This is a genomic window from Pseudomonas fluorescens (assembly GCF_000967965.1).
GTDB lineage: Bacteria > Pseudomonadota > Gammaproteobacteria > Pseudomonadales > Pseudomonadaceae > Aquipseudomonas > Aquipseudomonas grandcourensis.
This window is the reverse complement of the sequence record NZ_LACC01000025.1, coordinates 103,792-161,462: the sequence shown is the minus strand read 5'-3', so window position 1 is coordinate 161,462 and position 57,671 is coordinate 103,792. Positions and strand designations below refer to the sequence as shown.

The 57,671-nt window shown below is 60.4% G+C and carries 49 protein-coding genes and 2 pseudogenes; 26 read left to right on the top strand and 25 right to left on the bottom strand.

Annotated elements, in window-relative coordinates:
• Nucleotides 1-62 precede the first annotated feature (62 nt).
• Together VC35_RS30365 and VC35_RS20625 are read right to left on the bottom strand one after the other, a co-directional pair.
• Nucleotides 63-731 (bottom strand): annotated as a pseudogene (locus tag VC35_RS30365) (PAS domain-containing protein); the annotation flags it as partial.
• Between the two features lie 502 nt (nt 732-1,233).
• Entirely contained in the window at nt 1,234-2,124 is an 891-nt protein-coding gene (locus VC35_RS20625; protein WP_046042271.1) for a LysR family transcriptional regulator, read from the bottom strand.
• A gap of 99 nt (nt 2,125-2,223) precedes the next feature.
• Here VC35_RS20625 and gstA point away from each other — a divergent pair, with 99 nt between their 5' ends.
• A complete protein-coding gene (gene gstA / locus VC35_RS20620; RefSeq protein WP_046042270.1) occupies nt 2,224-2,826 on the top strand; it encodes a glutathione transferase GstA in 603 nt (200 codons plus the stop codon).
• A 129-nt stretch (nt 2,827-2,955) separates the two neighbouring features.
• Here gstA and VC35_RS30055 read toward each other — a convergent pair whose 3' ends face one another.
• On the bottom strand, nt 2,956-3,615 hold the full coding sequence (locus VC35_RS30055) for a fatty acid desaturase (protein ID WP_404942366.1): 660 nt from the start codon (nt 3,613-3,615) through the stop codon (nt 2,956-2,958).
• Between the two features lie 236 nt (nt 3,616-3,851).
• Here VC35_RS30055 and VC35_RS20610 point away from each other — a divergent pair, with 236 nt between their 5' ends.
• Nucleotides 3,852-4,268, top strand: a complete 417-nt coding sequence (locus VC35_RS20610) for a GNAT family N-acetyltransferase (protein WP_046042269.1) — start codon at nt 3,852-3,854, stop codon at nt 4,266-4,268.
• A 47-nt stretch (nt 4,269-4,315) separates the two neighbouring features.
• Here the strand turns inward: VC35_RS20610 and def are convergent, their stop codons facing one another.
• Both def and VC35_RS20600 read right to left on the bottom strand, forming a co-directional pair.
• Complete coding sequence (def, locus tag VC35_RS20605) at nt 4,316-4,855, bottom strand: peptide deformylase (protein ID WP_046042268.1); 540 nt, start codon at nt 4,853-4,855, stop codon at nt 4,316-4,318.
• Between the two features lie 2 nt (nt 4,856-4,857).
• Nucleotides 4,858-5,814 carry a YihY/virulence factor BrkB family protein gene (locus VC35_RS20600; RefSeq protein ID WP_046042267.1) on the bottom strand — a complete coding sequence of 319 codons (957 nt, stop codon included), beginning with the start codon at nt 5,812-5,814 and terminating at the stop codon, nt 4,858-4,860.
• 353 nt (nt 5,815-6,167) lie between these two features.
• Between VC35_RS20600 and VC35_RS20595 the strand changes: the two genes are divergently transcribed.
• Nucleotides 6,168-6,545, top strand: a complete 378-nt coding sequence (locus VC35_RS20595; protein ID WP_046042266.1) for a hypothetical protein — start codon at nt 6,168-6,170, stop codon at nt 6,543-6,545.
• A 133-nt stretch (nt 6,546-6,678) separates the two neighbouring features.
• Here VC35_RS20595 and fadD1 read toward each other — a convergent pair whose 3' ends face one another.
• Together fadD1 and fadD2 are read right to left on the bottom strand one after the other, a co-directional pair.
• Entirely contained in the window at nt 6,679-8,379 is a 1,701-nt protein-coding gene (gene fadD1, locus VC35_RS20590) for a long-chain-fatty-acid--CoA ligase FadD1 (protein WP_046042265.1), read from the bottom strand.
• A 384-nt stretch (nt 8,380-8,763) separates the two neighbouring features.
• On the bottom strand, nt 8,764-10,452 hold the full coding sequence (gene fadD2 / locus VC35_RS20585) for a long-chain-fatty-acid--CoA ligase FadD2 (protein ID WP_046042264.1): 1,689 nt from the start codon (nt 10,450-10,452) through the stop codon (nt 8,764-8,766).
• A 245-nt stretch (nt 10,453-10,697) separates the two neighbouring features.
• On the opposite strand from fadD2, the gene VC35_RS20580 reads away from it, so the two are divergent.
• Nucleotides 10,698-11,642 carry an alpha/beta hydrolase gene (locus VC35_RS20580; RefSeq protein WP_046042263.1) on the top strand — a complete coding sequence of 315 codons (945 nt, stop codon included), beginning with the start codon at nt 10,698-10,700 and terminating at the stop codon, nt 11,640-11,642.
• A 42-nt stretch (nt 11,643-11,684) separates the two neighbouring features.
• Nucleotides 11,685-12,155, top strand: coding sequence for a MaoC family dehydratase (locus tag VC35_RS20575; RefSeq protein ID WP_007974451.1), 471 nt, complete (start codon nt 11,685-11,687; stop codon nt 12,153-12,155).
• Nucleotides 12,156-12,222: 67 nt separating this feature from the next.
• Here VC35_RS20575 and VC35_RS20570 read toward each other — a convergent pair whose 3' ends face one another.
• Nucleotides 12,223-12,690 (bottom strand): ferritin-like domain-containing protein, encoded by a 468-nt coding sequence (locus VC35_RS20570; protein ID WP_046042262.1) that lies wholly within the window; start codon nt 12,688-12,690, stop codon nt 12,223-12,225.
• A 203-nt stretch (nt 12,691-12,893) separates the two neighbouring features.
• Here VC35_RS20570 and VC35_RS20565 point away from each other — a divergent pair, with 203 nt between their 5' ends.
• Both VC35_RS20565 and VC35_RS20560 read left to right on the top strand, forming a co-directional pair.
• Nucleotides 12,894-13,130 carry a DUF3820 family protein gene (locus VC35_RS20565; RefSeq protein WP_003227425.1) on the top strand — a complete coding sequence of 79 codons (237 nt, stop codon included), beginning with the start codon at nt 12,894-12,896 and terminating at the stop codon, nt 13,128-13,130.
• 19 nt (nt 13,131-13,149) lie between these two features.
• Nucleotides 13,150-14,331, top strand: coding sequence for an aminotransferase class V-fold PLP-dependent enzyme (locus VC35_RS20560; RefSeq protein ID WP_046042261.1), 1,182 nt, complete (start codon nt 13,150-13,152; stop codon nt 14,329-14,331).
• 2 nt (nt 14,332-14,333) lie between these two features.
• Here the strand turns inward: VC35_RS20560 and VC35_RS20555 are convergent, their stop codons facing one another.
• From VC35_RS20555 to zwf, 4 genes are all read right to left on the bottom strand, one after another.
• Nucleotides 14,334-15,059: an intradiol ring-cleavage dioxygenase gene (locus VC35_RS20555; RefSeq protein ID WP_046042260.1), complete on the bottom strand. Its 726-nt coding sequence runs from the start codon at nt 15,057-15,059 to the stop codon at nt 14,334-14,336.
• Between the two features lie 195 nt (nt 15,060-15,254).
• Complete coding sequence (locus VC35_RS20550; RefSeq protein WP_046042259.1) at nt 15,255-15,920, bottom strand: bifunctional 4-hydroxy-2-oxoglutarate aldolase/2-dehydro-3-deoxy-phosphogluconate aldolase; 666 nt, start codon at nt 15,918-15,920, stop codon at nt 15,255-15,257.
• A gap of 17 nt (nt 15,921-15,937) precedes the next feature.
• On the bottom strand, nt 15,938-16,651 hold the full coding sequence (gene pgl, locus VC35_RS20545; RefSeq protein ID WP_046042258.1) for a 6-phosphogluconolactonase: 714 nt from the start codon (nt 16,649-16,651) through the stop codon (nt 15,938-15,940).
• The gene (gene zwf, locus VC35_RS20540) at nt 16,638-18,107 is read right to left on the bottom strand and encodes a glucose-6-phosphate dehydrogenase (RefSeq protein WP_046042257.1); all 1,470 of its coding nucleotides are present in this window, start codon (nt 18,105-18,107) and stop codon (nt 16,638-16,640) included. Before zwf ends, pgl begins: the two co-directional genes overlap by 14 nt.
• 226 nt (nt 18,108-18,333) lie before the next feature.
• On the opposite strand from zwf, the gene VC35_RS20535 reads away from it, so the two are divergent.
• The gene (locus VC35_RS20535) at nt 18,334-19,194 is read left to right on the top strand and encodes a MurR/RpiR family transcriptional regulator (protein ID WP_177408821.1); all 861 of its coding nucleotides are present in this window, start codon (nt 18,334-18,336) and stop codon (nt 19,192-19,194) included.
• Between the two features lie 144 nt (nt 19,195-19,338).
• Here VC35_RS20535 and VC35_RS20530 read toward each other — a convergent pair whose 3' ends face one another.
• From VC35_RS20530 to edd, 11 genes are all read right to left on the bottom strand, one after another.
• The gene (locus VC35_RS20530) at nt 19,339-20,193 is read right to left on the bottom strand and encodes a D-hexose-6-phosphate mutarotase (RefSeq protein ID WP_046042255.1); all 855 of its coding nucleotides are present in this window, start codon (nt 20,191-20,193) and stop codon (nt 19,339-19,341) included.
• Nucleotides 20,194-20,306: 113 nt separating this feature from the next.
• Nucleotides 20,307-21,653, bottom strand: coding sequence for a carbohydrate porin (locus VC35_RS20525; RefSeq protein ID WP_046042254.1), 1,347 nt, complete (start codon nt 21,651-21,653; stop codon nt 20,307-20,309).
• Between the two features lie 264 nt (nt 21,654-21,917).
• Entirely contained in the window at nt 21,918-23,078 is a 1,161-nt protein-coding gene (locus VC35_RS20520) for an ABC transporter ATP-binding protein (RefSeq protein WP_046042253.1), read from the bottom strand.
• Between the two features lie 4 nt (nt 23,079-23,082).
• Nucleotides 23,083-23,928, bottom strand: coding sequence for a carbohydrate ABC transporter permease (locus tag VC35_RS20515; RefSeq protein ID WP_007995997.1), 846 nt, complete (start codon nt 23,926-23,928; stop codon nt 23,083-23,085).
• Entirely contained in the window at nt 23,921-24,829 is a 909-nt protein-coding gene (locus VC35_RS20510; protein WP_008032969.1) for a carbohydrate ABC transporter permease, read from the bottom strand. The genes VC35_RS20515 and VC35_RS20510 overlap by 8 nt, the downstream gene beginning before the upstream one ends.
• A gap of 104 nt (nt 24,830-24,933) precedes the next feature.
• Nucleotides 24,934-26,232 (bottom strand): ABC transporter substrate-binding protein, encoded by a 1,299-nt coding sequence (locus VC35_RS20505; protein ID WP_046042252.1) that lies wholly within the window; start codon nt 26,230-26,232, stop codon nt 24,934-24,936.
• Between the two features lie 117 nt (nt 26,233-26,349).
• A complete protein-coding gene (locus VC35_RS20500) occupies nt 26,350-27,609 on the bottom strand; it encodes a D-mannose isomerase (RefSeq protein WP_046042251.1) in 1,260 nt (419 codons plus the stop codon).
• Nucleotides 27,610-27,829: 220 nt separating this feature from the next.
• Nucleotides 27,830-29,257 carry an ATP-binding protein gene (locus VC35_RS20495; RefSeq protein WP_221174494.1) on the bottom strand — a complete coding sequence of 476 codons (1,428 nt, stop codon included), beginning with the start codon at nt 29,255-29,257 and terminating at the stop codon, nt 27,830-27,832.
• A gap of 31 nt (nt 29,258-29,288) precedes the next feature.
• Nucleotides 29,289-30,020: a response regulator gene (locus VC35_RS20490; protein WP_008050538.1), complete on the bottom strand. Its 732-nt coding sequence runs from the start codon at nt 30,018-30,020 to the stop codon at nt 29,289-29,291.
• 177 nt (nt 30,021-30,197) lie between these two features.
• Nucleotides 30,198-31,157, bottom strand: a complete 960-nt coding sequence (locus VC35_RS20485; protein WP_046042249.1) for a glucokinase — start codon at nt 31,155-31,157, stop codon at nt 30,198-30,200.
• On the bottom strand, nt 31,154-32,980 hold the full coding sequence (gene edd, locus VC35_RS20480; protein WP_046042247.1) for a phosphogluconate dehydratase: 1,827 nt from the start codon (nt 32,978-32,980) through the stop codon (nt 31,154-31,156). Before edd ends, VC35_RS20485 begins: the two co-directional genes overlap by 4 nt.
• 220 nt (nt 32,981-33,200) lie before the next feature.
• Between edd and gap the strand changes: the two genes are divergently transcribed.
• The 10 genes and pseudogenes from gap to VC35_RS20435 all read left to right on the top strand — a co-directional run bounded on the left by gap (nt 33,201) and on the right by VC35_RS20435 (nt 44,123).
• Nucleotides 33,201-34,202 carry a type I glyceraldehyde-3-phosphate dehydrogenase gene (gap, locus tag VC35_RS20475; RefSeq protein ID WP_046042246.1) on the top strand — a complete coding sequence of 334 codons (1,002 nt, stop codon included), beginning with the start codon at nt 33,201-33,203 and terminating at the stop codon, nt 34,200-34,202.
• A gap of 17 nt (nt 34,203-34,219) precedes the next feature.
• Entirely contained in the window at nt 34,220-34,684 is a 465-nt protein-coding gene (locus tag VC35_RS20470; RefSeq protein ID WP_046042245.1) for a methylglyoxal synthase, read from the top strand.
• Nucleotides 34,685-34,761: 77 nt separating this feature from the next.
• Complete coding sequence (locus tag VC35_RS20465) at nt 34,762-35,280, top strand: RNA polymerase sigma factor (protein ID WP_046042244.1); 519 nt, start codon at nt 34,762-34,764, stop codon at nt 35,278-35,280.
• Between the two features lie 120 nt (nt 35,281-35,400).
• A complete protein-coding gene (locus VC35_RS20460) occupies nt 35,401-36,366 on the top strand; it encodes a FecR family protein (RefSeq protein WP_046042243.1) in 966 nt (321 codons plus the stop codon).
• Nucleotides 36,367-36,488: 122 nt separating this feature from the next.
• Complete coding sequence (locus VC35_RS20455) at nt 36,489-39,056, top strand: TonB-dependent receptor (RefSeq protein WP_046042242.1); 2,568 nt, start codon at nt 36,489-36,491, stop codon at nt 39,054-39,056.
• Nucleotides 39,057-39,170: 114 nt separating this feature from the next.
• A complete protein-coding gene (locus VC35_RS20450) occupies nt 39,171-39,779 on the top strand; it encodes a biliverdin-producing heme oxygenase (RefSeq protein ID WP_046042241.1) in 609 nt (202 codons plus the stop codon).
• A gap of 161 nt (nt 39,780-39,940) precedes the next feature.
• Complete coding sequence (locus VC35_RS20445) at nt 39,941-40,330, top strand: YbaN family protein (RefSeq protein WP_046042240.1); 390 nt, start codon at nt 39,941-39,943, stop codon at nt 40,328-40,330.
• 200 nt (nt 40,331-40,530) lie between these two features.
• A pseudogene (locus VC35_RS30360) lies at nt 40,531-41,811 on the top strand (methyl-accepting chemotaxis protein); the annotation flags it as partial.
• 102 nt (nt 41,812-41,913) lie between these two features.
• Complete coding sequence (locus VC35_RS30355; protein WP_404942368.1) at nt 41,914-42,669, top strand: methyl-accepting chemotaxis protein; 756 nt, start codon at nt 41,914-41,916, stop codon at nt 42,667-42,669.
• Between the two features lie 107 nt (nt 42,670-42,776).
• The gene (locus VC35_RS20435) at nt 42,777-44,123 is read left to right on the top strand and encodes a CoA transferase (RefSeq protein ID WP_046042237.1); all 1,347 of its coding nucleotides are present in this window, start codon (nt 42,777-42,779) and stop codon (nt 44,121-44,123) included.
• Between the two features lie 71 nt (nt 44,124-44,194).
• On the opposite strand, the gene VC35_RS20430 is transcribed toward VC35_RS20435, so the two are convergent.
• Nucleotides 44,195-45,058: a DNA-3-methyladenine glycosylase family protein gene (locus tag VC35_RS20430; RefSeq protein ID WP_046042235.1), complete on the bottom strand. Its 864-nt coding sequence runs from the start codon at nt 45,056-45,058 to the stop codon at nt 44,195-44,197.
• On the bottom strand, nt 45,055-46,482 hold the full coding sequence (arcD, locus tag VC35_RS20425) for an arginine-ornithine antiporter (RefSeq protein WP_046042234.1): 1,428 nt from the start codon (nt 46,480-46,482) through the stop codon (nt 45,055-45,057). Before arcD (VC35_RS20425) ends, VC35_RS20430 begins: the two co-directional genes overlap by 4 nt.
• Nucleotides 46,483-46,923: 441 nt before the next feature.
• On the opposite strand from arcD (VC35_RS20425), the gene arcD (VC35_RS20420) reads away from it, so the two are divergent.
• The 8 genes from arcD (VC35_RS20420) (at nt 46,924) to gcvP (ending at nt 57,596) form a co-directional block, all read left to right on the top strand.
• Nucleotides 46,924-48,351 carry an arginine-ornithine antiporter gene (gene arcD / locus VC35_RS20420; RefSeq protein WP_046042233.1) on the top strand — a complete coding sequence of 476 codons (1,428 nt, stop codon included), beginning with the start codon at nt 46,924-46,926 and terminating at the stop codon, nt 48,349-48,351.
• A 33-nt stretch (nt 48,352-48,384) separates the two neighbouring features.
• The gene (arcA, locus tag VC35_RS20415; RefSeq protein ID WP_046042232.1) at nt 48,385-49,641 is read left to right on the top strand and encodes an arginine deiminase; all 1,257 of its coding nucleotides are present in this window, start codon (nt 48,385-48,387) and stop codon (nt 49,639-49,641) included.
• 81 nt (nt 49,642-49,722) lie between these two features.
• The gene (locus VC35_RS20410; RefSeq protein ID WP_046042231.1) at nt 49,723-50,733 is read left to right on the top strand and encodes an ornithine carbamoyltransferase; all 1,011 of its coding nucleotides are present in this window, start codon (nt 49,723-49,725) and stop codon (nt 50,731-50,733) included.
• 152 nt (nt 50,734-50,885) lie between these two features.
• Nucleotides 50,886-51,815: a carbamate kinase gene (arcC, locus tag VC35_RS20405; protein ID WP_046042230.1), complete on the top strand. Its 930-nt coding sequence runs from the start codon at nt 50,886-50,888 to the stop codon at nt 51,813-51,815.
• A 63-nt stretch (nt 51,816-51,878) separates the two neighbouring features.
• The gene (locus tag VC35_RS20400) at nt 51,879-52,241 is read left to right on the top strand and encodes a DUF5064 family protein (RefSeq protein ID WP_046042229.1); all 363 of its coding nucleotides are present in this window, start codon (nt 51,879-51,881) and stop codon (nt 52,239-52,241) included.
• A 153-nt stretch (nt 52,242-52,394) separates the two neighbouring features.
• Nucleotides 52,395-53,903, top strand: a complete 1,509-nt coding sequence (locus VC35_RS20395; RefSeq protein ID WP_046042227.1) for a sigma-54-dependent transcriptional regulator — start codon at nt 52,395-52,397, stop codon at nt 53,901-53,903.
• Nucleotides 53,904-54,333: 430 nt separating this feature from the next.
• A complete protein-coding gene (gene gcvH, locus VC35_RS20390; protein WP_046032052.1) occupies nt 54,334-54,717 on the top strand; it encodes a glycine cleavage system protein GcvH in 384 nt (127 codons plus the stop codon).
• A gap of 11 nt (nt 54,718-54,728) precedes the next feature.
• Nucleotides 54,729-57,596: an aminomethyl-transferring glycine dehydrogenase gene (gcvP, locus tag VC35_RS20385; RefSeq protein ID WP_046042225.1), complete on the top strand. Its 2,868-nt coding sequence runs from the start codon at nt 54,729-54,731 to the stop codon at nt 57,594-57,596.
• Nucleotides 57,597-57,671 lie beyond the last annotated feature (75 nt).

Below are 57,671 nucleotides of genomic sequence, written 5' to 3'. Positions count from 1 at the left end.
TCGTTTTGCACCGAGGTGCTGTGGGCCGATTCAGCGGCGGTTTGCAGGGTGGTCATCTGGTGGGTGATATCGCTGGCGAACTTGACCACTTTGTACAACCGCCCCTTGGCGTCGAACAACGGGTTGTAGGAGGCTTCCAGGAATATTGTCTGACCCTGCTTGTTCCTGCGCTCGAAACGATGGGAGTGATATTCGCCGCGGTTGAGCGAAGCCCAGAAATTCCGGTAACCCTGGGACTCGGCTTCGGCACGGTGGCAGAACAGGCTGTGATGCTGCCCCACCACTTCGTTGAGCGAGTACTGCATGGTTTTCAGGAAGTTCTCGTTGGCGGTGATGACCTTGCCTTCGGGCGTGAACTCGATCACGGCCATTGAACGGCCTATCGCAGCGAGCCTGCTTTCGTTTTCGTGTTCCTTGTTGACCCGTGAGGTGATGTCGGTGGCGACCTTGATCACGCTTTTCACCTGCCGGTCGGGGCCCAGCACCGGCATGTAGCTGGCTTCGAGCCAGATCTCCCGACCACTCTTGTGCAAGCGCAAAAAGGTCCCGCTCAGCGGTTCGCCCCGCGCGAGGTCGCGCCATAACTTGGTGTACTCATCGCTGCGGTAATACTGCTCTTCGCAAAAGACCCGGTGATGCTTGCCGCGCACTTCGTCGGCGCTGTAGCCCATGGCATTGCAAAAGTTTTCGTTGGCATCGATGACAATGCCGTCCGGAGTGAATTCAATCATCGCCATCGAACGACTGATCACCGCCAACTTGGCATTAGCCTCAGTCAGCGCACAGCTGAATCGTTCGATTTCCAGCAGGTCAGCCTTGTGATGTAGGTTGAACATTGTTGTATCACCTTCAGCGCGGTTTTTTGATTGATGAAAGTTGCAGGTCTTTCACATCCACCACTACGTTCCATGGAACAGGCACACGCATCCCTCCAAAAAAGAAGGACTAGTCAGGTGATAATTGATGATCAATCGGAGGGTCCTTATAGCGACACGCTCATCAAGACATCCTTCTCTTGATAGCCCGCATGCGGGCCAACCCTAACAGGTTCACAACAAATTCCATTTAGCGGACAGCTCCTTGTCATCAAGTGTTGGCGCCTTCGATTGCGCACTCTTTCGCCAAGACATCGACCGCCCCATCACGGCCGACATGGTTAGTTACAGGTGATCATAGACAGCAACCTTGGGCTTGCAAGGCCACTAGTCGGCCAGCATTGAGGACAAAAACGATTCAGCTGCTTGTTGGGGGTTGCCGTCTGTCGAGCATACCCAGCAGGGCTTGCACCGCCGCCGACGGTGGTTTGTTTGTCGCGACCACCAAAGCAAACTCACGGTCGATCTGCGGCAGCACCGGCACCACGCGCAAACCCTGCCGATTACCCGGCAGCGTCATCTCCGGAACCAGGCTCACGCCGATGTTTTCCCGCACCAGGGTGAACGCACTGCTCCATTCGCGAACCTCGACGCGCACATCCTGCAGTTGCAGCCCCGCATCGGCAGCCAGGCTTCGCGCATTGGTCGAACAACCGCCCGTGGCCAGTACAAAAGGTTGCGTCACCAACTCTTCGAGGCAGACGCCTTCTTCATGGGAACGCCGCGCCAGCAGATGGCCGCCGGGCAATACCGCCATCCAGGCATCGCGTCCCAATGGACTGGCCTTGCGCTCGGCAGACGGATTGAGGACCACGCCGACATCCACCAGTCCCGCGTCGAGCAGGGTTTCCACTTCGTCATCGCTGACTTCCAGGGCAACCACCTCAATGCCGGGGTAAAGCCGATTGAACTGACGCAGCAAAGGCGGCAGAAAGGTCGCCAGGACCATGGGAAAACTGGCCAGGCGAATCGTCCCGCGTTCAACACCTTTTGCGGCCTCGACGGTGCTCCGAATGGCTTGCAGCGCACCGAGCATGGTCCGCGCCTGCTCGATGACCGCCAGGCCGATGGCTGTCGGCAAGGTTTGGCGGTTTTCCCGGGTGAACAATTGAACACCGAGGTTTTCCTCGATCAAGGCCAGGGCCTGGCTGGCACCTGACTGGGTCATACCGACCCGGTCGGCGGCCCGGGTGATGTTGCCGGTATCCGCCACAGCCACCACCATTCGCCAGTGCATCAGGTTCATCATGGCAGTAGCTTTCCTTATGGCAGTTTTCTGAAAGATTAATTTTATCGGTGGCACCGCGCACTATGACACTGGCGTAAATCCACAACCAGAGCCCGCCCCATGAAGCTGTATTACGCCCCCGAAGCCTGCTCGCTGGCGCCACACATTGTGTTGCGCGAATTGGAACTGCCTTTCCAATTGATCCGCGTCGACAACATCAGCAAAACCACGGCCGACGGCGACGACTTTCTCGCCATCAACCCCAAGGGTTACGTCGCAGCCTTGCAACTGGATAACGGCGAAGTGCTGACCGAAGGGCCGGCAATTCTGCAATTCCTGGCTGATCTGCGGCCGCAAGCGAAACTGGCCGCAGCGCAGGAGACATTCGAGCGGGTACGGTTACAGGAATGCCTGAACTTCATCTCGACGGAGATTCATGGCGGGCTCGGTTGGCTGTTCAACGCTCGATTTCCCGAAGAGATGAAAGCGCTGATCAAGGAGAAATTGTTCAAGCGTTTTGCCGTGTTGAACCAGACGCTGGAGCGGCAGGATTACTTGATGGCGGGCGGGTTCAGCATTGCTGATGCGTATTTGTTTACGGTGCTGCGTTGGGCTCGGTTGTTCGATATTGAATTGAATGAGTGGCCGGCGTTGGCAAGGTTTCAAGCCAGGGTGGATCAGCGGCCGGCGGTGAAAGCGGCGTTGGCCGCCGAATTGGCGTAAGACTTGAGATCAATCGCGAGCAGGCTCGCTCCTACAGGGGATCTTGGTTGACCACGGGATGTGTGGGCAATACAGACCTAATGTGGGAGCGAGCCTGCTCGCGATGGCTACCTTCCAGACAGCACAAAACTACAAGCTTGCACTCACCTTGCTAACCACCTCCCCCGGCACCCAGCCCTTCCACACCTGCGGCTGCTCACGCAAAAACGCTTCGACGACCTCACGGGGTTTCTGTCGTTTTTCACTCATCTGACCCAGGGTCTGGTTCAACAGATCGATCGGCAGATCGACCTTTTCAAAGAACGTCACCAGGTCCGAGTATTGCGCCTTGAACAGTGCCGATACGCCGATGGCCAGATCCTCGTCACGGTGATGCAGCAAATGGCTATCGCGGTACAAGGTGTACGGATACCAGACGGCAAACGGCGCGTAGCCAAGGATTTTGTTCAGGGTTGGCCAGCGCGTGGGATGGCCGTGCAGCAGTTCGTGTTGCACGGATAACCACAGCACCAGCAAAGGAATCAGCAACAGCGTGCTCCACCACAAACCCAATCGATGGCTGTTCAACACGATACCAAACCAGCCACTGCATACACCGATCAACAGCAACCAGGTCGGCCATTCGGTGCGCGCGGTGAAGCGTCGGCGCAGGGTTTCGATTTCTTCTTGGTGGGCGCTATCAAAGTAATGGGGCATGGCGTTGCTCAGATCGGGGACCAGTCCCCTTCTGTGCATTGGCCTTGGGAAATCTTGCAGATTATTTTCTGGAGGATCGCTCCCATGTTGCATGGGAGCGATCAATCAACGCTGAATCAGTGACCGAACACCCCGACCTTCTTGGCTTTCTTGTCCGCGCGCTTTTCAATGGCGGTTTTCACCGGTTTCTTTTTCGCCGCTTTCTTTGAATCCATACCTTTGGACATGATGCGTACTCCACTCATGGGGATGTGAGATCAGGTATACACCTATCCCGGCGCGCGCGTTCTTTTATAATCGCCCGCTTTGCACACCGACAGTCCGAGACCATGCCCGATACCCAATTCACCCTGCTCGACGAGCCGTTATGGCCATTGATGAACAAGTTCTACCGCGCTCACCAATCGTCGATGAAAGCCGTGCGCGATGCGCAGCTGTGGGTGGCCCGGCGTGAGCAGATCGTTGCCGTGCTGTGTTTACGGCCGGTGTCCGGTGGACATTGGCTGACCGGGTTATTTGTCGATCCGGGGTGTCGCGAACAAGGGCTTGCCGCCGGGTTGATTGCGGCTGCGGTGAAGGAGTGCGAACTGCCGGTGTGGTTGTTCTGCCATCCGGATTTGCGGGGCTTTTATGAGCGACGCGGGTTTACGTTCGATCCGCCGATGCCTTACGCGATGGTTGAACGGTTGAGCCGCTATGCGCGCAGCAAGCCGATGATTGCGATGGGGTTGGAACCAACCGTTTAACTTACTCAAGCCAGTTGGAGCTCGCTCCCACAGGGTTTTGCGGTGATCTATTCGTCCGCGTTGGGATCCAGGTCCGGGAACATCACTTCGGTGAAGCCAAACTTGCTGAAGTCGGTAATGCGCGACGGGTACAGGCGGCCGATCAGGTGGTCACACTCATGCTGCACCACCCGCGCATGAAACCCCGAGGCAAAACGCACGATGGGTTCACCCTTGGGGTCGACGCCTTCGTAGCGAATCTGCTGGTAACGCTGCACCGCACCACGCAGGCCAGGCACGGACAGACAGCCTTCGAAGCCCTCTTCCAGGGTCGGGCTCAGCGGTGTGATCAACGGGTTGATCAGGATCGTCTGCGGCACGGCCTCGGCATCCGGATAACGCTCGCTGTGCTCGAAACCGAAGATCACCAGTTGCAGGTCGACGCCGATCTGCGGAGCGGCCAGGCCAACGCCCCCCACACTTTCCATGGTCTGGAACATGTCATCGATCAGTTGCCACAGTTCGGGGCTGTCGAACATCTCGACCGGCACTGGCGGGGCAATGCGCAGCAGGCGCTCATCGCCCATTTTCAGAATTTCACGAATCATGATCAGGTTTCATCAATGGTCGGTTTGTGTGAGTGATCGCGGCCCAGGCCCGACACGTGGTGTTTTTCCTCATGGACGGGACCATGCTCGCCAGCCACTTTTTCACCAGGGTCCTTGCCCTCTCGTGACATGTGCTCGATCACGGCATTCATTTCCGCGCCCAGCAGCAGCACCGCGGCGGAAATGTAGAAGTACAGCAACAACACGATGATCGCACCGATACTGCCATACATGGCGTTGTAGTTGGCGAACTCCTTGACGTACAAACCGAAGCCCAGGGACGCGATGATCCATACCACCACCGCCAGCACTGAGCCCGGGGTGATGAAGCGGAATTCCTGTTTGACGTCGGGCATGACGTAGTAGATCAACGCCACCGCGACCATCAGCAAAATCACGATCACCGGCCAGCGTGCGATGGTCCAGAGCGTGACGATGAAGTACTCAAGGCCGACCTGCGCAGCGATCCAGCTCATCACCTGCGGCCCGAGCACCATCAGTGCCGCGGCGATCAGCAACATGCCGGCAATGCCGACGGTGTAGATGATCGACAACGGAAAGCGTTTCCACAGTGGGCGCCCTTCAACCACGTCGTAGGCTGCGTTCATCGCGCTCATCATCAGCCGCACACCGGCGGAGGCGGTATACAGCGCAATCACGATACCCACTGACAGCAGCCCCCCCTTGGACTGCTGAAGCTGGTCGATCACCGGGTTGACCTGCTCCAGCGCCTGGGGCGGCAATACGAGTTCCGATTGCAGGCGCAGCCAGGAGAAGAAGTCAGGCAGATGCAGGAAGCCGATCAGTGCGATCAGGAACAGAATGAACGGAAACAGCGAAAAGAGCATTTGATAGGCCAGCGCCGAGGCATAGGTCGACATCTCGTCGGCGATGAACTCGGTGACCGTGCGCATCATCACACGGTGCAGGGGCAAGCCTCTCATGTCCGGGAAAATCATTCGCGTCTCCATTCGCCGCATACGGATTGGGTTGAAGTCGTGACGACTCAGGGGCTGTTTTCTTTCATCAAGGTAGCCCAGTTGGCGACTTTGAAACAAATTCAGCGTGCAAGTTCAGGCTGACACAAAAACGGCCATCTGAAGATGGCCGCGTCTTCTTTTCATTAAAGACATTTCAATGCAGGAAAGTCGTTACACAAGGTTGACCAGGGGCTTTTGCAGGGAGTTTCATTTGTTTCACCACGACATTTCATCGTTCAGTGCAGGTTGCGCTTTATGTTTGCGGGCCAACCCTTGAGAATGCGCATCACATTCAGGCCTTGGCGCTGAAGATCCAATCCCGTAGGAACGTTATGAAACTCGATAAAAAGCAGGCCATTGCCCGCAGAAACCAGGAACTCGGCGGTGCTGTGCTTGGCGTCAACAACTGCCACTTCGCCGAACTGAACCGTAACCGCAACATCTGGTGGTTCGACCTCCCGGTGACGCGCCTTGCAATCGGTCAGTACGAGTGGATTCACCTGCTGATGCACACGCCGGACACCGATGAGTTGCTGCACCTGAAAGTGCCGACCGTGTTCCTGCGCGAGAAGCTCGAAGGCCTGGTGGTGCGTAATGAAGGCAAGCGCAAGGCGGCATTGAGCCTGGAGTTGAGCGCCGACAAGGACTCCTTCCTGCAAGACATGCGCCCGGCGGGCACCAACGTCAACTTCGCGCCGTTTCGCTTGTAGGAGCGAGCTTGCTCGCGATGGATTCAAGAGCGCTGCGTTTAACCAGTAAACACGCGTTATCGTTAACGACCATCGCGAGCAAGCTCGCTCCTACAGATGCAAAAAGCCCCGCATCTGCGGGGCTTTTTGTTGATTACGCGGTGGCTTTCTTCGCGTTGATCTTCTTCAGCTCTTCATCGCGCAATTCACGACGCAGGATCTTGCCGACGTTGGTGGTCGGCAGTGCATCGCGGAACTCCACGGAGCGCGGGACCTTGTACCCAGTGACGTTGGCGCGCATATGCTCCATCACCTGTTCCTTGGTCAGGGTCACGCCCGGCTTGGCGACGATGAAAATCTTGATCGCCTCGCCCGACTTCTCGTCCGGTATTCCGATGGCCGCGCATTGCAGCACGCCTGGCAGGGTGGCCAGCACGTCTTCGAGCTCGTTCGGGTACACGTTGAAACCGGACACCAGGATCATGTCTTTCTTGCGATCGACAATGCGCATGTAGCCATCGGGCTGGATCAGCGCGATGTCACCGGTCTTCAACCAGCCTTCGCTGTCGAGAATTTCATCGGTGGCTTCCTGGCGCTGCCAGTAACCCTTCATGACTTGCGGACCCTTCACGCACAACTCGCCGATTTCGCCCAATGGCTGCTCGACACCGGCATCGTTGATGACTTTGCACAGGGTCGACGGCACCGGAATGCCGATGGTGCCGATCTGGATGTGCTGGATCGGGTTCACCGTCGCCACCGGGCTGGTTTCGGTCATGCCGTAGCCTTCGCAGATGGCGCAACCGGTCACCGCTTTCCAGCGTTCGGCCGCGGCCAGTTGCAGGGCCATGCCGCCCGACAAGGTGACTTTCAGCGCGGAGAAATCCAGCTTGCGGAAGCCTTCGTTGTTGCACAGGGCCACGAACAGCGTGTTCAGGCCGACGAAGCCGCTGAACTTCCACTTCGACAGTTCCTTGACCATCGCCGGCAGGTCGCGCGGGTTGCTGATCAGGATGTTGTGGTTGCCCGCCAGCATCATCGCCATGCAATGAAAGGTGAACGCATAGATGTGGTACAGCGGCAGCGGCGTTATCAGGATCTCGCAACCTTCATTGAGGTTGGAACCCATCAGCGCCTTGCACTGCAGCATGTTCGCCACCAGGTTGCGGTGGGTCAGCATCGCGCCCTTGGCCACGCCCGTGGTGCCGCCGGTGTATTGCAGCACCGCGACATCACCGCTGGCCGGGTTGGCTTCGGCCACTGGCTGGCCCAGGCCTTTGCTCAGCACGTCGTTGAACTTGACGGCCTTGGGCAAGTGGTAGGCCGGCACCATCTTCTTCACGTACTTGATGACGCTGTTGATCAGCAGACGCTTGAGCGGCGGCAGCAGGTCGGCGACTTCGGTGACAATCACGTGCTTGACGCCGGTTTTCGGCACCACGGTTTCCGCCAGGTGCGCCATGTTGGCCAGGCAGACCAGGGCCTTGGCACCGGAGTCGTTGAATTGGTGTTCCATTTCCCGTGCGGTGTACAGCGGGTTGGTGTTGACCACGATCAGCCCGGCGCGGATGGCGCCGAAGACGGCAACCGGGTACTGCAGCACATTGGGCAGTTGCACGGCGATTCGATCGCCGGGCTGCAAATCGGTATGCTGTTGCAGGTAAGCGGCAAACGCACCGGACAATTCGTACAGTTCACCGTAGGTGAGTGTCTTGCCCAGGTTGCTGAATGCCGGCTTGTTGGCGAAGCGTTGGCAGGATTGCTTCAACACTGCCTGAATATTCGGATACTCGTCTGGATTGATGTCGGCAGCAATCCCAGCTGGGTACTTATCCTTCCAAAAGTCTTCGATCATGGAAGCCCACTCCTCAGCAACGCGAATTCAGCACCGCATTTGATGCGATTATTATTGGTGTTTGGTCATTGGTGAATCTGGCTGATAGAAGGCCGAGAAGTCACAAAGCGCGCCGAGAGTAGCAGCTTTGCCAAGGGTCGACTAGAGCCAAAAGCGGCCTCTACGGTCACATTTGTGACTCAAGACCTTAAGGCAGTCATTTTAGAGCAAAAAACCTATAAAGACCTGTAGCCCGCAGAAACCGGGGCTTTAGCGTACGCCGAAAAGCATCGCGGGCAAGCCCGCTCCCACAAGATTCGCGTCGTACACATAGTATGTGCACAACAGTGAACCTGTGGGAGCGTGGCTTGCCCGCGATCCGCGCCAGGCGCGGCCATTCACCGATCAGGCGATATCACGCAACTCCCGCCGCAAAATCTTGCCCACCGGCGTCATCGGCAATGATTCGCGCAGTACGATGTGCTTCGGTACTTTGTACGCCGTGAAGTTCTCCTTGCAGTAAGCCTTCAGCTCTTCAAGGCTGACGCCCGCTTCTCGGGCCACCACGAACAACTTCACCGCCTCTCCCGACCGCTCATCTGGCACACCGATGACCGCACAGTTGGCGACTTTAGGGTGAGCCATCACGATGTCTTCGATCTCGTTCGGGTACACGTTGAAACCCGAGACAATGATCATGTCCTTCTTGCGGTCAACGATGCGCACGAAACCGTCCGGGTCGATCACCGCAATGTCACCGGACTTGAACCAGCCCTCGGCATCCAGCACCTCGGCCGTGGCATCAGGTTTCTGCCAGTAGCCCTTCATGATCTGCGGGCCCTTGATGCATAGCTCGCCGCGCTCACCCAAAGGTTGTTCGACGCCGTCATCGCTGATGACTTTCAGCGTGGTGCCCGGTACCGGCATGCCGACCGTACCGATCCGCGATTGATCGCCGTAGGGGTTGGTGCAGGCCACCGGCGAAGTTTCGGTCAGGCCGTAACCTTCGGTGATGCGGCAACCGGTCAGTTGTTCCCAACGCTCGGCGGTGGCCTTGACCAGCGCGGTGCCGCCGGAGTTGGTGAGCTTGAGGCTGGAGAAGTCCAGGGTCTTGAAGTCCGGGTGATCCATCAGCGCGACGAACAGCGTGTTTAGCCCCAGCAGCGCCGAGAACCGCCAGTTCTTCAGTTCCTTGATGAAGCCGGCGATGTCCCGTGGGTTGGTGATCAGCACGTTGTGATTGCCCGTCACCATCATGCACATGCAGTTCGCTGTGAAGGCATAGATGTGGTACAGCGGCAGCGGCGCGATCATCACCTCCTGACCTTCGCGCAGCAGCGGCTGACCGTCGCTGGCCGACTGGCTGAGGCAGGCCCGTGCCTGTTGCATGTTCGCCACCAGGTTGCCGTGGGTCAGCATCGCGCCCTTGGCCAGACCGGTGGTGCCGCCGGTGTATTGCAGCACGGCGATGTCGTCGAGGCCGACCTTCAGCGGCTTGATACCCAGGCCACGGCCCATGCGCAGCGCACTCTTGAAGGAAACGGCCTGGGGCAAGGAGTAGTCCGGAACCATTTTCTTGACCTTGCTCACCACCGTGTTGACCAGCCACCCCTTGGCGGTGGGCATCAGGTCGCCCATCTTCGCTTCGATCAGGTACTGGATATCGGTGTCGGGCAGCACTTCCTGGACTTTCTGGCCGAACATGTTCAGGTACACCAGCGCCCGGGCACCGGAGTCCTTGAACTGGTGGCGCATTTCCCGCGCGGTGTACAACGGGTTGGTGTTGACCACGATCAATCCGGCGCGCAAGGCACCGAACACGGCAATCGGGTAATGCAGGACGTTGGGCATCTGCACCGCAATGCGGTCACCCGGCACCAGGTCGGTGTGGGCTTGCAGGTAGCCGGCGAAGGCAGCGCTCTGGCGTTCCAGTTCGGCGTAGGTCAGGGTCACGCCCATGTTGCTGAACGCAGGGCGGTCAGCAAACTTCTTGCAGGAACGCTCGAACACCTCGATCACCGACTTGTAGGCTCCCAGATCGATATCCAGCGGGACGCCGGCCGGGCGTTTGTCATTCCAGAAATCAGGTTGCATTGTTGTTGTCCTCTTTACCTGAATCTATCCGGGGCCACTTTTCTGTCACTTTTCAAAAAAAATGCAAAAAGCGGAGCTTCACGGACACTAGCAGTTATGACGTAGCAGGCAAATATGCCCACGGCCGTCATTGACCGTATGAATCTACTCGCCGTGGCGTAGGCTGATCAGACGCCCAGCCAAGGATGCGCTATAAACTGCAACGAGCTGTTTCCAACCAGGCAGCCTCATGCAAAGGAACCGCCATGATCCATGACACTTTCTGGCTGACCACGAGCGACCACAGCCGCCTCTTCGTCAATCAGTGGCTCCCCGACGGCAGCCTCAAGGCAATGATTCTGCTGGCCCACGGCATGGCCGAACACAGCGGCCGCTATGGCCCCCTGGCGGAAAAACTCTGTGACCAGGGCTATGGCGTATGCGCGCCGGACCTGCGTGGACATGGCAAAACTGCCGAAAACGGGACACTCGGACATTTCGCCGATGACGATGGCTGGTGCAAGGTCGTCAGCGACCTGGCCAGCCTCAACCAGCACATCGGCCAGCAGCACCCTGGTATCCCGATCGTACTGCTCGGTCACAGCATGGGCAGTTACATCGCCCAGGCCTATCTGCTGCACCACAGTGCCAGCCTGCACGGGGCAATCCTCAGCGGCTCGAACTTCCAGCCTGTGGCGCTTTATCGCGCGGCACGGCAAATCGCCCGTTTCGAACGCCTGCGCCAAGGCCGCAAAGGACGCAGCGCTTTGATCGAATGGCTGTCGTTCGGCTCGTTCAACAACAAATTCAAACCGGCACGCACGCCGTTCGACTGGCTCAGCCGTGATCCGGCGCAGGTCGATCTGTACGTCAACGACCCGCTCTGCGGTTTCCGTTGCACCAACCAACTGTGGATCGATTTGCTCGGCGGCTTGCAGCAAATCAGCAAAGCGTCCAATCTCGCCCAGATCGACCCGGGCCTGCCGCTGCTGGTGATTGGCGGCGAATGTGATCCGGTGAGCGAAGGCAAGCGTCTCAAGGATCTGGCCGACGCGCTGCGAGCGGCCGGCAGCCGGCACCTGCAACTGACCGTTTACCCGCAGGCGCGGCACGAACTGTTCAATGAGAGCAACCGCGATGAAATCATCGCCGATGTGCTGAACTGGATCGCACAGGCCTTGAGCGCTCCTCGGCCGCACCGGTCCGAATAGTTTTTTTGTGAATTTTTTAATTCGTCACAGGAATTGAGACAGATGACCCAGGTTACCAACACCCCTTACGAAGCCCTCGAAGTCGGCCAGACCGCCAGTTTCAGCAAGACGGTCGAAGAGCGCGACATCCAGTTGTTCGCTGCGATGTCCGGCGACCACAACCCGGTACACCTGGATGCCGAATACGCCGCCAGCACCATGTTCAAGGAGCGCATCGCCCACGGCATGTTCAGCGGCGCGTTGATCAGCGCAGCGGTCGCCTGCGAATTGCCTGGCCCGGGGACTATCTACATCGGCCAGCAAATGAGCTTTCAGAAACCGGTGAAGATCGGCGACACCCTGACCGTGCGCCTGGAAATCCTGGAAAAACTGCCGAAGTTTCGCGTGCGCATTGCCACTCGCGTGTTCAACCAGCGCGATGAACTGGTGGTGGACGGTGAGGCGGAAATCCTCGCGCCACGCAAGCAACAGAGCGTGACGTTGACCGAGCTGCCGGCAATCAGCATCGGCTGATTGACGGGTCAAAAACAAACAACTGTGGGAGCGGGCTTGCTCGCTCCCACAGTTGTTTCAGCTTGGCTTACGAACGTGCACGCGCCTGGTTACGCAGGGCTTTTACCTGGTCGTGGTTACGCTGCGCGCCGTGGTACTGACGCTCAACCAAGTCGCGAATGCCCACCAGGTTGTGCTTGTTGATTTTCTCCATGGCGTCCCGGTAAGCCTTCAACGCATGGTCTTCACCGCGCTCGGCTTCATTGAGTACCGCTTCCTCGCCCTTGCCGGTGAACATCGATTTCACGTCGACCCAACGACGGTGCAGGTCGCCGCTGACACTGGTGGAGGTTTGCGGATCGCCCCCCATCGAACGCACGGCAGACTGCAGCTCCGCAGCGGCCGTCCCACAATCGGTCGAACGCTTGATGAACAGGGTTTTGAGTTCCGGGTGCTTGATGTCTTCAGCGCAAGTCTTGAACCCGGCCTGACCGTCCTTGCTGGTTTCAATCAGGTCGTTGAGTACAGAAATCGCTTCTTTTTTCATGTCGGTCATTTTTCAGTTCCTCTCGGTTGATGAAAGATGCAATGAGTAGTGCACCCTGCATGCCAGCCCGGAACTGTTTGTTTATTCCTTATTTTTCAAACCGTTATCCATTATCAGAAAATCTGTATCCGTTTTATTTGCATGATCTGTCATTTGGCCTGCATGCAGAATGCCTGTATTTTCCAGACTGACTGAATCAAGACGACCGATTGATGAACCCTGAAAAGCTCGAACTGTTGATCACCCGCGAAATGCCCTTCGGCAAGTACAAGGGTCGAATCATTGCCGACCTGCCCGGCCCTTACCTGAACTGGTTCGCCCGGGAGGGTTTCCCCCATGGCGAGTTGGGTGGCCTGCTGGCCCTGATGCAGGAAATCGACCACAACGGTTTGTCGGACTTGCTCGAACCGCTGCGCGCCAAACACGGTAAACCTGCCCCGCGCCACTGAATCACCTGACGAGTCCCCCATGCCCGACAACACCCGCCGCGCCCGTGATGAAGCCTTCTGGCAAACCTTTGCCGACCGCTACGATGTCGAACCCGGCCCGCTCAACCTGGAGAACGGTTACTTCGGACGCATGTCGCGCACGGTGGTCGAGGAATACCAGCGCAACATCGAACTGATCAACCGCAGCAATTCGGTGTACGTGCGCCAGCGTTTCGAACAGGGCGACAGCCTGAAGATCCGCGCGCAACTGGCCAGGTTGATTGGCGTACCCGCTGAAAGCATCGCCCTGACCCGTAACGCCTCGGAAGGTTTGCAGTCGCTGATCCGCAACTACAACCGGTTGCAGCCCGGTGATCAGGTACTGATTTGCGATCTGGAATACGACACGGTCAAGGGCGCCATGCGCTGGCTGGCGCGTAATCGTGGTGTCGAAGTGATCGAGATCGAACACGCACACCCGGCAACCTTCGACGGCCTGCTCAATACCTATCGGGAAGCCTTCGCGCGACATCCGCGGCTGAAGCTGATGGCCCTGACCCACGTCACCCATCGCACGGGCCTGGTGATGCCGGTGCAGGCGATTGCGGCGGCTGCGAAGGAACATGGCATCGATGTCATCCTCGACGGCGCCCATGCCCTCGGCCAACTCGAATTTGACCTGACCGAACTCGGTATCGCTTTCGCCGGCTTCAATCTGCACAAGTGGATCGGTGCACCGCTGACCCTCGGCTTTATCTACATCGCCCCCGAACGCCTGGCCGACATCGATCCGGACATGGGTGAAATGCATTTTCCACCCACTGACATTCGCGCCCGTACCCCGTACAGCACCCCCAACATCCCGGCGCTGCTGACTCTGCCGCTGGTGCTCGAAGAACATTGGGCGATGGGGGGAGCCGCGGCCAAAGGCGCGCGGCTCAATTATCTGCGCAACCGCTGGGTCAGTGCGGCGCGGCCGTTGCCGGGCGTAGAAGTCCTGACCCCGGATGACCCGCGCCTGTATTGCGGAATCACCTCGTTGCGCTTTACCCGGCATGCCGACCAGCAAGCCATGGTCGAGCGCCTGCTCAATGAGTACAACCTGTTCACCGTGACCCGCAGCGGCGCGGCGTGTGGTCCGTGCATCCGCATTACACCGGGGCTAACCACAACGGCGGCCGACATGGATGTGCTGGCCAGGGCACTGACCGAACTGGGCTGACCTCAGACGGTGTACTTGTCAAAGTCCTCGGGCTTGATCTGTGTCGACACGGCGAACGTGTCGATGCCGATGGTCATCTGCCCGAAGTAGCCGTCTTCAGCCGAATCCCGCCCCAGGGTGTGCACGTTCAAGGTCGATTCTTCACCGCCCATGGTTGTATAGAAAAAGTCCTGATCGTTGGTCAGGGCCGGCACGGTTCGGCCGCTGTACGCGCGGCTGCCGAGTACCGAGCGCGAGGCCACTTCAGGCAGGTAAAGCTGCCCGACCCAGGCGACATGCCGCTCTTGCAGATAGTTGTTGCCGGCCGTGATGCGCACCGCGACGTGAATGTGCAAGGCGCGGCCGGCGTAAAAACCCGGATAGATCGTGGTGAAACGCACGGTGCCCGACTTGTCGGTGAACTGCCCGCCGCGCAGGTAGGTATCGTCATCGGTGCGCGGGACGGCGCCGATGTCACCGGTATCGACCTCGACGTCCGGGTTGATCTTGCTCCAGCCCGAATAGGCACCGCGGGCATTGCAGTGCCAGATATCCACCAGCGCATCGGGGACCGGCTCGCCGGTCATGGCATCGACAATGGTCAACCGCAACACCAACGGAACGCCTTCGGCGCCTTCGCTGATGTTTCTGCGGATCAGTTTGGGGTTGCGGAAATACGGGCCGGCGATTTGTTCGGGGGATAGCAGGTAAAGCGGTGCCGGGGGTGCAACTGAGGTGGTAGCGTCCATGACGTTCTCTCTTCCATAAGATGAACGCAGGCTAGCACCGGTCGATTTTCGTCATGTGGTAACTATGTATCGCATGATGTCCCCGCTCCCACAGGTTTCGAGTCGTACCTGTTTGTTCCGGGCAAAAAAAAACGGTGCACCGACCAAGCGCACCGTAAAGCCGTAGAACACACAACGAGGTGTAGGGTGAAGCGATCAGTCCAGCAGCGCCAAGGCCTCGGCGGTGCATTCCTGAATGCGGGCCCAGTCGCCATTCTTGATCCACTCCGGATCAAGCATCCAGCTACCGCCCACGCACATGACGTTTTTCAACGCCATGTAGCTCTTGATGTTGGCAGGTCCCACGCCGCCGGTCGGGCAGAATTTCACTTCGCCGAACGGACCGCCCAAAGCCTTGATGGCCGCGACGCCGCCGCTGACTTCAGCCGGGAACAGCTTGAAGCGGCGATAACCCAGGCCGTAGCCTTCCATGATGCCCGAGGCATTGCTGATGCCCGGCAACAGTGGAGTCGGGCTGGCGACGCTGGCTTCCAGCAGGTCGCGGGTGATACCCGGGGTGACGATGAATTGCGAGCCCGCCGCTTCCGCCGCCGCCAACATGTGGCGATCCAGCACGGTGCCGGCGCCGGTCACCAGTTCCGGACGCTGCTCGCGCAGAATCTGAATGGCCTTGAGGCCGAATTGCGAACGCAGGGTCACTTCCAGGGCTGTCAGGCCACCGGCCGCAAGGGCGTCGGCCAGCGGCAAAACGTCTTGCTCGCGGGCGATGGTGATCACCGGCAGGATCCGCGCTTTCGCGCAGATGCTGTCGATCAGGGCAACTTTGTCCGCCATGGAAACGGTCGGGGATGGGTTTGTCATAGCGGCTGTTCCTTGGCTCATGGGCACCAGTAAATCTCTAACGTGGGTTGCAGAAACGCGCGAATCGGCATTGCGGCGACATCGTCGCCGGCCAGTGCGGTACTCAGGGTGGTCAGCTTGGACTGACCGGAAATCGATAGAACCTTGTGTTTGGCCGAGGCCAGCAGCGCGCGGCTCATGGTCAGGCGCTGATGCGGCACGGTCGGCGCCAGCATCGGCCAGCAGCGACGAACGCCATCGGCCTGCAATGCCTCGGCAAGGTTCGGGCTGTTGGGGAACAGCGACGCGGTGTGGCCGTCATCGCCCATGCCGAGGATCAGCATGTCGATCACCGGCAACTCCGACAGCAAACGGTCGGCCTGCTCGGCCGCCTGCTCCAGGTTGGCACTGGCGCTGTACAGGCTGAGGAACTGCGCCTTGGCCGCCGGGCCTTGCAGCAGGTAACGCTTGATCAGGCCGGCGTTGCTGTCGGCGTGTTCGACCGGCACCCAGCGCTCGTCGGCCAGGCTGATCACCACGTTCGACCAGTCCAGCGTCTGCTTGGCCAGGTGCTGGAAAAATGCCACCGGGCTGCGGCCACCGGAAACCACCAGGGTCGCAGTGCCCTGGGCGTCGATCGCGTCGCTCAGTTGTTTCGCCACGTTCAGTGCCAGGCTTTCAGCCAGCAGCACTGGGCTCTTGTATGCATGGGCGCTGACGCCCTGCGGCAGTTTCAAATCAGATATCGCCATACCACGACCTCCCGTCCCGCGTGATCAGAGCAATGGAGCTCATCGGCCCCCAGGACCCAGCCGCGTACGGCTTGGGCGCATCACCGGATTTTTTCCACCCGGCGATCAACTGGTCACACCACTTCCACGCGGCTTCGATTTCATCTTTACGGACAAACAGGTTCTGATTGCCGCGCATCACTTCCAGCAACAACCGCTCGTAGGCATCGGGAATCCGTGCGCTGCTCCAGGTGTCGGAAAAATTCAGTTGCAACGGACCGCTACGCAGTTGCATGCCCTTGTCCAGGCCTTGATCTTTGGTCATGACACGCAAGGAAATGCCTTCGTCCGGCTGCAGGCGGATAATCAGTTTGTTGCTGATTTGCAGGCGCTGCTCGGGAGCGAAGATGTAGTGCGACGGTTCCTTGAAGTGGATGACGATCTGCGACAGCTTCTGCGGCATGCGCTTGCCGGTACGCAGGTAAAACGGCACGCCGGCCCAGCGCCAGTTGCGGATGTCGGCACGCAGGGCGACAAAGGTTTCGGTGTCGCTCTGGGTGTTGGAATTGGGTTCTTCCAGGTACCCCGGTACCGCTTTGCCTTCGCTGTAGCCGGCGATGTACTGGCCGCGCACCACTTGAGTGGTCAGGCCTTCCGGGCTGATCGGCGCCAGGGCCTTGAGCACTTTGACCTTCTCGTCGCGGATGCTGTCGGCGGACAAGTCGGCCGGCGGGTCCATGGCGATCAGGCAGAGCAGTTGCAGCAGGTGATTCTGGATCATGTCCCGCAGCTGGCCGGCCTTGTCGAAGTAACCCCAGCGGCCTTCGATACCGACCTTCTCGGCCACGGTGATTTCCACGTGGGAGATGTAGTTCTGGTTCCACTGGGTTTCGAACAGGCTGTTGGCGAAACGCAGGGCGATCAGGTTCTGGACGGTCTCTTTGCCCAGATAGTGGTCGATGCGGTAGGTGCGGTTCTCCGGGAAGAACTGCGCCACGGCGTCGTTGACCTTGCGCGAGGACTCCAGGTCCGAACCGATGGGCTTTTCCAGCACCACACGGGTGTTTTGTGCCAGGCCGACCTTGGCCAGGTTCTCGCAAATCGCGCCATACACGGCGGCCGGGGTCGCAAAGTAGGCGATGACCCGCTGCGAACTGCCGGCGGATTCGGCCAGGGCCACATAATCTTCGGTGTTGAGGAAGTCGACGTGCAGGTAGCTCAGGCGCGCCAGAAAGCGCTCGACCACGGCTTCGTCCAGCTCTTTGGCACCGACATAGCGGCGCAGCTCGGAGGTGATGAACGCCAAGTGTTCCTGCTCGCTGCCCGGCTCACGGGCCAGCGCGATGATCCGCGTGTCCTCGTGCAACAGGCCGGCGCCGTCGAGTTGATAAAGGGCAGGAAACAGCTTGCGCAAGGCCAGGTCGCCAAGGGCGCCGAACAAGGCAAAGGTGCACGGTTCAACCGTAATCGAGAGCATGATGTTTGTTCTTTTATCAAGTTAAGCTACAAATACCTTTTTTCAAGGCATCACTCAAGGGAAAATGTAGTAATAACCACAACATTTTCGCAAAATACAGATTCCGAGTGGTGGTCGGTCGGAGCCATCAGTAGGATAGGCCACCGTTACGGGCCTCACCAAAGGCCCTTTTTGCATTAGCCGCGCGCTTGTTGGCGCAGGTGTAAAGGATACTTATATGGACCGCGTGCGAAATTTACTGGAGCAAATCCAGAATCGCCTTGAAGACCTGAACAAGGCCGAACGCAAAGTCGCCGAGGTGATCCTGCTCAACCCGCAGCAGGCCACCCGCTTCAGCATCGCCGCCCTCGCCCAGGCCGCTTCGGTCAGCGAACCGACGGTCAACCGTTTCTGCCGTTCGTTCGGCGTCAGCGGCTACCCCGAGCTCAAGCTGCAACTGGCCCAGAGCCTGGCCAGTGGCGCCGCTTATGTCAGCCGTGCGGTGGAAGCCGACGACAATCCGGAGGCCTACACCCAGAAGATCTTCGGCAGCGCCATCGCCTCGCTGGACAGCGCCTGCCAGGCACTGGACCCGAACCTGATCAGCCGCGCCGTCGACCTGCTGATCCAGGCGCGGCAGATCCACTTCTTCGGCCTCGGCGCCTCGGCCCCGGTGGCACTGGATGCGCAGCACAAGTTCTTCCGTTTCAACCTAGCCGTCACGGCCCACGCGGATGTGCTGATGCAGCGCATGATTGCCTCGGTGGCCCATACAGGCGAGTTGTTCGTGATCATTTCCTACACCGGTCGCACCCGCGAACTGGTGGAAGTGGCGCGCATCGCCCGGGAAAACGGCGCCTCGGTGCTTGGCCTGACCGCCGAGAACTCGCCACTGGCCAAGGCCAGCACCCTGAGCCTGAACATCCCGCTGCCGGAAGACACCGACATCTACATGCCGATGACGTCGCGGATCATCCAGCTGACCGTGCTGGATGTACTCGCCACCGGCATGACCTTGCGCCGGGGCGTGGATTTCCAGCCGCATTTGCGCAAGATCAAGGAGAGCTTGAATGCCAGCCGGTATCCGGTTGGGGATGAGTTCAACTAGATCTCTATTGCCGGCTCTGGCCTCTTCGCGGGCAAGCCCGCTCCCACAGGTACAGCGGTTGTCGAAGGTTTTGTGTTCGACGCGCTCACTGTGGGAGCGGGCTTGCCCGCGAAGGGGCCCGCACAGACACCACAAGATCCAGAACTAAACCCCCACCCGCGCCTGCAAACTCAAATGCGCCCGCTCCCCAGGCTTCAGGCACAGGCTGTCGGTACCGCCGCTCGCCGCTTCCACACAGACAAATTCGGATATCTCGTTCCAGGTCACGCCGAGCAACGGACGTGAACCGGGATGCCACACCACCGTGTCTGCCGTATCCCCGGTATCAATGCACAACGCCCGGTCCCAGGCATGGTCGTTCAACTGCAATTCGCCATCGTGCTGGAACACCCGCTGGCATCCGCCGTCCACGCGCAATTCGCCTTCCTGCTGACAAACCTGCCGGCTCAACTGGTCGTAACCCTGCGCGCCCTCGAGCCCAGACAGCGCTACCTCACTGACATCGCCAATACGCCAGTAAGCATGCAAAGCCTGGCTCAACTGGCACGGCATGTCGTCCTGATGCTCGGTGCTCAGGCGCAGTTCCATGCGTTCACCCAGGTGCGCATGCAGGTCCACCTGCCAGTCGCACAACTTCAGTTGCCAATGCAATCGCACGCCATCGTCGTCACTGTTGCTGTCGAGCAGCTTCCAGTCGAGCAACCGCGCCCAGCCATGGGACGGCCAGGCGTTTTCGCTCGGATGCCGGCCATACCAGGGCCAACACACCGGCACGCCGCCACGAATGGCGCCGACCTGCGGCCACTTCGCCGCGCACCACAGCCAGGGTTTCTGGCCCTTGGGCTGGAAGTGCAACAACTGCGCGCCCTGACGACTGAACACCGCCTGACACAGCGGATGGTCGATCACCAGCACGTCGCGCATCTGATAGCGCTCCCACGCAAACACGGATCGCTCGCGCAAGGATTTGAAGAAGCGTTGTAGCGGATGCTCAAGCATGTGCCACGGTCCTGAAATCAACTGTCACCGGGGTGCGCGGCCCGCAAAAAAAAGCGGACAGCCATGGCTGTCCGCAAATATGCGCACATGGAGAGAAGCTTATCGCAGACGCGTTAGAACACCGACTGAATTTTCAGGCCGGCCACCAGCGCGTTGTCGACTTCATCCACACCACCCGGGTGCGTGACGTATTGCAGGTTGGGGCGTACGGTCAGCCAGTTGGTCACGTGGAAGCCGTAGTTGATCTCGTAGTTGTATTCGGTTTCACGAATCGGCGAGAACAGCGGATTTTCGTATTCCGAAACACCATTGGCCGCGTTGGTCAGCTCGGCGTTTTTCTTCACGTCATCGTTGACATGGATACGGGCGAAACCGATGCCCACGTCATCCTTCGGACGCGCGTCGAACGGGCCCTTGTACACAAACATCAGCGACTGGTAGTTGTCGATGAAGTTGGTGTCCTTGTCGTGGAACGTAGCGTTGGCCGCGATGTTCAGACCACGGGACGCGTCGCCATTGTGGCTGGTCAGTTGCTGCTGCGCGACGAACCAGTAGCCGTGCTTGCTATCGTGGACGCGATAAGGGTTGCCGGTGGTCGCGGCGTTCTGGCCGTTGTCGTCCTCGAGAACATCGTCGGCAGGGGCGGTACTTTTGTAGTAACCGACACGGTATTCGCCCGGCAGGCTGTTGACCTTCGGCGACCAGACCAGCTCGACTGGCAGGACGGTGCCATTGGTGCCGCTGCCGCTGAGCTTGAAGCCGTTACCGTGCTCCAGTTGCGACGTGTTCTGGTTGTACGCGCCAATCTGAGCGTAGAGCTCGTCATTGATGTTGTACTTCACGCGGATCGCCGCCTGGCTGACCGGCCAGTTGTACCAGATGTTGGTGGCCCAGTTACCCACCTGGGATCCGCAGAACGCCAGGTTCTGGAATTCGCACGGGAAGGTGTTGAAGTCTTCACCTTCACCGAAGTAACCGGCTTTGACGTCCAGTTTGTTGTCGAGGAACTGATGCTGAATCCACAACTGGGTCAGACGGACCATGTGTCCACGACCGAAGACTTCCTGGGAGGAACTCAAGGTGCCGGCACGCGGGTCGCCGATACGGTCGTTGGAGATGTTCTCACCGTTACGGTTGGTTAGCTGGATCTTGGCCTGGGTGTTATCCCAGCCGAACAGTTTCTCCAGGTCCAGCGCCGCGCCCAGGCCAAACTGGTCGGCGTAGCGCGCGGTCTTGTCATCGTTGAAACCGCCATGCAGGTTGCCGCCGACTTCACCGACGTAGTCCATCTTGATGTCGATGCCTTGCTCGATCAGCTTGGTACGCTCGCCACCCCAATCGCCCGTCATCCACTTGGAATCGGAGCTGAACGCTTCATCGGCCATCGCATTGCCGGCCAGTACCAGTGCTGCCGCTGCTGAAACCTGGCAGATCAACCGGGCCTTGTTCTTCATCTTCATCCCTACTTCCTCGTTTTATTGTTATTAACTTTTCTTCTTTAACGCGGTTACAACGGTTGCGACACGCGACAGGCCGCGCATCACTGATCCCCCTGTGGGAGTGGCTTTTGTGGCGAGGGGGCTTGCCCCCGTTCGACTGCGAAGCAGTCGTAAAAAACAATCACCATTTTCCGACTCGGAATCGCAGTGACAGGTTTCAGGGGCGCTTCGCACCCCAACGGGGCAAGCCCCCTCGTCACAAAAGCTCGCGCCCACATTTGTTCTTCAGCGGCCTTTGAATTGGGCCACGTTGTCAGCATGCGCCTCGGCTTTCGGCACGCCAGCAACGCCCAAACGCTCCCCACTCTTGGCATCGAACAGCAGCACTTTCGCCGGGTCGAATTGCAGGGTCAGGGTCTCGCCCACCGCTGGCGCCACGTCCGGTGCCAGGCGGCAGCAGACCTTGGTGTCGTTGAGGTTGACGAAGACCAGGGTGTCGGGCCCGGTCGGTTCGGTGACCTGGACTTCAGCGCGAATGGTCGGCAAACCGTTCGCTTCGCCGTTGGCCAGGATGATCTGCTCAGGGCGCATGCCGAGAATCACTTCGCGATCTTCGAGACCGGCGTCCTGCATGCCCAGCGGCAACTCGCAACGGGCCTGGCCGCTGTCGAGCAGCGCCAGCAAACGACCATCCTTGCGCTGCAGACGCAGCGGGATGAAGTTCATCGGCGGCGAACCGATGAAGCTCGCCACGAACAGGTTGGCCGGGTTGTTGTAGATGTCCTTCGGCGTACCGAACTGCTGGATGATCCCGTCCTTCATCACCGCCACTTTGTCGCCCAGGGTCATGGCTTCGATCTGGTCGTGGGTCACGTAGACCGTGGTGGTTTTCAGGCGCTGGTGCATCAGTTTCATTTCGGTGCGCATCTCGACCCGCAGCTTGGCGTCGAGGTTGGACAGCGGTTCGTCGAACAGATAAATCTTCGGCCGCCGCGCCAGGGCACGGCCCATCGCCACGCGCTGTTGCTGGCCACCGGAGAGCTGACCGGGCTTGCGGCTGAGCAGGTGTTCGATCTGCAACAGCTTGGAAACCCGAGCGACTTCTTCGTCGATTTCGGCGGTCGGCATTTTGCGGATCTTCAGGCCGAACGCGATGTTGTCGCGCACGCTCATGGTCGGGTACAGCGCGTAGGACTGGAACACCATGGCGATGTCACGATCCTTGGGGCTCATGCCGCTGATGTCGGCGTCGTCCACCAGGATCGCGCCGCCGCTGATGGTTTCCAGGCCGGCGATGCAGTTCATCAAGGTCGACTTGCCGCAGCCCGACGGGCCGACCAGGATCAGGAACTCACCGTCATCGATCTTCAGTTCGATGTTTTTCAGGGTGTCCGGCAAGCCGGGGCCGTAGGTCTTGTTGACGTTGCGTAGTTCGAGAGTTGCCATGTTTCTACCCCTTGACCGCGCCGGACGTCAGCCCACGCAGGAAATACTTGCCAGCGAATATGTAGACCAGCAGTGTCGGCAACCCGGCGATCATCGCGGCGGCCATATCAACGTTGTATTCCTTGGCCCCGGTGCTGGTGTTGACCAGGTTGTTCAGGGCCACGGTAATTGGCTGGGCGTCGCCACTGGCGAACACCACGCCGAACAGGAAGTCGTTCCAGATCTGGGTGAACTGCCAGATCAGGCAGACCATCACGATCGGGATCGACATCGGCAGCAGGATCTTCAGGAAGATCGTGAAGAAGCCCGCGCCATCAAGCCTTGCGGCCTTGACCAGCGCATCCGGAATGCTCACGTAGTAGTTGCGGAAGAACAGCGTGGTGAACGCCAGGCCGTAGACCACGTGCACCAGCACCAGGCCGGTGGTGGTGTTGGCCAGGCCGAACTTGCCGAGGGTGAACGAGGCCGGCAGCAGCACGGTCTGGAACGGCAGGAAGCAGCCGAACAGCAGCAGGCCGAAGAACAGTTGCGAACCACGGAAGCGCCACATCGACAGCACGTAGCCGTTCATCGCACCAATAAACGTGGAAATCAGCACCGCCGGCACGGTGATTTTCACCGAGTTCCAGAAGTAGCCGCCGACCACGTCCCAGGCCTTGATCCAGCCAATGCCGTCGATCACGGTCGGCCAGCTCAACAGGTTGCCGGTACGGATGTCTTCCGGGGATTTGAAACTGGTCAGCAGCATCACCACCAGCGGGATCAGGTACACCGCTGCCGCCAGCAACAGAGTTGCGTAGATAGCGATGCGGCTGAAGCTCAAGGCTGGTTTGCCGAGTTGATTAGTCATGGCGTTTGCCTCGCAGCTCGGAGTACAGGTACGGCACGAGGATGGTCAGCACGGCGCCGAGCATCAGCATGGCGCTGGCCGAACCGATGCCCATCTGGCCACGGCTGAAGGTGAAGGAATACATGAACATCGCCGGCAGGTCGGAGGAGTAACCCGGACCACCCGCGGTCATCGCCGCGACCAGGTCGAAGCTCTTGATCGCGATGTGCGCCAGGATCATGAAGGCACTGAAGAACACCGGGCGCAGGCTTGGCAGGACGATCTTCAGGTAGATGGTCGGCAGGCTTGCGCCGTCGACTTGTGCGGCACGGATGATCGATTGATCGACACCGCGCAGGCCGGCGAGGAACATTGCCATAACAAACCCGGAGGCCTGCCATACGGCGGCGATCACCAGGCAGTACACCACGCGATCCTGATCTACCAGCCAGTCGAGACGGAAGCCTTCCCAGCCCCAGTCACGCAGCATCTTGTCCAGGCCCAGGCCTGGGTTGAGCAACCATTTCCACGCGGTACCGGTGACGATCATCGACAGCGCCATCGGGTACAGGTAGACGGTGCGGATGAAGCCTTCCTTGCGAATGCGCTGATCCAGCAGCACGGCGAGGAACACACCCAGCACCAGGCTGATGCCGATGAACATGCCGCCGAACAGCGCGAGGTTCTTGCTCGCGACCCACCAGCGGTCGTTGTCCATCAGGCGCATGTATTGCTGCAGACCGACCCACTTGTAGCTCGGCATGAAGCTGGAGTTGGTGAAGGACAGAATGAACGTCCAGATGATGTAACCGTAGAAACCAACCAACACGATCAGCATGCTCGGCGCGAGTACCAACTTGGGTAGCCAGCGTTGCAGCGCATCGAACGGTGAGGCTTTGCTGAAAACCGCCACAGAGCTCATCGGGATAATCCAGGTTTAGATGTAAGGATCGGAGTGCGATCCCTTGTAGGAGCGAGCCTGCTCGCGCCTACAAGGGGGAACTCACTCAGGTAAATGCCAAGGGATTACTGGGCCGCTTTGACAGCCGAGGCCAGTTGGGCGCTGGCCTTGGCCGGGTCAGCATCCTTGTCGTTCATGAAGTTGGTGACCACGTCGAAGATCGCGCCTTGCACCGCCAGGGAAGTGGCCATGTTGTGCGCCATGCTCGGTTGCAGGTCGCCGGTCTTGTCGTCCGCGATGAAGTCCTTCGCCGACTTCTGGGCGCACTCGTCGAAGCCGAGCTTGTCCATTTCGTTCAGCATGTCGTTACGCACCGGGATCGAACCCTTGTTCATGCTGAAGACTTTCTGGAAATCGGTACCCAAGGCGACCTTGGCCAGGTCTTGCTGGGCAGCGATGTCGCCCTTGCGATCGGCCTTGAGCTTGAACACCGCCAGGGAGTCGATGTTGTAGGTAAAGGCTTTTTCAGTGCCCGGGAACGCTACGCACTGGTAGTCCTTGCCCGCGACCTTCTTCGCCGCCGTCCACTCGCTTTTTGCCCAGTCGCCCATCATCTGCATACCGGCCTTGCCATTGATGACGTCGGCGGCGGCGATGTTCCAGTCACGACCGGCGCGGTTCGGGTCCATGTAGCCGGTGATCTTTTTCAGCTCGGCGAACGACTGGGTCATCTCCGGGCCGGACAGGGTTTTCTGGTCCAGGTCGACCAGGGCTTTCTTGTAACCGTCAGCGCCCATGACCGAGAGCACTACGTCTTCGAACACGGTGCTGTCCTGCCAAGGCTGACCGCCGTGGGCGAGCGCGATGAAGCCGGCGGCCTTGAGCTTGTCGCCGGCGGCATAGAATTCTTCGAGGGTAGTCGGGGCTTTTTCGATCCCGGCTTTCTTGAACACTTGCGGGTTGATCCACAGCCAGTTGACGCGGTGGATGTTCACCGGCACGGCGACGTAGTCACCTTCGTACTTCACGGTGTCGGAGACTTTCTTCGACAGCAGGCCATCCCAGTTTTCGGACTTGGATACTTCTTTCAACGCGTCGGTGCTGAGCAGGCCAGTGCTGCCCCACTCCTGGATGTCCGGACCCTTGATCTGTGCAACGCCCGGCGGGTTGCCGGCCACGGCGCGACTCTTGAGTACGGTCATGGCCGTGGAACCGCCACCGCCGGCGACTGCGCCATCCTTCCAGGTGAAGCCGTCTTTTTCGACTTGAGCCTTCAGGACATCGACCGCTGCTTTTTCACCACCGGAAGTCCACCAGTGAACGACTTCAACGGAACCTTTGGATTCGGCGGCCAGGACACTGAGAGGGAGTGCAGACAGGGAAGCGAGAGAAATGACAGTAGCGAGGCGAGAAATCGCATTCATCTAGGAGCACCTTTCTTGTTGTTATGCATGCAAGTCTGTTGCTTGCGCTGCATAGGATTCTAAACAGGGGATATCCCCTCGCAGGTAACGAAGGGATGCGCGAATGTCACCGCATGGTTACATAGAACCGCTCTGGGACAACTGCGCCAGCGCCGTGGCCATGCTCGGCGCCAGCGCCAGGCGCGGAATCAGCACGGCTTGCCAGGCGTGGTAAAGGTCAGGCTTGCCTGGCCAGATATCGGCACTCGGGCGGTTCAGCGGGTCGAGTTCGTGATGCCAACTGCCATCGCAACGGTCGATGAAATGACTGTCACAGAACTCCCAGAATAGTCGGTACCAGTGTTCGTATTGCACTTCCCCGGTGCGCCTGAGCAAGGCACTGGCGGCGGCGCTGGCTTCGCAATGGGTCCAGTGCAGGCGATGGCGGACCACCGCTTTGTTGTCCCAGTCCAGGGTGTAGACAATGCCCGGCGCCCCATCGACGTCCCAGCCGTGGAGGCAATTGTGCTCGAACAGTTTTTGCGCATCGGTGACCAGCCAGCCAGGCGTGAGCATCCCGGCCTTCACCCGCGACGCTTCGAGGTGCAACAACAGCCGCGCCCACTCGAAACCATGGCCCGGAGTGGTGCCGTAGGGGCGGAAGCCGTCGGCTGGATTTTCGCGGTTGTACTCGCGCAGCGGTTGCCAGCCGCGGTCGAAATGCTCGATCACCAGATAATCGTTGGCGGCGGCGTGACCATGGATTACGCGCTCGACAATCCGTTGCGCGCGACTCAGCCAGCGGTTGTCATCGGTGACATCGGCCAGGGCGAGGAAGGCTTCGGTGGCGTGCATGTTGCTGTTGGCACCCCGGTACGCCTCCTCTTCGCTCCAGTCGCGATTGAAGGATTCGCGCATCGCACCTTCTTCTTCGCTCCAGAAGTAAGTGTCGATGATATCGATGGCATCATCGAGCAAGGCTTGCGCACCGGGGCGCTGCGCGACCACCGCGGAGCTCGCAGCCAGCGCAACGAAGGCATGCAGGTAGGCGTTCTTGCCGGTATTGCCGTCGCGATGTTCGGCGGCCGCGAACCAGCCGCCATGCAGCGCGTCGCGCAACGGCCCGCGCAGGGCGGCAACGCCGTGATCGACCAGTTCGGCAAAACCCGGTAAACCCTGAATGTGGGCCATGGCGAAGCTGTGGGTCATGCGCGCGGTGTTCATGGTTTGGGCTTGCGCATCAGCCGCGAGGCGGCCTGTTTCATCGAGGTTGCCGAAGCCTTCAGGCAGTTTCGAAGCCTTGGCGAAGGCCAGCAGGCGCACGCCTTCGGTGGCGAGCCATTGCTGATGGGCAGGTGCGTTCAGCCAACTGCTGAAGGCCGGTTGGAAGGTGTCCATGGCGTACCTTTTTTGTTGTTATGACTGTGGGGCAGCATAAACAACGGGGGAAGGTAGGCATGTAACGAAGGGGGTGGGTTATGTCACCGAGCTGTGACATTTGTATAGTGAGTGATGTTTGTGGCGAGGGATCTTGCTCCCGCTGGGGTGCGAAACGCCCCCAAAAGAGGGACTGCTGCGCAGTCCAGCGGGAGCAAGCTCCCTCGCCACTGGGTCGGTGTCAATCCATTGAGCGGGGCAACTGCAGGGTCACCCGCAACCCGCCCTCACGCAAATTCTGCAAGCTGACCTCACCACCATGGCTATGGGCAATGTTGCGGGCAATCCCCAGCCCCAAGCCATAGCCCTGCTGTTGCCCGGCCAGGCGGAAGTGCGGTTCGAACACCTGCTCCAGACGCTGCTCCGGCACGCCCGGCCCTTCATCATCGACATGCAGGATGAACGCGCTTTCGTCGTCATCGATGTGCAGGTGCGCGTTCTGCCCGTACTTCAATGCATTGTCGATAAGGTTGCCGATGCAGCGCTTGAGCGCCAGCGGTTTGCCCGGGTACGCCGCCAGCGCCCGCCCCTGCTGGGTTACGCGACCGTTGCCGTTCGGCGCGAGATAGGGTTCCACCAGACAGTCGAGCACATGGTTGAGGTCCACTGGCTCGATGTTCTCGTGGATGTCGGTGTCTTTGACGCATTGCAGCGCGCCCTTGACCAGCAATTCGAGCTCGTCCAGATCGCGCCCGAACTTGGCTTGCAGTGTTTCGTCTTCGAGCAATTCAACCCGCAGGCGCAGGCGGGTGATCGGCGTGCGCAGGTCGTGGGAAATGGCGCTGAACAACTGGCTGCGCTCGGTCAGGTAACGGCTGATGCGCTCGCGCATGGTGTTGAAGGCGCGGCCGACCTCGACCACTTCGCTGCCCCCGCCTTCGGCGACCGGCTCCACGTCAGCCCCCAGCGACAGATCCCGCGCCGCCCGCGCCAGGCGCTTGAGCGGACGACTCTGCCAGTGCACCAGCAGGCCGATGAACAACAGCAAAAAGCTGCTGGTCAGGACAATAAACCACACCTGCTGCGCCGGCAGGCCCTGCTCCTCAAGACTGGTGTAGGGCTCGGGCAACAGCGAGGCGATGTACAGCCATTCGCCCGGCGCCATCTGGATCTGCGTGACCAGCACCGGCGGATTCACCGGCTCCAGGGTCAGCGCGTAGTGCGCCCAGGAGCGTGGCAACTCATCAAGCTTCAGGCCGCCATTGAAGATGCGCAGGTCTTCCGGGCTGACGAAGGTCACCGAGATGTCCGTGTCCTGGCCGAGGGACTGGCGCAGCACTTCGTCCACCGCCTTGAGCACCGCCTCTTTGCGCGGGGTGATGGGCAATACTTCCATGCCCAAGGGTTTGTCGTTTAACGTCACCACGAACCGGGTGCCGCCCATGCTGCGCAACTGGTCGAGCACCAAGGGCCGAAACGCCACCGGCAACGAACGGAAATAGCTGACGCTGGCGGTCATTGAATGGGCCAGGCTGCGGGCGCTGGTGACCAGACCCTCGAGCTGCGTGGCGCGCAGTTGCGACACCCAGATCACGCTCGACAACGTCTGGGCGAACAACACCGCCAGCAAGGTCAGCAACAACATCCGCCCAAGCAGCGAACGCGGCATCGGCACCTTGGCGGCGAGCTTGCGCAAAGTCTCAGTGACCATTGCTGGCAACCACGTTGGCTGCCAGTTGGTAGCCACTGCCGCGAACGGTGCGGATCAGCCGTGGCGGTTTCTCGGTGTCGCGCAGGCGCTGGCGCAACCGGCTGACCGCCATGTCGACGATGCGATCCAGGGGCATCAGTTCACGGCCGCGGGTGGCGTTGCCGATGGTGTCGCGGTCGAGGATTTCCTGCGGGTGATCGAGGAACAGCTTCAGCAGCGCAAAGTCGGCGCCCGAGAGAATCACCTCTTCGCCATCGATGTGAAACAGCCGATGGCTGACCATGTCCAGCCGCCAGTCATCGAAGGCCAGCACCTCACCGCCACTTCGCTCCTGACCAAACTGCGCGCGGCGCAGCAACGCCTTGATCCGCGCCTGCAATTCCCGTGGGCTGAAGGGCTTGCCGAGGTAATCGTCGGCGCCCAGTTCCAGGCCGATGACGCGGTCGGCTTCGTCGGAACTGGCTGTGAGCATGATGATCGGCACCTGCGCCTGGCGCGGATGCTGGCGAATCCAGCGGCACAGGCTGAAGCCGTCTTCGTCGGGCAGCATCACATCAAGGATCACCAGATCGCTCGGCGCCTCGTTCAGCGCCTGGCGAAAGCCGGCACCGTCGGGCGTGGTACGTACCTGGAAACCGGCGCGGGTCAGGTAGGTATCCAGCAACTCGCGTATCTCTTGATCGTCATCGACCAACAAAATCGACTTGTTGACTGAGCTCACGGGGCGGCGTCCTTGTTGTTTGAATTGGGCGGATTATGCCTTATGCACCGATTTTACAAACACCACAAAACCACTGTAGGAGTGAGCCTGCTCGCGATGACGATTTCACATTCAACATTTCTGTCGACTGACACACCGTCATCGCGAGCAGGCTCACTCCTACATTTTGATTGCATTTCAAGCGGGGATTGATTGCTCCAGCGCCACACCCGCACCCATCAACCCCGAATACGGCGCCGTCACCAGCCACACCGGAATCCCTTTGAAGTAATCGCTCATGCAGCCCTTGTCGGCGAAACACCTGGCGAAACCGCTTTCGAGGAAGAAATCGGCAAACCGCGGAATCACCCCGCCAACGATGTACACGCCACCGCGTCCACCCGTGGTCAGCACGTTGTTGCCGGCCACGCGACCGAGCCAACAGCAGAACTGTTCAAGCACTTCCACGGCAATCGGGTCGCCCGCCAGCCCGGCAGCGGTAATCGCTTCCGGTGTGTCGAGCACCGGCGTGTGCCCGTCCACCGCACAGATCGCCCGATAGACGCGGGGCAAACCGCCACCGCTCAGGGCTGTTTCTGCACTGACATGACCAATTTCGTTGAAGATGTGCTGCCAGAGTTGGGTTTCACGCGGACTGCTCAATGGCAGGTCGACGTGACCGCCCTCCCCCGGCAACGCGGCGAAACGGCCCTCGCCCAGATCGAGCAAGGTGCCGACGCCCAGGCCGGTGCCCGGGCCAATCACCACGGCCGGGCGCAGCGCCTCCGGCGTGCCCTCGCAAACCACGCGGAATTCGCCGGGCTGCAAACGGGTCATGCCCAGGGCCATGGCCGAGAAGTCGTTGACCAGCAACAGCTGATCCACCTGCAAGGTCTGGCAAAAGCCCTTGCGGCTCAGGCGCCAGTGATTGTTGGTGAACTTGAATTCATCACCACTCACCGGGCCTGCCACCGACAGGCACACCGAACCGATTGCCCCCGGCGCCAACCCCAGGCCGCTCAAGTAGAGGCTGATCGCATCGATAGGGCTGGGGAAATCTGCCGTTGCCAGCACCTGGACCGATTCCAGTTGCTGGTTTTTCCACAACGCGAAACGTGCGTTGGTCCCACCGATGTCACCGACCAAAGCCAGTTTCAATTAAGCGTCTCCAGGGCAGAAGTGAAGGCGCTGGCGCCCTGCTCCGCCGAGCTGAAGGCCATGCGCATGAAACCGAACAGCTCGCGACCGGTGCCGATGTTGTTGCCCAACAGGCCTTTGGCCGGAGTGCGCGCTGCGAATTCTTCGGCGTCCACCTTAAGCTCCAGGGTGCCTTTGACGCCATCGACGCGGATGATATCGCCCTCTTGGACCCGCGCCAAAGCGCCGCCGACATATGCTTCGGGACTGACATGAATGGCCGCCGGGATTTTCCCCGACGCGCCGGACATGCGTCCGTCAGTGACCAATGCCACCTTGAAGCCGCGATCCTGCAGCACGCCCAGGAACGGCGTCATCTTGTGCAATTCCGGCATGCCGTTGGAGCGTGGGCCCTGGAAGCGCATCACCGCGACAAAATCCTTTTCCAGCAAACCGGCCTTGAACGCATCGGCCAGGTCCTGCTGATCCTGGAACACCATGGCCGGCGCTTCGACGATCTGGTTTTCCACGGCAACGGCGGAGACTTTCATCACGCCACGACCGAGGTTGCCTTCCATCACCCGCAGGCCACCTTCCGCCGAGAACGCGCGGGCGACCGGACGCAGGATGCTTTCATCGAGGCTGTCGGTCACGCCTTCGCGCCAGACCAGTTGGCCATTGTCGAGGAACGGCTCCTGGGTGTAGCGGCTCAGGCCGTGGCCCATCACGGTGTTGACGTTTTCGTGGAGCAACCCGGCTTCCAGCAGTTCACGAATCAGGAACGACATACCGCCCGCGGCCTGGAAATGGTTGATGTCGGCCTTGCCGTTCGGGTAGACGTGGCTCAGGGTCGGCACGACTTCGGAGAGGTCGGCCATGTCCTGCCAGGTCAATTGAATGCCCGCCGCCATGGCGATGGCCGGCATGTGCAGAGTGTGGTTGGTCGAGCCGCCTGTGGCGTGCAGCGCGACAATCGAGTTGACCAGCGAACGCTCGTCGACGATTTCGCCGATCGGGATGTAGTTGCCGTTCTGCTTGGTCAAACGTGTGACCTGGTGCGCGGCTTCGCGGGTCAAGGCATCGCGCAACGGCGTGTTCGGGTTGACGAAGGACGCGCCCGGCAGGTGCAGGCCCATGACTTCCATCAGCAGCTGGTTGGTGTTGGCGGTGCCGTAGAAGGTGCAGGTGCCAGGGCTGTGGTAGGACTTCATTTCCGATTCCAGCAGCTCTTCGCGGGTCGCCTTGCCTTCGGCGTACTTCTGGCGTACGTCGGCTTTCTGCTTGTTGGAAATGCCCGACACCATCGGCCCGCCCGGCACGAAGATCATCGGCAGATGGCCGAAGCGCAGCGCGCCCATCATCAGGCCCGGCACGATCTTGTCGCAGATGCCGAGCATCAGTGCGCCGTCGAACATGTTGTGGGACAGCGCCACGGCCGTGGACAAAGCGATCACTTCGCGGCTCGGCAGGCTCAGTTCCATGCCCGGCTCGCCCTGGGTCACGCCATCGCACATGGCCGGGGTGCCACCGGCGAACTGGCCGACGGAGCCGATCTCGCGCAGGGCCTTTTTGATCATCTCCGGAAAGACTTCGTACGGCTGGTGCGCCGAGAGCATGTCGTTATATGACGAAACTATCGCGATGTTGGCGGAGTTCATCATCCGCAGGCTGTGCTTGTCGTCGCTGCCGCAACCGGCCACGCCATGGGCGAAGTTGGCGCATTGCAGCTTGCCGCGCATCGGACCGTCGCTGGCTGCACCGCGAATCAATGCAAGGTAAGCCTCACGCGTGGCGCGGCTGCGGGCGATAAGCCGTTCGGTGACCTCAAGGACGCGGGGATGCATGTGTAGAACTCCAGGCTAACGGATGTGGCGACCTGATTGTCTATGCTGATCAAAGGCCGGTGTCGATGGGATGACAGACGGTTTTCTTGATCGGTTGGACCAGTTGATTCAGGTCACTCGTTGTAGATTGAACAAAATATTGCCATTAAAAAGGCTTGTTTTCTATTTTTTTGCGAATAATCTTGTAATTCCAACAACAAAACGACGGTAGCGCCGCACTATGACTCTTCGAATCGCAATCAATGGTTTTGGCCGCATCGGCCGTAATGTCCTGCGAGCACTCTATACCCAGGGCTACCGTCAGGATCTGCAGATCGTCGCCATCAACGACCTTGGCGACAGCGCGATCAATGCTCATCTGCTCAAGTACGACACCGTTCACGGCACGTTCGATGCCGATGTCCAGCACGACCAGGAGAGCCTGACGGTCAACGGCGACCGCATTTCGGTCAGCGCCATCCGCAACCCGGCCGACCTGCCCTGGGCCGCGGAAAAAATTGATGTGGTGTTCGAATGCACCGGTCTGTTCACCGACCGGGCCAAGGCCGCCGCGCATATTACGGCGGGCGCGCGCAAAGTGATTATCTCCGCTCCGGCCAAAGGCGCCGACGCCACCGTCGTTTACGGGGTGAACCACGACATTCTGCGCCAGTCGCATCAGATCATTTCCAATGCGTCGTGCACCACCAACTGCCTGGCCCCGGTGGCCCAGGTGCTGCATCGCGAACTGGGCATCGAAAGCGGCCTGATGACCACCATCCACGCCTACACCAACGATCAGCACCTGACCGACGTCTATCACGTCGATCCGTACCGCGCCCGTTCGGCCACACAGAACATGATCCCGAGCAAGACCGGTGCTGCCGAAGCCGTCGGCCTGGTGCTGCCGGAACTGGCGGGCAAATTGACCGGCATGTCGGTGCGCGTACCGGTGATCAACGTGTCGCTGGTGGACCTGACGGTGCATCTGAAAAAAGAAGCCAGCGCAGAGGAAGTCAATGCGCTGATGAAAGAAGCCAGCCAGCACTCGAAGATACTTGGCTACAACACCCTGCCGCTGGTCTCCAGCGACTTCAACCACAACCCGCTGTCGTCGATTTTCGATGCCAACCACACCAAGTCCAGCGGAAAGCTGCTCAAGGTGCTGGCGTGGTATGACAACGAATGGGGCTTCTCCAACCGCATGCTCGATAACTGCCTGGCGCTGTGCAACGCCGAATAAGCCCGGAGCAACCATCGATGATCGGCATCAGCTTTACGCAAAAGACCATGGCGGCGCGCAAGCGTATCGCCCTGGTCGCCCATGACCACTGCAAGGTGTTCTTGCTGGACTGGGCCGAACGGCAAAAAGACAGACTGGCCCGGCATGATCTGGTCGCCACCGGCACCACGGGTTTGTTGTTGCAACAACGCCTCGATTTGCCGGTGCAAAGCATGATCAGCGGGCCACTGGGCGGCGACCAACAGCTCGGTGCGCAAATCGCCGAGCAGCGGGTCGACATGCTGGTGTTTTTCTGGGACCCGTTCGAACCCCAGCCCCACGACCCGGACATCAAGGCGTTGCTGCGGGTCGCGGCGGTGTGGAACATCCCGGTGGCGTGCAACGAATGCAGCGCCGACTACCTGCTCAGCAGTCCGCTGATGGATCAGGCGCACCTCCATCGGATTCCCGATTACGCCACCTATTTGCAGGGTCGCGCGTAAAGCTTCACAAATCAGTACTTGACCACTCGAGTAGATGATAAGCATTATCATCTACTCGAAATGGATCAGGTTCTCCCGTGAGTCAGTCACGCTTCAACCACGTTTTCCTCACCCAGCGCACCTCCCTGCTGCGCACGCTGGAACGGATGGTCAACAATCACAGCACCGCTGAAGACCTCCTGCAGGAAACCTACCTGCGGGTGACCCGTGCATTGAGCGAACGGGCCATCGATCATCTTGAGCCCTTCGTCTTCCAGACGGCGCGCAACCTGGCGCTGGACCATTTGCGCGCGCGGCGCATCCATTCGCGCACCATGGTCGACGACGTGCCGCAGGAGGTGATGCACAGCATCGCCGCCCCCACCAGCAGCGCCGAAGATGCCGCACACGCCGAACAATTGCTGGAGCGCCTGAACGTGAGCCTCAGTCAACTCAGTGCCCGCCAACAGCGGATTTTCATCCTCAGCCGCCTGCACGGGCACAGCTACCAGGAAATCGCCGACGAGCTAAACGTGTCCCTCAGCACCGTGCAGAAAGAACTCAAGTTGATCATGTCGATCTGCATCGGGGTTGCCGATCGCTTGAGCGCCAACTGAGCGCCAAGGCCCTGCGCACACCTGGACCGACTGCGCTGATCATCGGGCTTTGCTACCCTTGGCCCACTTTTACGCTTCACTAAAAAAACAGCCGTGCACAGACACTGCCGAGGAAACACCGTGACGGACAACCACCGCTCCCCAGAGCCTTCATCGGCGCAGGACCACGCAAGCGCGATGGACCAGGCCCTGGACTGGCTGATCGTGCTCGGCAGTCCCGACGAGGAGCAGGCCCGCCAATTCCATGCATGGCTCGACGCCGATCCGCTGAATGCCCAGGCGTTCGCCAAGGCCCAGGCGATCTGGGAAGGCCCGCAAGTGGCGCAATGCGCGCAAAGCCTGGCCGCCCGTCCGGCGAAAGTCACTGTCCTCGCCCGTCTGCGTCCGCACTGGAAACCACTGGCCACCGCCGCCGTGCTGCTGCTCGGGCTGTTCAGTTTCAGCAGTTTGCCAATGCACCTGCAGGCCGATCACCTGACCGTGGTCGGCGAGCGCCAGCGCCTGCAACTGGAGGACGGGTCCAAGGTCCTGCTCAATACCAATTCGGCGTTCTCAAGCACCATCAACGACCAACAACGTGTTGCCCGCCTGTATCAGGGCGAAGCGTTTTTCGAAGTGCAGGCCAATCGCGGCCAACCACTGGAAATCGACGCCGGCCCGGTCACGGCCAGCGTTCGCGATACCGCATTTGCCGTGCGTTACCTCGACGGCGTGGCGCAGGTGCGGGTGCAACGCGGGGATGTCGACTTGCGCGCCACCCGGGATGACGCGCGGGTGCGCTTGTCCGCCGGGGAAAGCATTCGCATCGGCCCCAACGGCTTCGACCATCCGGCCAAGCTGGATGCCGCCACCGACCTGGCGTGGGTCCAGGGACGGCTGGTGTTCGAAAACTGCCCGTTGAACCAGGTGCTGGCAGAACTTCGCCGCTACTACCCGGGCTGGATCATCAACAACAACGAACAGTTGGCCGATGTCACCGTAACGGGTAACTACCGCCTCGATCAGCCCCTGGACGTGGTTCGCTCCCTGGCCCACATCACCTCGGCCCGGCTCCAGGAATTCCCGGCGCTGGTCATCTTGAACTGAATGAGAATTATTTTTACTCGATAGCCAAACCCCGTACGTCTCGTTATAGCCAATGCAATTGATTCGCATCTCACCATGCCAATCAGCACCTATAAAGATTCGTGCGACACGGAGCGCTATCGATGTCCCCTCGCCTTACCCGCCAAGCCCCTACACCTTCCCGCGTGCTGTCGCTGCTGACCGCTGCCATCCTGATGGCCGGTACCGCACCGCTCATGGCCACCACCGCCACCGAGCAATCGACCCGCAAAATGGGCGACTACGCGTTCGCCATTCCCCAGCAATCACTGGTGTCGGCACTCAATGCCTTTACCGCCGTGACGGGCTGGCAGGTCGGCGTGTCGTCGGAGCTGGTGCAGGGTGTGGCCTCGCCGGGAGTCCGTGGTTCGCTGTCGCCGGAGAAAGCCCTGGATCGCCTGTTGGTGGGGACCAACCTGGGCTATCGCAAGCTGGGCAACAACAGCATCGTTCTAGAAAAACGCAGCGGTAGCAGTGCCCTCAATCTGGATCAGGTCACCATCAGCGCCACCCGTAACGAGCAGGATGTGAACAGCGTACCGAGCACGGTCTCTGTCTACACCCGCGAAGATCTGGACCGCAACAACGTCAATACCATCAAGGAGCTGGTGCGCTACGAACCCGGTGTATCGGTAGGCGGTTCAGGCCAACGCGCCGGCATCACGGGCTACAACATTCGCGGTATCGATGGCGACCGTGTACTGACCCAGGTCGACGGGGTGCAGGTACCCGACGGTTTCTTCAACGGCCCGTATGCCCAGACCAACCGCAACTATGTCGACCCGGAAATCGTCAAGCGTGTGGAAATCCTCCGGGGCCCGGCGTCGGTGCTGTATGGCAGCAGCGCCATTGGCGGTGCGGTCAGTTACTACACGCTGGACCCGGACGACATCATCAAACCGGGCAAGGATGTCGGCGCACGTCTGAAAACCGGCTACAGCTCCGCCGACGACAGCTGGCTGACGTCCGGCACCGTCGCCGGCCGTACCGGCGAGTTCGACGGCCTGCTGCATCTCAGTCAACGCAACGGTCATGAAACAGAGTCCTTTGGCGAAACCGGCGGCACTGGCCTGAACCGCACTGAAGCCAACCCCCAGGACGTGCGCACCACCAGCGTGCTGGCTAAACTGGGCTGGGATTACGCTGACGACGCGCGCCTGGGCCTGACCTACGAGCATTACAAGGACGACCGCGACACCAATCAACTGAGCGCGGTGGGCGGCCCGTTCAATGCCGGACGCGGTATGGGCTTCTACAAGTCCCGTACCGGTAACGACACGATCACTCGCGAACGCTTTGGCCTGGAACACAGCTTCGGTCTGGACAGCGCACTGGCTGACAACATCAAGTGGACGCTGAACTACCAGATCGCCAAGACCGACCAGAGCACCGAAGAGATCTACGCGCCGCCGTCACGGACCGTGTTGCGTAACCGTGATACCAACTTCAAGGATCGCCAATGGGTATTCGACGCCCAGGCTGACAAGTCCTTTGCCATCGCCGATACCGATCACTTCGTCACCTATGGCACCACCATCAAGCAGGACAAAGTTACCGGCCTGCGTACCGGTACCGGCACCTGCCTGACCGTGGCCGGTGCCTGCCGTGTCATTGGCGCCCCGAGCGCCCTCGACACGCTGAAACCCGCCAGTGACTTCCCGGACCCGACCATCAATAGCTACAGCCTGTTCGCCCAGGATCAGATCAGTTGGGGCAACTGGACCTTCCTGCCCGGTGCACGCTACGACTACACCGAACTCAAGCCGCACATCACCGAAGAGTTCCTGGCCACCGCCGACCAGAGCGGCAACGGCGTGGTGAGCGACGAGACCAAGACCTGGCATCGCCTGTCGCCGAAGTTCGGCACCACCTACAGCTTCAACGACCACTACACCTGGTTCGGCCAATACGCCGAAGGCTTCCGCACCCCGACCGCCAAGGCGTTGTATGGCCGTTTCGAAAACATCGCCGGCGGCTATCGGGTCGCGCCTAATCCGGACCTGGAACCGGAAAAGAGCAAAAGCTACGAGACGGGTTTGCGCGGCAACTTCGAGCAGGGCTCGTTTGACGTGGCGGTGTTCTACAACAAGTACCGCGACTTCATCAACGAGAACGCCATCACGCCCGGCTATAGCGAGACCATTTTCAAGAGCAACAACATCAAGCACGCCACCATCAAGGGTGCCGAGGTCAAGGGCCGCCTGAACCTCGATGCCTTCGGCGCGCCGCAAGGTCTCTACACCCAGGGCTCGGTGGCCTATGCCTACGGTCGCAACGACGACAACGGCGAGCCGCTCAACAGCGTCAACCCGCTGACCGGCGTATTCGGCCTCGGCTACGACCAGGACACCTACGGTGGCTTGCTCAGCTGGACGCTGGTGAAGAAAAAGGACCGCGTCGACAGCACCAGTTTCAAAACCCCGGACGGCACCAGCACCCAGTTCAAGACGCCCGGTTTCGGCATTCTGGACCTGAGCGCGTTCTACAAGGTGACCGACGACGTGACCGTCAGCGGCGGCGTCTACAACCTCACCGACAAGAAGTACTGGCTGTGGGATGACGTGCGCGGCTACGACAGCGTCGGCGAAGCCTCCGTGACCCAACCGGCCAACCTCGATCGCCTGACCCAGCCGGGTCGCAATTTTGCGGTCAACCTGATCTGGGATATCTGATCCGCTCATCTCGTCGGGCGGTTACATCAAGCCGTCCGGTGAGGATTTTTTACTGTCAGGCGCCTTGCTCTTCGTCTCGTTACCAAGCGCCTCCTCTTTCTCCAAGGAATTGCCATGACTACCCAGGCCACCGAACAACGCTCCAACCTGCGTTCGCAGCGTTTGAACCAGATCACCAACGAGCCGCACAGCAAGCTCGATGCCCTGGTCAAGGCCCATGCTCCGTTTGAAACCCCGGCCAATTTCGCCCGCTTCGTGGTGGCGCAGTACCTGTTCCAGTCGGAGCTGATGTCGCTGTACAACGATACCGAACTGACCGCCATCGTCCCGGACCTGCCGGCCCGCTGCCGTGCCGATGCCGCCAAGGCCGACCTCGCGGACCTGGACACCGACGTGCCGGTACCTGTCGCCGGTGCACTGAAGAACCCGACCAAGGCCGAAGCCCTGGGCTGGATCTTTGTTTCGGAAGGCTCGAAGCTCGGCGCGGCGTTCCTGATCAAGCGTGCCGTGGGCCTTGGCCTGAGCGAAACCTTCGGCGCCCGCCACCTCGGCGAACCGGCCGGTGGCCGCGCTGAAGGCTGGAAGAGCTTCGTCAAGACCCTGGACGGCCTGGCATTCAGCGCCCAGGAAGAAGCCGACGTGGAAAAAGGCGCCATCGACGCGTTCAACCGGTTTACCGTGTTGCTGGAGCAGGCTTACGCCAGCACACCGGAAGTCGCCTGACACAACACCGACCCTGTGGGAGCGAGTCTGCTCGCGATGACGGTATTCCAGACAGCATTATTGTCGACTGATACTCCGCTATCGCGAGCAGGCTCACTCCTACAAAGGGCCGGGTGAATCTGTAAGATCTCCATTCAGCGTCACACGCCACCCCAGAGCCCATGCCCACCTCTTCCAAACTCTCCCGCCTTCTCTTCGGCCTGCTGGCCTACGTCAGCCTGGGCATCGGCCTGATCGCCATCGTCATACCCGGCCTGCCAACCACCGAGTTCATCCTGCTGGCCGCCTGGGCCGCGACCCGCAGCTCGCCGCGCCTGAGTGCCTGGCTGGAAAACCACCGGCTGTTCGGCCCCATCCTCCATAACTGGCGCAACGGCAAGATCATCGCGCGCAGGGCAAAAGTCAGCGCCACGGTCAGCATGCTGTTATGTGCCGGTCTGATGCTGGTGATGCTCGATCACGGCTGGCCGATTTACCTGGCAATTGCCGGCATGGGGCTGGGCAACCTGTGGATCTGGTCGCGACCGGAATCACTGCCGGAACCCACCTGAACAACTCCGCGACATTTCTTCGTTTTAAAGCGCTTTTCGGCACATTTTCCTGCGCAAACGTTCAACCATTACCGTTCGTCGGGTTGCCCCTCATGTAACCTCAACGCCACGCCGATGTGCATTGATCGGCGCTAAATGGATTTAGCGAGTGAGCCGCAACGGCCCACAGCCAACACTTCATCCATTCGCGAGCTCGCCCTATGTTCGACTCACTGTCCATCCGCCTGAAAATCGTCCTGCTGTCCGGTCTGTGCCTGCTGGGCGTAGTCGCCTTGATAGTGGGCATGAACATCTACCAGACCAATCAGAACGATGACCTGGTCAGCGACTCCAGCAGCAGAATGCTCACCTCCAGTGTGCAGGATCTGCTTCAGGCCAAGGCCGCCGAGCAAGCGGTGCGGGTGCAGAAGACCTTCGGTGAAACCCTGACGGTGGTGACCGCCCTCGCGGACCAGATCCAGGACTTGCGTAACCTGGCCGCCAAGCGTTCCCTTGAACCCGGCGCCCTGCGTGAAGAGTTGAACCAGAGCCTGAAAACCGCCTTCGAGCGCAACGGCAAAGTGCTGGGCATCTGGCTGGCGTTCGAACCCAACGGCCTGGACGGCAAGGACAGCGAGTTCGCCAATGACGCCGCCCGTCAATCCAACGAGATCGGTCGTTTCGCCACGTACTGGAGCCGCGCCGGGGGGGATGCCCTCAACACGATCATGGTCGAAGAGGACATGACCAAAACCACCCTGAACCTCAGCGGCACGCCATACAACGTCTGGTACACCTGCCCTCGGGACAGCAAGCGCACCTGCCTGCTCGACCCCTACGCCGATACTGTCGGTGGCAAGGAAGTGTTGATGACCACCATTTCCGTACCGCTGCTGGTGGATGGCAAGTCCATCGGCGTGGTCGGTATCGACATCGCCCTCGACGCCCTGCAAGCGGCGGCGGTCAACTCCCAGCGCGACCTGTTCAACAGTGCCGGGCACATGCTCATCGTTTCCGGCACCGGCGTGCTGGCCGCCTACAGCGTCGATGCAGGTAAAGTCGGCAAGAACATCGGCGACACCCTGGGCGGCGATGGCAAGGACATCCTGCAGTTGCTCGCGAATGGCGCGCCGAAGATTCTCCAGCAAGGCGACCTGATCCGCGCGGTGTACCCGGTCAGCCCGATTGCCGACGCCAAGGCCTGGGCCGTGGTGATCGACCTGCCGAAACAAGTGCTGCTGGCCGACTCGGTGAAGCTGCAAGCGGTACTCGACGATGCCCAGCAAAGCGGCACGCTCAAGGCGCTGTCGGTGGCGGTGATTGCCGGCCTGCTTGGGTTGTTGCTGATGTGGCTCACCGCGTCCGGCGTGACCCGCCCGATCAACAGCGTGGCCGACATGCTCAAGGCGATTGCCAGCGGTGACGGCGACCTGACCCAGCGCCTGCACTACAGCAAGAAGGACGAACTGGGCGAACTGGTGAGCTGGTTCAACCGTTTCCTCGACAAGCTGCAGCCGACCATCGCACAGATCAAGCAAAGCATCACCGATGCCCGTGGCACGGCCGACCAGTCTTCGGAAATCGCCCGCCAGACCAGTGAAGGCATGCAGGTGCAGTTCCGCGAAATCGACCAGGTCGCCACGGCGTCCAACGAAATGAGCGCCACCGCCCACGATGTCGCCAACAGCGCCTCGAACGCGGCCAACGCCGCCAAGGGTGCCGACCAGTCGGCCCGCGACGGCATGTCGATCATCGAGCGCAGCACCCGCGACATCAATCAACTGGCCGAAGAAGTCAGCAAGGCCGTGACCGAAGTCGAAGCCCTGGCGGTCAACAGCGAACAGATCGGTTCGGTGCTGGAGGTGATTCGCAGCATCGCCGAGCAAACCAACCTGCTGGCGCTCAACGCCGCCATCGAAGCCGCCCGAGCCGGTGAAAGCGGTCGTGGCTTCGCGGTGGTTGCCGATGAAGTGCGCAACCTGGCCAAACGCACCCAGGATTCGGTGGAAGAAATTCGCCTGGTGATCGAACGCATCCAGTCCGGCACCCGCGGCGTGGTCGCCACCATGCACTCAAGCCAGACCCAGGCCCACAGCAACGCCGGGCAGATCCAGCAGGCGGTCCAGGCCTTGGGCAAGATCAGCGACGCGGTCACCGTGATCAGCGACATGAACCTGCAAATCGCCAGCGCCGCCGAGCAGCAAAGCGCAGTCGCCGAAGAGGTAAACCGCAACGTCTCGGCGATCCGCACCGTCACCGAAACCCTGACTGGCCAGGCCACGGAATCGGCGCAGATCAGCAGCCAGCTCAACTCCCTGACCACTCACCAGATGAAGTTGATGGATCAGTTCCGCGTTTAAAAAATCGCCACATCCCCTGTGGGAGCAAGCTCGCTCCCACAGAGGGATTTCATCTGACCTGGAATTTTTTGAACTAAGATCTGGCTCTCGCTCCGGAGGGCCCTTCGATGACTGATCTGCTCACGTCCATTCAAGCCGCACTCGGTTTGCCTCACACCTCGATTCCGTTCACATCCAGCGGCGCCCTGCCCTCGGCGTTTGCCGTCACGGATCTGGCCTGCGCCAGCATCGCTGCCGCAGGCCAGGCCGCCAGCGAACTGCTGCACCAGCAAACCGGGCACCTGCCCGACCTTGAAGTTGACCGACGCCTCGCATCATTCTGGTTCGCAACCTCGATTCGCCCGCTTGGCTGGAGCGTTCCGCCGTTGTGGGACCCGATCGCCGGTGACTACGCCACCCGCGATGGCTGGATTCGCCTGCACACCAACGCGTCCCATCACCGCACCGCTGCCGAAAGCGTGCTCGGTGCCTGTACCGACCGCGCAGCGATGGCCGGCCAAGTGGCTCGATGGGCGAAAAGCGAGCTGGAGCAGGCGGTGGTCGATGCCGGTGGTTGTGCTGCCGAAATGCGCACCTGGGAACAATGGCAGGTCCATCCTCAAGGCCAGGCAGTGAATGCCGAACCCTTGATTCAGTTCGCCAACCACCCAAGCCAGAACGGCAAACCGTGGACAGGCACGGTTGCTCGCCCATTGGCCGGCATCAAGGTGCTGGACTTGACCCGAGTACTGGCAGGCCCCATCGCCAGTCGCTTTCTGGCAGGCTTGGGCGCCGATGTCTTGCGCATCGACCCGTCAACCTGGAACGAGCCCGGGGTGGTGCCGGAAGTCACCCTGGGAAAACGCTGCGCGCGACTTGATCTGAACGACAAATCCGACCGCGCCGTATTCGAATGCCTGCTCAAGGATGCCGACATTCTGCTCCACGGCTATCGCGCCGATGCGCTGGAGCGACTTGACCTGGGCATGAATGAACGCCGACGACTGAACCCCGGCCTGATCGATGTCTGCCTCAACGCCTATGGCTGGAGCGGCCCCTGGCAAAACCGGCGGGGCTTCGACAGCCTGGTGCAGATGAGCAGTGGCATTGCCGAAGCGGGCATGCGCTGGAAGCAGGCGGACAAGCCGACGCCATTGCCGGTGCAAGCCCTCGATCACGCCACCGGGTATTTGATGGCAGCCAGTGCGATCCGGTTGTTGGCACAGCGGTTGAACGACGGTACGGGGGGCTCGGCGCGATTGTCGTTGGCGCGTACGGCGAGGTTGTTGATCGAGCATGGGCCGGGGACGATTGAAGCGTTACGTGCGGAAGATGAGCAGGATCAGCGGTTGATGGTGGAGCAGACACCGTGGGGGGCGGCGCACCGATTGCACGCTCCTTTGAAGATAACTGGGACACCGTTGCAATGGGCGCTACCGGCAACCGAATTGGGTTCACATCGCGCGCAGTGGTAGTGAGTTTTAGATAGCCATCGCGAGCAAGCTCGCGATGGTGCCCGAAACAGCACCACAAAAACCGGATCAGCTCAGTCCGCCCGACTCAACGAAGTCCACAGCACCTGCGCCGCATACCCTCGATACGGCCGCCACCCTTCAGCCCGCAACAACAGCTGCTTCGCTGTCACCGGCCCACCCTCCAGCGCCGCCAGCGCATTGATCAGCCCCACGTCGCCATTGGGAAACCCATCCAACTCCCGCAACTGACGCAAGGCAATGTATTGCGCCGTCCAGTCACCAATCCCGTGCAACGCCAGCAACCGCGCAATACCATCGTCCTGACCGGGCTCGAATAATCGCGGATCATCGAGTAACGCCTGAGCCACACCCGACAACGTCCGGCCTCGGCTTTTCGGCATGCCCAGCGCTGCCAGATCTGCGTCCGCCAAAACGCTGGCCTGGGGAAAAGCGTGGGTCAATCCCGGCAGTGCTGAACTTAACGGCGTGCCGTACTGCGCAACCAGTTTGCCCGCCAACCGGATCGCCGCCACTACCGTAATCTGCTGCCCCAGTACCGCACGGATCGCCAGTTCCAGCCCATCCCATGCCCCCGGTACGCGCAGGCCCGGGCGTTCGGTAATCAACCGCGCCATCAGCGGATCAACCGTCAGGTGCCGGTGAATTGCGGACAGGTCGGCATCCAGGTCGAACATTCGCCGCACTCGCGCAACGATCTCGGGCACGGCAGCAGCATCCGGAAAGTCCAGGCTCAGCTCAAGTGCATCGGATGCAGCAGGCTGGATCGAAAACGTACCGTGAACGCCATGCAAGTCGATGCTGCGCGAGTAGACACCCTCGACCACGGTTTCCAGGCCAACGATCGTCCGCGCCGACAAGAACCCCAGCAACGCCGGCCAGTCATAGGGCGGCTGGTACGCCAGCAACAACCTCACAGGCTGAGCACCCCGCTGTACAACCCATAAGCCGCCAGCCCAGCACCACCGATGACACAGGTGAAAATGCCTTTCTCGACCACCGTGAACAGTGGTTTGCCCTGCTCATTACGTGCCTTGGCAAACAGGATCACACCCGGTGCATACAGCAGCGCCGACAGCAGCAAATACTTCAGGCCGCCGGCATACAGCAACCACACCGCGTAACCCAGGGCGATGCCACCGATCAGCAAATCCTTGATCCGCTCGGCGGGTGCCTGTTGATAGGTTTCACCCCGTGTGCACAACAACACCGCATAGGCCGCCGACCACAGGTACGGCACCAGAATCATCGAGGACGCCAGATAAATCAGACTGGTGTAGGTGCCGGCGGAAAACAGGGTGATCAGCAGGAACAGCTGGATCATCGAGTTGGTCAGCCACATCGCATTGACCGGCACATGGTTGGCGTTTTCCTTGGTCAGGAATGCCGGCATGGTCTTGTCTTTCGCCGTGGCGAACAGGATTTCGGCGCACAGCAGTGCCCAGGACAACAAGGCCCCCAACAGCGAGATCGCCAGGCCGACACTGATCAGTAACGCGCCCCTGGGGCCGACGATATGTTCAAGCACCGCCGCCAGCGAGGGGTTCTGCAGTTTTGCCAGTTGCGGCTGGGTCATGATCCCCAGCGACAACACGTTCACCAGCACCAGCAGCGCCAACACCCCAATGAACCCGATCACCGTCGCCCGGCCCACGTCGGAGCGTTTCTCTGCCCGGGCCGAATAGACACTGGCGCCCTCGATACCGATGAACACGAACACGGTGACCAGCATCATGTGCCGGACCTGATCCATCACGCTGCCGAACTCCGGGTTATTGCGCCCCCAGATATCGAGGGTAAAGATGTCCGCCTTGAACGCCACGGCGGCAATCACGATGAACATGATCAGCGGCACGATCTTGGCCACCGTGGTCACCTGGTTGATGAACGCCGCCTCCTTGATCCCGCGCATCACCACAAAATGCACGGTCCAGAGCAGCACCGAAGCGCAGACGATGGCGATCGGCGTGTTGCCTTCGCCAAAGACCGGAACGAAGTAACCGAGGGTGCTGAACAGCAGCACAAAGTAGCCGACGTTGCCCAGCCAGGCGCTGATCCAGTAGCCCCAGGCGGACGAGAAGCCCATGTAGTCGCCGAACCCGGCCTTGGCATAGGCGTACACCCCGGAGTCCAACTCCGGCTTGCGATTGGCCAGGGTCTGGAACACGAATGCCAGGGTGAGCATGCCGACGGCGGTGATTGCCCAACCGATCAGGATCGCCCCGGCATCGGCCCTGGCCGCCATGTTTTGCGGCAGGGAAAAAATCCCGCCGCCGATCATCGAACCCACCACCAACGCGATCAATGCGCTCAGGCGAAGCTTGTTCGGTGATTGCGCCATCGTTGCATCTCCATTTCTGTGGGGGTGACAACTGCCGCGAGATCGTCACATAACAGGCGTCAACTAAACTGTTGAAGAGTAATAACGTTTATTGGATAACGCCAACATGCGTATTTTTACTTGCACAAAACGGCTATTAGAGGCGCCGTTATAATCATTTGTTGTATACGTTTTTCCAATACATCAATTTCGTACAAAAAACCCGCTGGTAAAATTTGCGAATTCTGAAAAACCAACTAGCGTCATAATTCGAAACAAACTCTAAAATTATTTAAATAATGTACAAAAGGCTCTAGAACAAGCGCTACAGGCAGCCGCCTTGCAAATGATGGCACTCCGCCAAGAAACTGGGAACGCTCTCATTTAGTGATCTAAGTCAGCTGATTGGATAGCCAACGGAATTAGTCTGTTGCCTCTCTTCTCCTGCATTGGAGTCATGCAATGTCTGAAGCTCCCGGAAAACTGAAACTCGGCGCGCTGGTTGCGTTAGTCGTGGGTTCGATGATTGGTGGCGGGATCTTTTCCTTGCCACAAAACATGGCGGCCAGCGCGGATGTCGGCGCCATTCTGATCGGTTGGGCAATCACCGCCGTCGGCATGCTCACCCTGGCGTTCGTGTTCCAGACCCTGGCCAACCGCAAACCCGATCTGGATGGCGGGGTCTACGCCTACGCCAAGGCCGGTTTCGGCGACTACATGGGCTTCTCGTCCGCCTGGGGGTACTGGATCAGTGCCTGGCTGGGCAACGTTGGCTACTTCGTCTTGCTGTTCAGCACGCTCGGCTACTTCTTTCCGCTATTTGGGGAGGGGAATACCCCTGCCGCCGTGATCGGCGCCTCGGTGCTGCTCTGGGCCGTACATTTCCTCGTATTACGGGGAATAAAGGAAGCAGCGTTCATCAACCTGGTGACCACCGTCGCCAAGATTGTGCCGCTGCTGCTGTTCATGTTGATTGCGTTGTTCGCCTTCAAACTGGACATCTTCACCGCCGATATCTGGGGCCTGAAGAACCCGGACCTGGGCAGCGTGATGGACCAGGTGCGCAAGATGATGCTGGTCACCGTGTGGGTGTTCATCGGCATCGAAGGCGCGAGCATCTTTTCGGCCCGCGCGGAAAAACGCAGCGATGTGGGTAAAGCCACCGTGATCGGCTTTGTCACCGTGCTGTTGTTTTTGGTTCTGGTCAACGTGCTGTCGCTGGGGATCATGACCCAGCCGGAACTGGCCAAACTGCAGAACCCGTCGATGGCCGCCGTGCTGGAACACGTGGTCGGTCACTGGGGTGCGGTGCTGATCAGCGTCGGTTTGATCATCTCGTTGCTGGGGGCGTTGCTGTCGTGGGTGCTGCTGTGCGCGGAGATCATGTTCGCCGCTGCCAAGGACCACACCATGCCGGCGTTTTTGCGCAAGGAAAACGCCAACCATGTACCGGTCAACGCGCTGTGGCTGACCAACGCCATGGTGCAGGTTTTCCTGATCATCACACTGTTCTCCGCCAGCACTTACCTGTCGCTGATCTACCTCGCCACCTCGATGATCCTGGTGCCTTACCTGTGGTCGGCGGCCTATGCGTTGCTGTTGGCGGTGCGTGGCGAAAGCTACGAAGGCGCGGCGGGCGAGCGGCAGAAGGATCTCATCATCGGTGCCGTGGCCGTGATCTACGCGATCTGGCTGCTGTACGCCGGCGGCATCAAGTACCTGCTGCTGTCCGCCCTGCTCTACGCCCCCGGCGTAATCCTGTTCGCCAAGGCCAAGCTGGAAATCAACAAACCGGTTTTCACCAACGTCGAGAAGCTGATTTTCGCTGCGGTGGTCGTCGGCGCCGTGGTGGCGGCCTACGGTCTCTACGACGGTTTCCTGACTCTGTAACTACCCTGTTTTGTCATCTGGAGGATCACTGTAATGACCAAGGAAAAAGTTAAGTACGGCGTCCATTCCGAAGCCGGCAAACTGCGCAAAGTCATGGTTTGCTCCCCCGGCCTGGCCCATCAGCGGCTGACCCCGAACAACTGCGATGAACTGCTGTTCGACGATGTGCTGTGGGTGGCCCAGGCCAAGCGCGACCACTTCGACTTCGTCACCAAGATGCGCGAACGCAACGTCGATGTACTGGAAATGCACAACCTGCTGACCGACATCGTCGCCATTCCCGAAGCCCTGGACTGGATTCTGGAACGCAAGATCACCGCCAACTCGGTGGGCCTGGGCCTGATCAACGAAACCGCGTCGTGGCTGCGCAGCCTGGAGCCACGTCACATCGCCGAGTTCCTGATCGGCGGCGTATCAGGCGATGATTTGCCCACCAGTTTCGGCGGCAAGGCCATCGAGATGTTCCGCGACTTCCTCGGCAACTCCAGCTTCATCCTGCCGCCGCTGCCCAACACCCAGTTCACCCGCGATACCACCTGCTGGATCTACGGTGGCGTCACCCTCAACCCGATGTACTGGCCGGCGCGCCGTCAGGAAACCCTGCTGACCACCGCCATCTACAAGTTCCACCCCGAGTTCACCAACGCCGACTTCCAGATCTGGTACGGCGACCCGGACAAAGACCACGGCAACTCCACCCTTGAGGGCGGTGATGTGATGCCGATCGGCAACGGCGTGGTGTTGATCGGCATGGGCGAACGCTCGTCGCGCCAGGCCATTGCCCAACTGGCGGTGAACCTGTTCAAAAACAAGGCGGTCGAGAAAGTGATCGTCGCCGGCCTGCCGAAATCCCGCGCGGCGATGCACCTGGACACCGTGTTCAGCTTCTGTGATCGCGACCTCGTCACGATCTTCCCGGAAGTGGTGAACCAGATTGTCGCCTTCACCCTGCGTCCCGATGAAAGCAAGGCGGGCGGCATCGACATTCGTCGCGAAGAAACCAACTTCCTCGACACCGTCGCCCAGGCCCTGAACCTCAAAGCGTTGCGCGTGGTGGAAACCGGCGGCAACAGCTTCGCCGCCGAACGCGAGCAATGGGACGACGGCAACAACGTAGTGGCCGTGGAACCGGGCGTGGTCATCGGCTACGACCGCAATACCTACACCAACACCCTGATGCGCAAGGCCGGTGTGGAAGTGATCACCATCAGCGCCGGCGAACTCGGCCGGGGACGGGGCGGCGGCCATTGCATGACCTGCCCGATCATCCGCGACCCGATTGACTACTAACCTATTGCCTTGACCCTCGCTGCCCTCTACCCAAGGGCATGCGCAGGCCAAGGGGATAACCGACACCTTAGGAGATCCAAAATGGCGTTCAATATCCATAACCGCAATCTGCTGAGCCTGGAACACCACACCCCTCGCGAATTGCGCTACCTGCTCGACCTGTCCCGCGACCTCAAGCGTGCCAAGTACACCGGCACCGAACAGCAGCATCTCAAGGGCAACAACATCGCGCTGATCTTCGAAAAAACCTCGACCCGCACCCGCTGCGCGTTCGAAGTTGCAGCCTATGACCAGGGCGCCAACGTCACCTACATCGACCCGAACTCCTCGCAGATCGGCCACAAGGAAAGCATGAAGGACACCGCCCGCGTGCTCGGGCGCATGTACGACGCCATCGAATACCGTGGCTTCAAGCAGGAAATCGTCGAGGAACTGGCCAAGTTCGCCGGCGTACCGGTGTTCAATGGCCTCACCGACGAATATCACCCGACGCAAATGATCGCCGACGTGCTGACCATGCGTGAACACGCCGACAAGCCGATCCACGAGATCAGCTACGCCTACCTGGGCGACGCGCGCAACAACATGGGCAACTCACTGCTGCTGATCGGCGCCAAACTCGGCATGGACGTGCGCATCTGCGCGCCAAAAGCCCTGTGGCCGGCGGACGACCTGGTGGCTCGCTGCAAACAGTACGCAGAAGAAAGCGGCGCGCGCATTACCCTCACCGAAGACCCGAAAGCGGCGGTCAAGGGCGTGGACTTCATCCACACCGATGTGTGGGTGTCGATGGGCGAGCCAGTCGAAGCCTGGGCCGAGCGCATCCAGCAACTGCTGCCGTATCAGGTCAACGCCGAACTGATGAAAGCCACCGGCAACCCGCGCACCAAGTTCATGCACTGCCTGCCGGCGTTCCATAACAGCGACACCAAGATCGGCAAGCAGATTGCCGAGCAGTACCCGCACCTGAAGAACGGCATCGAAGTGACCGATGACGTGTTCGAGTCGCCGGCCTGCATCGCCTTCGAGCAAGCGGAAAACCGCATGCACACGATCAAGGCGATTCTGGTGTCGACGCTGGCTGATCTATAAGACCGGCACCGGTCAATGTAGGAGCGAGCCTGCTCGCGATAGCGGTCTGACATTCAACATTAATGTCGAAAGATGCTGCGCAATCGCGAGCAGGCTCACTCCTACAATTGACCGAGTCGTTTGCCTTTCCTCTGTTCAGAAGGACTAGCACCATGCGTATCGTCGTTGCTCTGGGCGGTAATGCCCTGCTCCGCCGGGGCGAACCCATGACCGCTGACAACCAGCGCGCCAACATCCGGATCGCCACCGAACAGATCGCCAAGATCCATCCCGGCAACCAACTGGTCATCGCCCACGGCAATGGCCCTCAGGTCGGCCTGCTGTCATTGCAGGCGGCGGCCTACACCTCGGTTTCACCCTATCCGCTGGACGTGCTCGGTGCTGAGACCGAAGGCATGATCGGCTACATCATCGAACAGGAACTGGGCAACCTGCTGGACTTCGAAGTGCCCTTCGCGACCTTGCTGACCCAAGTCGAAGTCGATGCCAATGACCCGGCCTTCAAGAACCCCACCAAACCCATCGGCCCTGTCTATACCAAGGATGAGGCCGAAGCACTCGCCGCCGAGAAAGGCTGGGCGATTGCCCCGGACGGCGACAAATACCGTCGCGTGGTCGCCAGCCCGAAACCGAAACGCATCTTCGAAATCCGTCCGATCAAATGGCTGCTGGAAAAAAGCAGCATCGTGATCTGCGCCGGCGGCGGCGGCATTCCGACCATGTACACCTCACCCGGCAAACTCGAGGGCGTCGAAGCGGTCATCGACAAAGACCTGTGCTCGGCGCTGCTGGCCGAACAGCTTGAAGCCGATCTGCTGGTGATCGCCACCGACGTCAACGCCGCCTTCATCGACTTTGGTAAACCCACGCAGAAAGCCATCGCCCAGGCCCACCCCGACGAAATGGAAAAACTCGGCTTCGCCGCCGGCTCCATGGGACCGAAGGTGCAGGCAGCCTGCGAGTTCGCGCGCCATACTGGAAAAGTGGCGGTGATCGGTTCGCTCGCGGACATCGAAGCGATCGTCCAGGGCAAGGCCGGCACGCGCATCAGTACGGCGACACCGGGCATCAGCTATCAATAAACGAAACTGCGGGGCAGGCCTGAGGCCTGTCCTGATTCAAGATCTTTCGAAGGAGAGTCAATAATGGCAACGTTCGAGCCGGGTCACCTGCACATCGAGCGACACGCGCTGAACAAGGATGACGTCAGCTACAACATCTACCTCGACTATGAAGTCAGCCAGGATCCCAAGGAAGGCAAAGGGATGCTGTTCAAGATGCACGGCAGCATTCAGAACAAGGACATGAGCGAGTCGTTCTTCCTGCCCAAGGACATGGCCTACAACTTCGCCAGCAACGTCACCAAGATTGCCGAGAAGCATGGCATCCCGAAAACCCATAGCAACATCGGTTCGATCCACAAGCATTACGACCAAATGTTCGAAGACGTGCGGGTGCAGTTGAACATGAAATCGGGCGACCCGGTCAAACCCGAGCACCTGGAATAACCCAGTTTCCACTTGGAGACTGCACCTGTGGGAGCGAGCTTGCTCGCTCCCACAGGTGATCATCGCCATGTAGAAGTCCGCGCAAAATTTCACCATTAGCCCGCCCCAAGGCATACTTGCCACCCTTCGCACTGCAGAACCCAAAACCGCCCCATGCGTATCCACGTCAGCTTCATCGACCGCGTCGGTATCACCCAGGAAGTCCTGGCCCTGCTCGGCGGGCGCAATCTGAACCTGGATGCGGTGGAAATGGTCCCGCCCAATGTCTATATCGACGCCCCGACCCTGAGCCCGCAAGTCCTCGAGGAACTGCGCGATGCCCTGTTCAGCGTGCGTGGCGTGCAAGCGGTGACGGTGGTCGACATCCTGCCAGGCCAGCGCCGGCACTTGCAGCTCGACGCCTTGCTGGCCGCCATGACCGACCCGGTGCTGGCACTGGACAGCGACGGCAAGGTGCTGCTGGCCAACCCGGCCCTGATCGCCCTGTACGGCCGCGAACCGGGTGGTGAAAGCGTGGGCGACCTGTTTGCCGACCCGGCCTTGCTCGATGCCCTGCTCGAACAAGGCTTTCGCCTGCCGCTGCGGGAAATTACCGTCAACGGCCAGACCTTGTTGCTCGACGCCACACCGATCACCGACGCCGGCGCCCTGCTGACCCTGTACCAACCGAACCGCATCGGCGAACGCCTTTCCGCGCTACACCATGACCACGCCGAAGGTTTCGATGCACTGCTCGGCGAGTCTCCGGTGATCCGCACCCTCAAGGCGCGCGCCCAGCGGGTGGCGGCCCTCGATGCACCGCTGCTGATCCAGGGTGAAACCGGCACCGGCAAGGAACTGGTGGCCCGCGCCTGCCACGCCATCAGCGCCCGGCACAGCTCACCCTTTCTGGCGTTGAACTGCGCGGCATTGCCGGAGAACCTCGCCGAAAGTGAACTGTTCGGCTACGCCCCCGGTGCCTTCACCGGCGCACAACGGGGTGGTAAGCCGGGGTTGATGGAACTGGCCAACCAGGGCACGGTGTTTCTCGATGAAATCGGCGAGATGTCGCCGTACTTGCAGGCCAAATTGCTGCGTTTCCTCAACGACGGCAGTTTTCGCCGGGTCGGCGGTGACCGTGAGGTCAAAGTCAATGTGCGGATCCTCAGCGCCACCCACCGCGACCTGGAAAAAATGGTCAGCGAAGGGCAGTTTCGCGAAGACCTGTTCTATCGCCTCAACGTCCTCAACGTCGAAGTGCCGCCGCTGCGCGAGCGTGGCCAGGACATCCTGCTGCTGGCCCGCTACTTCATGCAGCAGGCCTGCGCGCAGATCCAGCGCCCGATCTGTCGCCTGGCGCCGGGCACTTACCCGGCGCTGCTGGGCAACCGCTGGCCGGGCAACGTGCGGCAATTGCAGAACGTGATCTTCCGCGCCGCGGCGATTTGCGAAAGCAGCCTGGTGGACATCGGCGACCTCGACATCGCCGGCACCTCGGTGGCCCGTCAGAGCGACCATGACGTCGACAGCCTGGAACAGGCCATGGACGAGTTCGAGAAAACCCTGCTGGAAAAACTCTACGCCAGCTATCCCTCGACCCGACAACTCGCTACCCGCTTGCAAACCTCCCACACGGCGATTGCCCATCGGTTGCGCAAGTACGGGATTCCGAGCAAGGCTTGAAGCCTGACACCGAACAACTGTAGGAGCGAGCCTGCTCGCGATGACGGACTGACAGCCACCATCGATGTCGACTGAACGAACGCTATCGCGAGCAGGCTCGCTCCTACAGATTCCTCCGTCATCCGAAAAACCGCGCCAAAAACGACCTCCATCTGTACTGAAAGCGCTACAGCGGAACGATATCGCTACACCCCTCTCCGATCACGGCTGTGCAAGGCTTTGATCCACCTCGGCTTTTATCATTGACATATGCCGTATCGATTTCGCTACAACGATTGATTTTCAGCGTTTGTCGAAACCACCTAAATCATTGATCAATAACAACAAAAACAACGTTGGCCGCGTTCTTGCTATGTATTCCCCATAACCCGGGCATCGCCCAAGCATTCAATCGCGTCCACCAGACGAGTCTGGCCCCTTAGGAGTTTCTATGAGCGAGTTGCGTTTTACTGAAGATCACGAATGGCTGCGCACCGAAGCTGACGGCAGCGTCACGGTCGGCATCACCGCTTTCGCACAGAACGCCCTGGGCGACGTGGTTTTCGTTCAACTGCCTGAGCTGCAGTCCTACGACAAAGGCGCCGAAGCCGCCACCGTGGAATCGGTAAAGGCTGCCAGCGGCGTGTACATGCCACTGGACGGTGAAGTGCTGGAAGTGAACCCGGCGCTGGACAGCAGCCCTGAGCTGGTCAACGAAGATCCGCTGGGCGAAGGCTGGTTCTTCCGCTTCCAGCCAAGCGACGCCTCGGCTGTCGCCCAACTGCTGGATCAGGACGCCTACGACCGCCTGATCAAAGCCAACGCCGAAGCCTGAGGAGCACCAACATGACCCAAGTGAACCCTGCCGTTGTAAACACAAGCACCGCCAACGAATTCATCGCCCGTCACATCGGCCCGCGCGCCGGTGACGAGCAAGCGATGCTCAACAGCCTCGGTTTCGACTCCCTGGAAGCCCTGAGCGCCAGCGTGATTCCCGACAGCATCAAGGGCACCAGCGTCCTCGGCCTGGAAGACGGCTTGAGCGAAGCCGATGCCCTGGCCTTGATCAAGTCCATCGCGACTAAAAACCAGCTGTTCAAGACCTACATCGGCCAAGGCTACTACGGCACCCACACACCGTCGCCGATCCTGCGCAACCTGCTGGAAAACCCGGCCTGGTACACCGCCTACACCCCGTACCAGCCAGAAATCTCCCAGGGTCGTCTCGAAGCGCTGCTGAACTTCCAGACCCTGATCAGCGACCTCACCGGCCTGCCGATCGCCAACGCCTCCCTGCTGGACGAAGCCACCGCCGCTGCCGAAGCCATGACCTTCTGCAAACGCCTGAGCAAGAACAAGGGCAGCCACGCCTTCTTCGCCTCCGTGCATTGCCACCCGCAGACCCTCGACGTACTGCGCACCCGTGCCGAGCCTCTGGGTATCGACGTAGTGGTTGGCGACGAACTCGAACTGACTGACGTGACGCCTTTCTTCGGCGCACTGCTGCAATACCCGGCGAGCAACGGTGACGTGTTCGATTACCGCGAGCTGACCGAACGCTTCCACGCCGCGAACGCCCTCGTTGCCGTGGCCGCCGACCTGCTGGCCCTGACCGTGCTGGCCGCGCCAGGCGAATTCGGTGCCGACGTGGCCATCGGCAGTGCACAGCGCTTCGGCGTGCCACTGGGCTTCGGTGGCCCGCACGCGGCGTACTTCTCCACCAAGGACGCGTTCAAACGTGACATGCCGGGCCGTCTGGTCGGTGTTTCGGTAGACCGTTTCGGCAACCCGGCCCTGCGCCTGGCCATGCAGACCCGCGAGCAACACATCCGTCGCGAGAAAGCCACCAGCAACATCTGCACCGCGCAAGTACTGCTGGCCAACATCGCCAGCATGTACGCCGTGTACCACGGTCCGAAAGGCCTGACGCAGATCGCCAATCGTGTGCACCACCTGACCGCGATCCTGGCCAAAGGCTTGAGCGCATTGGGCCTGAACGTCGAGCAAGCGAGCTTCTTCGACACCCTGACCGTGAAGACCGGCGCACAAACCGCCGCCCTGCACGACAAGGCGCACGCCCAGCGCATCAACCTGCGCGTGGTCGATGGCGAGCGCCTGGGCCTGTCCCTGGACGAAACCACCACTCAGGCCGACGTTGAGGCCCTGTGGAGCCTGCTGTCCGACGGCAAGACCCTGCCGGACTTCGCCGCCCTCGCCGCCTCGGTCGTCAGCACCATCCCGGCCGCGCTGGTGCGTCAGTCGCCGATCCTCAGCCACCCGGTGTTCAACCGCTATCACTCGGAAACCGAGCTGATGCGCTACCTGCGCAAGCTCGCCGACAAAGACCTGGCCCTGGATCGCACCATGATCCCGCTGGGTTCGTGCACCATGAAACTCAACGCCGCCAGCGAAATGATCCCGGTGACCTGGGCCGAGTTCGGCGCCCTGCACCCGTTCGCCCCAGCCGAGCAAAGCGCCGGCTACCAGCAACTGACCGACGAACTGGAAGCAATGCTTTGCGCTGCGACCGGCTACGACTCGGTGTCCTTGCAACCGAACGCCGGCTCCCAGGGTGAATACGCAGGTCTGCTGGCGATCCGTGCCTACCACCAGAGCCGTGGCGAAGACCGTCGCGACATCTGCCTGATCCCGTCGTCGGCCCACGGCACCAACCCGGCCACCGCCAACATGGCCGGCATGCGCGTGGTCGTCACCGCCTGCGATGCCCGCGGCAACGTCGACATCGAAGACCTGCGCGCCAAGGCCATCGAGCACCGCGAACACCTCGCCGCGCTGATGATCACCTACCCGTCGACCCACGGCGTGTTCGAAGAAGGCATCCGCGAAATCTGCGGCATCGTTCATGACAACGGTGGCCAGGTGTACATCGACGGCGCCAACATGAACGCCATGGTCGGCCTCTGCGCCCCGGGCAAGTTCGGCGGCGACGTTTCGCACCTGAACCTGCACAAAACCTTCTGCATCCCCCACGGCGGTGGCGGCCCGGGCGTCGGCCCGATCGGTGTGAAATCGCACCTGGCGCCATTCCTGCCGGGCCACGCACAGATGGAGCGCAAGGAAGGCGCCGTTTGCGCGGCACCGTTCGGCAGCGCGAGCATTCTGCCGATCACCTGGATGTACATTCGTATGATGGGTGGCGCGGGCCTCAAGCGTGCTTCGCAGCTGGCGATCCTCAATGCCAACTACATCTCCCGTCGCCTCGAAGAGCACTACCCAGTGCTGTACACCGGCAGCAACGGCCTGGTGGCACACGAATGCATCCTCGACCTGCGTCCACTGAAAGACAGCAGCGGCATCAGCGTCGATGACGTCGCCAAGCGCCTGATCGACTTCGGCTTCCACGCACCGACCATGTCGTTCCCGGTGGCCGGCACGCTGATGATCGAGCCGACCGAAAGCGAATCCAAGGAAGAACTGGACCGCTTCTGCGACGCCATGATCCGCATCCGCGAAGAAATCCGTGCAGTGGAAAACGGCACCCTGGACAAGGACGACAACCCGCTGAAAAACGCTCCGCACACCGCCAAGGAACTGGTGGGCGAGTGGTCGCACCCATACAGCCGTGAGCAAGCGGTGTACCCGGTTGCGTCGCTGATCGAAGGCAAGTACTGGCCGCCGGTCGGTCGCGTCGACAACGTGTTCGGCGACCGCAACCTGGTCTGCGCCTGCCCGTCGATCGAAAGCTACGCTTAAACCAATGAGGGGGCGGATTTACTCGCCCCCACTTTCAGAAACACCGCAATACCCTGTAGGAGCTGCCGCAGGCTG

Bases quoted from the DNA above. Each gene is read 5' to 3' on its own strand.
- VC35_RS20625 (WP_046042271.1), bottom strand. From the start codon at position 2,124: ATGATGAACCTGATGCACTGGCGAATGGTGGTGGCTGTGGCGGATACC.
- gstA (WP_046042270.1), top strand. From the start codon at position 2,224: ATGAAGCTGTATTACGCCCCCGAAGCCTGCTCGCTGGCGCCACACATT.
- VC35_RS30055 (WP_404942366.1), bottom strand. From the start codon at position 3,615: ATGCAACATGGGAGCGATCCTCCAGAAAATAATCTGCAAGATTTCCCA.
- VC35_RS20610 (WP_046042269.1), top strand. From the start codon at position 3,852: ATGCCCGATACCCAATTCACCCTGCTCGACGAGCCGTTATGGCCATTG.
- def (WP_046042268.1), bottom strand. From the start codon at position 4,855: ATGATTCGTGAAATTCTGAAAATGGGCGATGAGCGCCTGCTGCGCATT.
- VC35_RS20600 (WP_046042267.1), bottom strand. From the start codon at position 5,814: ATGATTTTCCCGGACATGAGAGGCTTGCCCCTGCACCGTGTGATGATG.
- VC35_RS20595 (WP_046042266.1), top strand. From the start codon at position 6,168: ATGAAACTCGATAAAAAGCAGGCCATTGCCCGCAGAAACCAGGAACTC.
- fadD1 (WP_046042265.1), bottom strand. From the start codon at position 8,379: ATGATCGAAGACTTTTGGAAGGATAAGTACCCAGCTGGGATTGCTGCC.
- fadD2 (WP_046042264.1), bottom strand. From the start codon at position 10,452: ATGCAACCTGATTTCTGGAATGACAAACGCCCGGCCGGCGTCCCGCTG.
- VC35_RS20580 (WP_046042263.1), top strand. From the start codon at position 10,698: ATGATCCATGACACTTTCTGGCTGACCACGAGCGACCACAGCCGCCTC.
- VC35_RS20575 (WP_007974451.1), top strand. From the start codon at position 11,685: ATGACCCAGGTTACCAACACCCCTTACGAAGCCCTCGAAGTCGGCCAG.
- VC35_RS20570 (WP_046042262.1), bottom strand. From the start codon at position 12,690: ATGACCGACATGAAAAAAGAAGCGATTTCTGTACTCAACGACCTGATT.
- VC35_RS20565 (WP_003227425.1), top strand. From the start codon at position 12,894: ATGAACCCTGAAAAGCTCGAACTGTTGATCACCCGCGAAATGCCCTTC.
- VC35_RS20560 (WP_046042261.1), top strand. From the start codon at position 13,150: ATGCCCGACAACACCCGCCGCGCCCGTGATGAAGCCTTCTGGCAAACC.
- VC35_RS20555 (WP_046042260.1), bottom strand. From the start codon at position 15,059: ATGGACGCTACCACCTCAGTTGCACCCCCGGCACCGCTTTACCTGCTA.
- VC35_RS20550 (WP_046042259.1), bottom strand. From the start codon at position 15,920: ATGACAAACCCATCCCCGACCGTTTCCATGGCGGACAAAGTTGCCCTG.
- pgl (WP_046042258.1), bottom strand. From the start codon at position 16,651: ATGGCGATATCTGATTTGAAACTGCCGCAGGGCGTCAGCGCCCATGCA.
- zwf (WP_046042257.1), bottom strand. From the start codon at position 18,107: ATGCTCTCGATTACGGTTGAACCGTGCACCTTTGCCTTGTTCGGCGCC.
- VC35_RS20530 (WP_046042255.1), bottom strand. From the start codon at position 20,193: ATGCTTGAGCATCCGCTACAACGCTTCTTCAAATCCTTGCGCGAGCGA.
- VC35_RS20525 (WP_046042254.1), bottom strand. From the start codon at position 21,653: ATGAAGATGAAGAACAAGGCCCGGTTGATCTGCCAGGTTTCAGCAGCG.
- VC35_RS20520 (WP_046042253.1), bottom strand. From the start codon at position 23,078: ATGGCAACTCTCGAACTACGCAACGTCAACAAGACCTACGGCCCCGGC.
- VC35_RS20515 (WP_007995997.1), bottom strand. From the start codon at position 23,928: ATGACTAATCAACTCGGCAAACCAGCCTTGAGCTTCAGCCGCATCGCT.
- VC35_RS20510 (WP_008032969.1), bottom strand. From the start codon at position 24,829: ATGAGCTCTGTGGCGGTTTTCAGCAAAGCCTCACCGTTCGATGCGCTG.
- VC35_RS20505 (WP_046042252.1), bottom strand. From the start codon at position 26,232: ATGAATGCGATTTCTCGCCTCGCTACTGTCATTTCTCTCGCTTCCCTG.
- VC35_RS20500 (WP_046042251.1), bottom strand. From the start codon at position 27,609: ATGGACACCTTCCAACCGGCCTTCAGCAGTTGGCTGAACGCACCTGCC.
- VC35_RS20495 (WP_221174494.1), bottom strand. From the start codon at position 29,257: ATGCCGCGTTCGCTGCTTGGGCGGATGTTGTTGCTGACCTTGCTGGCG.
- edd (WP_046042247.1), bottom strand. From the start codon at position 32,980: ATGCATCCCCGCGTCCTTGAGGTCACCGAACGGCTTATCGCCCGCAGC.
- gap (WP_046042246.1), top strand. From the start codon at position 33,201: ATGACTCTTCGAATCGCAATCAATGGTTTTGGCCGCATCGGCCGTAAT.
- VC35_RS20470 (WP_046042245.1), top strand. From the start codon at position 34,220: ATGATCGGCATCAGCTTTACGCAAAAGACCATGGCGGCGCGCAAGCGT.
- VC35_RS20455 (WP_046042242.1), top strand. From the start codon at position 36,489: ATGTCCCCTCGCCTTACCCGCCAAGCCCCTACACCTTCCCGCGTGCTG.
- VC35_RS20450 (WP_046042241.1), top strand. From the start codon at position 39,171: ATGACTACCCAGGCCACCGAACAACGCTCCAACCTGCGTTCGCAGCGT.
- VC35_RS20445 (WP_046042240.1), top strand. From the start codon at position 39,941: ATGCCCACCTCTTCCAAACTCTCCCGCCTTCTCTTCGGCCTGCTGGCC.
- VC35_RS30355 (WP_404942368.1), top strand. From the start codon at position 41,914: ATGCAGGTGCAGTTCCGCGAAATCGACCAGGTCGCCACGGCGTCCAAC.
- VC35_RS20435 (WP_046042237.1), top strand. From the start codon at position 42,777: ATGACTGATCTGCTCACGTCCATTCAAGCCGCACTCGGTTTGCCTCAC.
- arcD (WP_046042234.1), bottom strand. From the start codon at position 46,482: ATGGCGCAATCACCGAACAAGCTTCGCCTGAGCGCATTGATCGCGTTG.
- arcD (WP_046042233.1), top strand. From the start codon at position 46,924: ATGTCTGAAGCTCCCGGAAAACTGAAACTCGGCGCGCTGGTTGCGTTA.
- arcA (WP_046042232.1), top strand. From the start codon at position 48,385: ATGACCAAGGAAAAAGTTAAGTACGGCGTCCATTCCGAAGCCGGCAAA.
- VC35_RS20410 (WP_046042231.1), top strand. From the start codon at position 49,723: ATGGCGTTCAATATCCATAACCGCAATCTGCTGAGCCTGGAACACCAC.
- arcC (WP_046042230.1), top strand. From the start codon at position 50,886: ATGCGTATCGTCGTTGCTCTGGGCGGTAATGCCCTGCTCCGCCGGGGC.
- VC35_RS20400 (WP_046042229.1), top strand. From the start codon at position 51,879: ATGGCAACGTTCGAGCCGGGTCACCTGCACATCGAGCGACACGCGCTG.
- VC35_RS20395 (WP_046042227.1), top strand. From the start codon at position 52,395: ATGCGTATCCACGTCAGCTTCATCGACCGCGTCGGTATCACCCAGGAA.
- gcvH (WP_046032052.1), top strand. From the start codon at position 54,334: ATGAGCGAGTTGCGTTTTACTGAAGATCACGAATGGCTGCGCACCGAA.
- gcvP (WP_046042225.1), top strand. From the start codon at position 54,729: ATGACCCAAGTGAACCCTGCCGTTGTAAACACAAGCACCGCCAACGAA.